The 55,222-nt window shown below is 72.0% G+C and carries 57 protein-coding genes and 2 pseudogenes (2 of these 59 running past the window's edge); 20 read left to right on the forward strand and 39 right to left on the reverse strand.

The features are described 5' to 3' along the window. A protein-coding gene (locus FHX53_RS07075; RefSeq protein WP_182490663.1) for a hypothetical protein crosses the window boundary here: on the forward strand, positions 1-155 show its final stretch. Its footprint begins 460 nt before the window's first position; 155 of the gene's 615 nt are visible here — the last part of the coding sequence; its start codon lies off the left edge, out of view; the stop codon is at positions 153-155. An 18-nt stretch (positions 156-173) separates the two neighbouring features. Here FHX53_RS07075 and FHX53_RS07080 read toward each other — a convergent pair whose 3' ends face one another. Together FHX53_RS07080 and FHX53_RS07085 are read right to left on the reverse strand one after the other, a co-directional pair. After that, complete coding sequence (locus FHX53_RS07080; RefSeq protein WP_182490664.1) at positions 174-326, reverse strand: hypothetical protein; 153 nt, start codon at positions 324-326, stop codon at positions 174-176. Beyond that, positions 323-982, reverse strand: a complete 660-nt coding sequence (locus tag FHX53_RS07085; RefSeq protein ID WP_246335558.1) for an LON peptidase substrate-binding domain-containing protein — start codon at positions 980-982, stop codon at positions 323-325. The genes FHX53_RS07080 and FHX53_RS07085 overlap by 4 nt, the downstream gene beginning before the upstream one ends. Positions 983-1,120: 138 nt before the next feature. Between FHX53_RS07085 and FHX53_RS07090 the strand changes: the two genes are divergently transcribed. Then, positions 1,121-1,942 carry an SDR family NAD(P)-dependent oxidoreductase gene (locus FHX53_RS07090; protein WP_182490665.1) on the forward strand — a complete coding sequence of 274 codons (822 nt, stop codon included), beginning with the start codon at positions 1,121-1,123 and terminating at the stop codon, positions 1,940-1,942. A gap of 210 nt (positions 1,943-2,152) precedes the next feature. Here the strand turns inward: FHX53_RS07090 and FHX53_RS07095 are convergent, their stop codons facing one another. The 6 genes and pseudogenes from FHX53_RS07095 to FHX53_RS07115 all read right to left on the reverse strand — a co-directional run bounded on the left by FHX53_RS07095 (position 2,153) and on the right by FHX53_RS07115 (position 4,766). Beyond that, complete coding sequence (locus FHX53_RS07095; RefSeq protein WP_182490666.1) at positions 2,153-2,296, reverse strand: GPGG-motif small membrane protein; 144 nt, start codon at positions 2,294-2,296, stop codon at positions 2,153-2,155. A gap of 159 nt (positions 2,297-2,455) precedes the next feature. Next, complete coding sequence (locus tag FHX53_RS07100; protein WP_182490667.1) at positions 2,456-3,049, reverse strand: GNAT family N-acetyltransferase; 594 nt, start codon at positions 3,047-3,049, stop codon at positions 2,456-2,458. Positions 3,050-3,253: 204 nt separating this feature from the next. Then, a pseudogene (locus FHX53_RS14160) lies at positions 3,254-3,310 on the reverse strand (hypothetical protein); the annotation flags it as partial. Positions 3,311-3,336: 26 nt separating this feature from the next. Beyond that, a pseudogene (locus FHX53_RS14030) lies at positions 3,337-3,639 on the reverse strand (DUF2461 family protein); the annotation flags it as partial. Continuing rightward, entirely contained in the window at positions 3,632-4,198 is a 567-nt protein-coding gene (locus FHX53_RS14035) for a hypothetical protein (protein ID WP_182490668.1), read from the reverse strand. The pseudogene FHX53_RS14030 and the gene FHX53_RS14035, both read right to left, overlap by 8 nt. Before the next feature lie 139 nt (positions 4,199-4,337). Further along, positions 4,338-4,766, reverse strand: coding sequence for a DUF1761 domain-containing protein (locus FHX53_RS07115; protein ID WP_182490669.1), 429 nt, complete (start codon positions 4,764-4,766; stop codon positions 4,338-4,340). 208 nt (positions 4,767-4,974) lie between these two features. Between FHX53_RS07115 and FHX53_RS07120 the strand changes: the two genes are divergently transcribed. Next, complete coding sequence (locus FHX53_RS07120) at positions 4,975-5,553, forward strand: 1-acyl-sn-glycerol-3-phosphate acyltransferase (protein ID WP_182490670.1); 579 nt, start codon at positions 4,975-4,977, stop codon at positions 5,551-5,553. Between the two features lie 82 nt (positions 5,554-5,635). On the opposite strand, the gene FHX53_RS07125 is transcribed toward FHX53_RS07120, so the two are convergent. Both FHX53_RS07125 and ychF read right to left on the reverse strand, forming a co-directional pair. Further along, the gene (locus FHX53_RS07125; RefSeq protein ID WP_182490671.1) at positions 5,636-5,929 is read right to left on the reverse strand and encodes a hypothetical protein; all 294 of its coding nucleotides are present in this window, start codon (positions 5,927-5,929) and stop codon (positions 5,636-5,638) included. Between the two features lie 6 nt (positions 5,930-5,935). Next, a complete protein-coding gene (gene ychF, locus FHX53_RS07130) occupies positions 5,936-7,009 on the reverse strand; it encodes a redox-regulated ATPase YchF (RefSeq protein WP_182490672.1) in 1,074 nt (357 codons plus the stop codon). Between the two features lie 80 nt (positions 7,010-7,089). On the opposite strand from ychF, the gene FHX53_RS07135 reads away from it, so the two are divergent. Beyond that, complete coding sequence (locus FHX53_RS07135; RefSeq protein ID WP_182490673.1) at positions 7,090-8,931, forward strand: gamma-glutamyltransferase family protein; 1,842 nt, start codon at positions 7,090-7,092, stop codon at positions 8,929-8,931. Positions 8,932-9,024: 93 nt separating this feature from the next. On the opposite strand, the gene FHX53_RS07140 is transcribed toward FHX53_RS07135, so the two are convergent. From FHX53_RS07140 to FHX53_RS07150, 3 genes are read right to left on the reverse strand one after another with little or no spacing between them, the layout of a single operon-like run. Continuing rightward, positions 9,025-9,537 carry a YfcE family phosphodiesterase gene (locus FHX53_RS07140; protein WP_182490674.1) on the reverse strand — a complete coding sequence of 171 codons (513 nt, stop codon included), beginning with the start codon at positions 9,535-9,537 and terminating at the stop codon, positions 9,025-9,027. Positions 9,538-9,565: 28 nt separating this feature from the next. Continuing rightward, a complete protein-coding gene (locus FHX53_RS07145) occupies positions 9,566-10,630 on the reverse strand; it encodes an LLM class flavin-dependent oxidoreductase (RefSeq protein ID WP_246335559.1) in 1,065 nt (354 codons plus the stop codon). Positions 10,631-10,652: 22 nt separating this feature from the next. Next, complete coding sequence (locus FHX53_RS07150; protein WP_182490675.1) at positions 10,653-11,672, reverse strand: EamA family transporter; 1,020 nt, start codon at positions 11,670-11,672, stop codon at positions 10,653-10,655. A 105-nt stretch (positions 11,673-11,777) separates the two neighbouring features. Between FHX53_RS07150 and FHX53_RS07155 the strand changes: the two genes are divergently transcribed. Then, complete coding sequence (locus tag FHX53_RS07155; protein WP_182490676.1) at positions 11,778-12,392, forward strand: exonuclease domain-containing protein; 615 nt, start codon at positions 11,778-11,780, stop codon at positions 12,390-12,392. Positions 12,393-12,412: 20 nt separating this feature from the next. On the opposite strand, the gene FHX53_RS07160 is transcribed toward FHX53_RS07155, so the two are convergent. From FHX53_RS07160 to FHX53_RS07175, 4 genes are all read right to left on the reverse strand, one after another. Beyond that, positions 12,413-12,868, reverse strand: coding sequence for a hypothetical protein (locus FHX53_RS07160; protein WP_182490677.1), 456 nt, complete (start codon positions 12,866-12,868; stop codon positions 12,413-12,415). 68 nt (positions 12,869-12,936) lie between these two features. Then, positions 12,937-13,488 (reverse strand): OsmC family protein, encoded by a 552-nt coding sequence (locus FHX53_RS07165; protein ID WP_182490678.1) that lies wholly within the window; start codon positions 13,486-13,488, stop codon positions 12,937-12,939. A gap of 192 nt (positions 13,489-13,680) precedes the next feature. Further along, on the reverse strand, positions 13,681-15,171 hold the full coding sequence (locus FHX53_RS07170) for a CoA-acylating methylmalonate-semialdehyde dehydrogenase (RefSeq protein WP_182490679.1): 1,491 nt from the start codon (positions 15,169-15,171) through the stop codon (positions 13,681-13,683). Positions 15,172-15,283: 112 nt separating this feature from the next. Beyond that, the gene (locus FHX53_RS07175) at positions 15,284-16,198 is read right to left on the reverse strand and encodes a LysR family transcriptional regulator (RefSeq protein ID WP_182490680.1); all 915 of its coding nucleotides are present in this window, start codon (positions 16,196-16,198) and stop codon (positions 15,284-15,286) included. A 75-nt stretch (positions 16,199-16,273) separates the two neighbouring features. Here FHX53_RS07175 and FHX53_RS07180 point away from each other — a divergent pair, with 75 nt between their 5' ends. The 4 genes from FHX53_RS07180 to FHX53_RS07195 all read left to right on the forward strand — a co-directional run bounded on the left by FHX53_RS07180 (position 16,274) and on the right by FHX53_RS07195 (position 20,868). Continuing rightward, positions 16,274-17,626: a DNA recombination protein RmuC gene (locus FHX53_RS07180; RefSeq protein WP_182490681.1), complete on the forward strand. Its 1,353-nt coding sequence runs from the start codon at positions 16,274-16,276 to the stop codon at positions 17,624-17,626. Positions 17,627-17,636: 10 nt separating this feature from the next. Beyond that, positions 17,637-18,047 (forward strand): VOC family protein, encoded by a 411-nt coding sequence (locus tag FHX53_RS07185; RefSeq protein ID WP_182490682.1) that lies wholly within the window; start codon positions 17,637-17,639, stop codon positions 18,045-18,047. A 122-nt stretch (positions 18,048-18,169) separates the two neighbouring features. Beyond that, positions 18,170-19,906, forward strand: coding sequence for an AMP-binding protein (locus FHX53_RS07190; protein ID WP_182490683.1), 1,737 nt, complete (start codon positions 18,170-18,172; stop codon positions 19,904-19,906). Beyond that, a complete protein-coding gene (locus FHX53_RS07195) occupies positions 19,903-20,868 on the forward strand; it encodes a bile acid:sodium symporter (RefSeq protein ID WP_220476286.1) in 966 nt (321 codons plus the stop codon). The genes FHX53_RS07190 and FHX53_RS07195 overlap by 4 nt, the downstream gene beginning before the upstream one ends. Before the next feature lie 102 nt (positions 20,869-20,970). Here the strand turns inward: FHX53_RS07195 and glpX are convergent, their stop codons facing one another. The 5 genes from glpX to FHX53_RS07220 form a co-directional block, all read right to left on the reverse strand. After that, positions 20,971-21,963 (reverse strand): class II fructose-bisphosphatase, encoded by a 993-nt coding sequence (glpX, locus tag FHX53_RS07200; protein WP_182490684.1) that lies wholly within the window; start codon positions 21,961-21,963, stop codon positions 20,971-20,973. A gap of 136 nt (positions 21,964-22,099) precedes the next feature. Next, positions 22,100-23,590, reverse strand: a complete 1,491-nt coding sequence (locus FHX53_RS07205) for a GntP family transporter (RefSeq protein WP_182490685.1) — start codon at positions 23,588-23,590, stop codon at positions 22,100-22,102. Positions 23,591-23,699: 109 nt separating this feature from the next. Further along, the gene (locus FHX53_RS07210) at positions 23,700-24,617 is read right to left on the reverse strand and encodes an NAD(P)-dependent oxidoreductase (protein ID WP_182490686.1); all 918 of its coding nucleotides are present in this window, start codon (positions 24,615-24,617) and stop codon (positions 23,700-23,702) included. Next, the gene (locus FHX53_RS07215; RefSeq protein WP_182490687.1) at positions 24,614-26,044 is read right to left on the reverse strand and encodes a four-carbon acid sugar kinase family protein; all 1,431 of its coding nucleotides are present in this window, start codon (positions 26,042-26,044) and stop codon (positions 24,614-24,616) included. The genes FHX53_RS07210 and FHX53_RS07215 overlap by 4 nt, the downstream gene beginning before the upstream one ends. 93 nt (positions 26,045-26,137) lie before the next feature. Further along, positions 26,138-26,848 carry a FadR/GntR family transcriptional regulator gene (locus FHX53_RS07220; protein WP_182490688.1) on the reverse strand — a complete coding sequence of 237 codons (711 nt, stop codon included), beginning with the start codon at positions 26,846-26,848 and terminating at the stop codon, positions 26,138-26,140. 134 nt (positions 26,849-26,982) lie between these two features. Between FHX53_RS07220 and fbaA the strand changes: the two genes are divergently transcribed. After that, the gene (gene fbaA / locus FHX53_RS07225) at positions 26,983-28,011 is read left to right on the forward strand and encodes a class II fructose-bisphosphate aldolase (RefSeq protein ID WP_182490689.1); all 1,029 of its coding nucleotides are present in this window, start codon (positions 26,983-26,985) and stop codon (positions 28,009-28,011) included. 4 nt (positions 28,012-28,015) lie between these two features. Here fbaA and FHX53_RS07230 read toward each other — a convergent pair whose 3' ends face one another. From FHX53_RS07230 to FHX53_RS07240, 3 genes are all read right to left on the reverse strand, one after another. Beyond that, a complete protein-coding gene (locus tag FHX53_RS07230; protein WP_182490690.1) occupies positions 28,016-29,263 on the reverse strand; it encodes a hypothetical protein in 1,248 nt (415 codons plus the stop codon). After that, the gene (locus FHX53_RS07235) at positions 29,260-30,477 is read right to left on the reverse strand and encodes a sensor histidine kinase (protein WP_182490691.1); all 1,218 of its coding nucleotides are present in this window, start codon (positions 30,475-30,477) and stop codon (positions 29,260-29,262) included. Before FHX53_RS07235 ends, FHX53_RS07230 begins: the two co-directional genes overlap by 4 nt. A 68-nt stretch (positions 30,478-30,545) precedes the next feature. After that, positions 30,546-31,622, reverse strand: a complete 1,077-nt coding sequence (locus tag FHX53_RS07240) for a 4-hydroxy-3-methylbut-2-enyl diphosphate reductase (protein ID WP_182490692.1) — start codon at positions 31,620-31,622, stop codon at positions 30,546-30,548. 178 nt (positions 31,623-31,800) lie between these two features. Here FHX53_RS07240 and xseA point away from each other — a divergent pair, with 178 nt between their 5' ends. From xseA to FHX53_RS07265, 5 genes are read left to right on the forward strand one after another with little or no spacing between them, the layout of a single operon-like run. Next, a complete protein-coding gene (xseA, locus tag FHX53_RS07245) occupies positions 31,801-33,045 on the forward strand; it encodes an exodeoxyribonuclease VII large subunit (RefSeq protein ID WP_182490693.1) in 1,245 nt (414 codons plus the stop codon). A 19-nt stretch (positions 33,046-33,064) separates the two neighbouring features. After that, positions 33,065-33,325: an exodeoxyribonuclease VII small subunit gene (locus tag FHX53_RS07250; RefSeq protein WP_182490694.1), complete on the forward strand. Its 261-nt coding sequence runs from the start codon at positions 33,065-33,067 to the stop codon at positions 33,323-33,325. Between the two features lie 10 nt (positions 33,326-33,335). Continuing rightward, on the forward strand, positions 33,336-33,977 hold the full coding sequence (locus FHX53_RS07255; RefSeq protein ID WP_182490695.1) for a DUF4245 domain-containing protein: 642 nt from the start codon (positions 33,336-33,338) through the stop codon (positions 33,975-33,977). Positions 33,978-34,025: 48 nt separating this feature from the next. Next, a complete protein-coding gene (locus FHX53_RS07260; protein WP_182490696.1) occupies positions 34,026-34,664 on the forward strand; it encodes a carbonic anhydrase in 639 nt (212 codons plus the stop codon). Positions 34,665-34,710: 46 nt separating this feature from the next. Continuing rightward, a complete protein-coding gene (locus tag FHX53_RS07265) occupies positions 34,711-36,114 on the forward strand; it encodes an aspartate ammonia-lyase (protein WP_182490697.1) in 1,404 nt (467 codons plus the stop codon). A gap of 88 nt (positions 36,115-36,202) precedes the next feature. On the opposite strand, the gene FHX53_RS07270 is transcribed toward FHX53_RS07265, so the two are convergent. Genes FHX53_RS07270 through FHX53_RS07280 form a run of 3 tightly spaced genes read right to left on the reverse strand, consistent with a single transcriptional unit; the run spans position 36,203 to position 40,301 of the window. Next, positions 36,203-36,526 carry a P-II family nitrogen regulator gene (locus tag FHX53_RS07270; protein WP_182490698.1) on the reverse strand — a complete coding sequence of 108 codons (324 nt, stop codon included), beginning with the start codon at positions 36,524-36,526 and terminating at the stop codon, positions 36,203-36,205. Continuing rightward, on the reverse strand, positions 36,523-38,979 hold the full coding sequence (locus FHX53_RS07275) for a putative inorganic carbon transporter subunit DabA (RefSeq protein ID WP_182490699.1): 2,457 nt from the start codon (positions 38,977-38,979) through the stop codon (positions 36,523-36,525). Before FHX53_RS07275 ends, FHX53_RS07270 begins: the two co-directional genes overlap by 4 nt. Then, positions 38,976-40,301 carry a proton-conducting transporter transmembrane domain-containing protein gene (locus FHX53_RS07280; protein WP_182490700.1) on the reverse strand — a complete coding sequence of 442 codons (1,326 nt, stop codon included), beginning with the start codon at positions 40,299-40,301 and terminating at the stop codon, positions 38,976-38,978. The genes FHX53_RS07275 and FHX53_RS07280 overlap by 4 nt, the downstream gene beginning before the upstream one ends. A 127-nt stretch (positions 40,302-40,428) precedes the next feature. On the opposite strand from FHX53_RS07280, the gene FHX53_RS07285 reads away from it, so the two are divergent. Continuing rightward, entirely contained in the window at positions 40,429-40,725 is a 297-nt protein-coding gene (locus tag FHX53_RS07285) for a helix-turn-helix transcriptional regulator (RefSeq protein ID WP_343050894.1), read from the forward strand. Positions 40,726-40,793: 68 nt separating this feature from the next. On the opposite strand, the gene phoH2 is transcribed toward FHX53_RS07285, so the two are convergent. The 3 genes from phoH2 to FHX53_RS07300 all read right to left on the reverse strand — a co-directional run bounded on the left by phoH2 (position 40,794) and on the right by FHX53_RS07300 (position 44,275). Then, complete coding sequence (gene phoH2 / locus FHX53_RS07290) at positions 40,794-42,143, reverse strand: RNA 5'-3' helicase PhoH2 (RefSeq protein WP_182490702.1); 1,350 nt, start codon at positions 42,141-42,143, stop codon at positions 40,794-40,796. 205 nt (positions 42,144-42,348) lie between these two features. Further along, entirely contained in the window at positions 42,349-43,479 is a 1,131-nt protein-coding gene (locus FHX53_RS07295) for an aminotransferase class V-fold PLP-dependent enzyme (protein WP_182490703.1), read from the reverse strand. A gap of 13 nt (positions 43,480-43,492) precedes the next feature. Next, the gene (locus FHX53_RS07300; RefSeq protein ID WP_182490704.1) at positions 43,493-44,275 is read right to left on the reverse strand and encodes an isoprenyl transferase; all 783 of its coding nucleotides are present in this window, start codon (positions 44,273-44,275) and stop codon (positions 43,493-43,495) included. Positions 44,276-44,361: 86 nt separating this feature from the next. Here FHX53_RS07300 and trhA point away from each other — a divergent pair, with 86 nt between their 5' ends. Further along, entirely contained in the window at positions 44,362-45,138 is a 777-nt protein-coding gene (gene trhA, locus FHX53_RS07305) for a PAQR family membrane homeostasis protein TrhA (protein ID WP_182490705.1), read from the forward strand. Here the strand turns inward: trhA and FHX53_RS07310 are convergent. Beyond that, a complete protein-coding gene (locus FHX53_RS07310) occupies positions 45,082-45,414 on the reverse strand; it encodes a hypothetical protein (RefSeq protein ID WP_182490706.1) in 333 nt (110 codons plus the stop codon). The genes trhA and FHX53_RS07310 overlap by 57 nt on opposite strands. A gap of 98 nt (positions 45,415-45,512) precedes the next feature. On the opposite strand from FHX53_RS07310, the gene FHX53_RS07315 reads away from it, so the two are divergent. Further along, positions 45,513-45,992 carry a DUF4307 domain-containing protein gene (locus tag FHX53_RS07315; protein ID WP_182490707.1) on the forward strand — a complete coding sequence of 160 codons (480 nt, stop codon included), beginning with the start codon at positions 45,513-45,515 and terminating at the stop codon, positions 45,990-45,992. A gap of 82 nt (positions 45,993-46,074) precedes the next feature. Continuing rightward, positions 46,075-46,569 carry a transcription elongation factor GreA gene (gene greA, locus FHX53_RS07320; RefSeq protein WP_182490708.1) on the forward strand — a complete coding sequence of 165 codons (495 nt, stop codon included), beginning with the start codon at positions 46,075-46,077 and terminating at the stop codon, positions 46,567-46,569. Between the two features lie 217 nt (positions 46,570-46,786). Here the strand turns inward: greA and ilvA are convergent, their stop codons facing one another. The 6 genes from ilvA to FHX53_RS07350 form a co-directional block, all read right to left on the reverse strand. After that, positions 46,787-48,058, reverse strand: coding sequence for a threonine ammonia-lyase (ilvA, locus tag FHX53_RS07325; RefSeq protein WP_182490709.1), 1,272 nt, complete (start codon positions 48,056-48,058; stop codon positions 46,787-46,789). Further along, positions 48,055-49,248: an AI-2E family transporter gene (locus FHX53_RS07330; protein ID WP_220476287.1), complete on the reverse strand. Its 1,194-nt coding sequence runs from the start codon at positions 49,246-49,248 to the stop codon at positions 48,055-48,057. The genes ilvA and FHX53_RS07330 overlap by 4 nt, the downstream gene beginning before the upstream one ends. Positions 49,249-49,274: 26 nt before the next feature. After that, positions 49,275-50,342, reverse strand: a complete 1,068-nt coding sequence (locus tag FHX53_RS07335) for an ABC transporter ATP-binding protein (protein WP_182490710.1) — start codon at positions 50,340-50,342, stop codon at positions 49,275-49,277. Beyond that, positions 50,339-51,154: an ABC transporter permease gene (locus FHX53_RS07340; RefSeq protein WP_246335560.1), complete on the reverse strand. Its 816-nt coding sequence runs from the start codon at positions 51,152-51,154 to the stop codon at positions 50,339-50,341. Before FHX53_RS07340 ends, FHX53_RS07335 begins: the two co-directional genes overlap by 4 nt. Further along, positions 51,151-51,993 carry an ABC transporter permease gene (locus FHX53_RS07345; protein WP_182490890.1) on the reverse strand — a complete coding sequence of 281 codons (843 nt, stop codon included), beginning with the start codon at positions 51,991-51,993 and terminating at the stop codon, positions 51,151-51,153. Before FHX53_RS07345 ends, FHX53_RS07340 begins: the two co-directional genes overlap by 4 nt. Before the next feature lie 103 nt (positions 51,994-52,096). Beyond that, positions 52,097-53,221 (reverse strand): extracellular solute-binding protein, encoded by a 1,125-nt coding sequence (locus FHX53_RS07350; protein ID WP_182490711.1) that lies wholly within the window; start codon positions 53,219-53,221, stop codon positions 52,097-52,099. A 158-nt stretch (positions 53,222-53,379) separates the two neighbouring features. Between FHX53_RS07350 and FHX53_RS07355 the strand changes: the two genes are divergently transcribed. Next, complete coding sequence (locus FHX53_RS07355) at positions 53,380-54,588, forward strand: DNA glycosylase AlkZ-like family protein (protein WP_182490712.1); 1,209 nt, start codon at positions 53,380-53,382, stop codon at positions 54,586-54,588. On the opposite strand, the gene FHX53_RS07360 is transcribed toward FHX53_RS07355, so the two are convergent. After that, positions 54,585-55,222 carry the 3' portion of a M48 family metalloprotease gene (locus FHX53_RS07360; protein ID WP_182490713.1) on the reverse strand. It continues 247 nt past the right edge of the window, so only the last 638 of its 885 coding nucleotides appear in the window; its start codon lies beyond the right edge, outside the window; its stop codon occupies positions 54,585-54,587. The two genes, FHX53_RS07355 and FHX53_RS07360, sit on opposite strands and share 4 nt — an antisense overlap.

The following is a 55,222-nucleotide window of genomic DNA, read 5'->3' on the forward strand; positions in this document are numbered from 1 at the left end:
TCGTCATCATGATCGTCCCGACGCCGCCGATCTCCGACTCGTTGCTGGCGAATCGGATCGTCTCCGGCGCGCTGATGACGGCGGCACTCATGACGGCCGCGATCGCGGTGCTCCTCGAGCGCGGGCGCCGCGCGTCCAGCACCGGTCTCGGCTGATGCCGCGGCGATCGCCGCTCAGTCGTCGTCGTCGCGTGAGTCTCGGAAGTACCGTACGGCCTGCCAGACCAGGACGGCAACGGTCGTGACGCCCATCGCGAGAAAGAGCGGACCGGCGGCCCCCGCCGTTCCCGGGTCGGTCGGGATGGGGAAGGCGAGCAGGCCCGTCACGCGCCACCGTCTCGGAAGTCGTCGGGAGTCGGGAAGTCATCGATGTCGTCCCACGTCACGGCGAGCACCTCCATCGCGTCGTTGGCGAGCTCGATGAGCTGGCGCAGGAGGGCCTCGGCGTCCCCCGCTCGCAGCAGTCGGACCTGATCGAGCGGTCCGAGCGGGGCGATCCCGGCCAGCTGCCACATGGCCTCGACGGGGTCGGCGCTCAGCTCGACGTCGGCGCCCCACTGCTGCTCGACGAACTCGCTCGCCTGCGCGAGCGCGCGGCGTACGGTCGACTCGGCCTCGTCGAAGAGGGGGCCGAGCGCATCGTGCCATTCCAGCTCCGGCAGCGTCGTGATGCGCGCACGCGGGTACGGGTCGTCCTCGAGCCACTCCTCGACCTGCACGCGCGCGGTGCCCTGCGCGACGAGACCGATGAAGCCCTCGCTCGCCTGCACCTGGGCGATCCGTGCGATCGTGCCGACGGGGAAGCGCTGCTCGCCACCCCCGACCTCCGAGCCGCGCTCGATGAGGACGATACCGAACTCCGCCGGCTCCTCCTGCAGCACGGTCGAGAGCATCACGATGTAGCGCTCCTCGAAGATGCGCAGCGCCGTCGGCATCGACGGGAAGAGCACCGAGCCGAGCGGGAACATCGGCATGACCGTCATGCCTCCACTGTGGCACCGCAACCTGGGTGCGTCGACCCCGTCGACGGGAACCACGGGTCGAACGGCCCTGACCAGCGGGCCATGAAGGCCCTAGCCTGAGGGCAGCGCGCGCCGCGCATCCCGCCCCGAAGGAGCAGCATGCAGATCACCGGCAGAGTCCTCGCCGTCACGGGAGCCGGCAACGGCATGGGCAGGGAGGTGACGCTCCAGCTCGTCGCGAAGGGCGCGCGCGTCGCCGCCATCGACATCAGCGAGGCGGGGCTGGCCGAGACGGTCGCTCTCGCGGGCGCGCACAGCCAGGCGATCTCGACGCACGTCGTCAACATCGCCGACCGCGCCGCGGTCGACGCGCTCCCCACGGCGATCATCGCCGCGCACGGCACGGTCGACGGCCTGCTCAACATCGCCGGGATCATCCAGAAGTTCGTGCCCGTCAACGACCTCGCCTTCGATCAGATCGAGCGCGTGATCGCCGTCAACCTCTACGGAACGATCAACACGATCAAGGCCTTCCTGCCCGAGCTGCTGAGCCGGCCGGAGGCGGCCATCCTCAACGTCTCGAGCATGGGCGCCTACGCCCCTGTGCCCGGCCAGTCGGTCTACGGAGCGACGAAGGCGGCCGTCGCGCAGCTCACGCGCGGACTGCACTCCGAACTCATGGCGACGAACGTGCAGGTCACGGTCGTGTTCCCCGGCGGGATCGGCACCAACATCGCCCTCAACTCAGGCATCGCGACCGAGGCGGAGATGGCGGCGATGGCCGCGAAGGCCGGCAAGGGCAAGCCGCGCACGACGACTCCGGCGCCCGAGGCGGCCCGCCAGATCATCGAGGCGCTCGAGAAGGGCAGCTACGAGATCTTCATCGGGCAGGATGCGCGCATCATGTCGCGCCTGAGCCGCCTGTCACCGAAGCGCGCGGCTGCCCTCATCCACTCGCAGATGAAGGACCTGCTGGGCTGAGCCGCCCGCGCCGGGCTGCCCCTGTCCCGGCGCTCGTGAGGGAACGGAGCCGGTCAGGGTCGGAAGTCCGCCAGCAGAGCGTCCGTCACGGCGATCGCGGGCCGGACATGCCGAGAGGCGGGCCGCTCGCGCGACGCCGCCTCCCGGGGTGCGGCGCCAAGGGCGCCGTGATCCATGTCGCATCGGGGGCTCAGGGCCTGCCAAGCCCGATCAAGTGAAGATGCTGACGCCACCGGGGCCGACGAGCAGACCGAGGACGATCAGCACGATGCCCCACAGCATCTGACCGCGGACGAGCGTGACGATTCCCGCAATGACGAGGATGGCCGCGATGATCCAGAGAAGTGTTCCCATGATGGTGCCTCCTTCCGGTCGCGGATCGCGCCCCGGCTCGTGCCGTGACCTCCGACGACCTGTCGGTATGGGCTGACGCTAACGGTCAGCGCGAAAGAGCGAGAAGGGGGTTGACGGGGTCACGATGTGCTGACATGCGTTCTCGCCGAGCCCCGGTCGTCAGGGGCGCTGCAGGCTCAGCCAGCGCTCGGTCACGCGGAACCCGACGGCTCGGATCATCGCCAGGCTGCGGGCGTTCTGCAGGGCGCCCCCGGCGGAGAAGCTGCGCTCGCCCGCCTCGATGGCACCGAGCATCCACGCCGCGACGACGGCCCCGCCGATGCCCCGCCCACGCTGATCGGGCGCGACGACGACGAAGTCGTTGTCGCCGGCCGCGCCCACGCACAGGCCGACGAGGCGGTCGCCGTCGAGGGCGCCGAACGCGCGGCGACCTCGGGTCGCCCAATCGCGCACATCGAGGGCGCTCACCGGCACATGGACGGTCGCGGGAGTGGTCGGCACGTCGACCCAGCTCTCGGCGTCGAGTGACTCGATCGCGGCGGCGTCGCGCGCGTCGAGCTCGCGGATCTCGAGCCCTGCGGCGCGCGCCGTCTCCACGAAGCCGCGCAGCCGCTCTAGGGAGGCAGTGGACTCTGCCCCGCCGTCGATCACGAACTCGGCGCCCCACGACTCGCCGACGACCTCGAAGCCGTCGGCGAGGAGCGCCGGGAGGTCGGGGTCGGTGTCCTGCAGCACATGGGTCTCGAGAAGCACGGAATCGAGACTACGTCGATGCTCCGACACTGCCCAGGGGCTTGCGCGTTTCGCGTCACACGCCGTCACGCCGGGTGCTCGCCGCTCGCCTCAGCGAGCGCCCTGGGCGGGCGCTGGCAGGTTCTCGGCGAGCCGCGCGTTCCCCTCGCGCACCACGCGCCAGCCGGCGCGCACGCGATCGACGAGCTCGGGGCCGGTCATCCCGTCGGCGGGTTCGTGGTCGGCGGCGATGGCCAGACGCTTGAGCCTGAGCAGGGCGATCTTCGGGTGGTCGGCTCGGAAGCCGCGCGGGGGGTGGCGAGGGCATCCGTCGTCATGATCGCGAAGCCGCGCTCGGCGGCCTCCTCGAGGGTGGCCTCGAGGTCGCCGACCAGGCGGTTGTCGTCGCAGATCTCGCGGAACCGCGCGAGCTGCTCGCGGCTCGGCTGGTACTGGCCACCGGCGAGCAGGAGGCCGTGCTGCGAGACCTGCAGGTAGTAGGTGCCGTCGGCGTGAACGGCGCTCACGAGCCCGAGGTGATCCTTGTCTAGGCGCTTGTCGGCGCTCGGGCGGCGTCGGCTGCCGCGCGGTGCATCGAATCGGTCACGGATGCTCGCTCTCGGCTCGGGCGGCGGCCAGGGCTCCGCGCGCGAGGTCGACGCGCTCGGCCAGGTACGCCGCGAGGGGGCGCAGCGCGCTGTCCGGAGCCGAGGGGACCCAGCGGACCAGGGCCTCGGCCCCGTCGGCGTCCGTCTCGCGCAGCACGAGCGGCCCGCGCTCGACGCGCATCGCCTCGACGTCGTCGAGCGGGATGGGCCGCGCCTCGAGCACGAGGGTCTCACCCTCGTCGAATCCGGAGTCGAGGGCCAGCTGGCGCAGGGCGCGGCGCTCCTGGGCGCTCGCCGACTGGTGGCCCGGCAGCACCTGCCGGCTCGCGCGCACGATGCGGCCCGGCTCGAACGCGTCTCCGGCGGGGGTGGCGAGGAGGGCGCCGAGGAGGAATCCCTCGCCGGTGCGCCGGAGCTTCTCGCGCACGGGGATGAACCCGAGAGCGCGGTGCGCGGCGACCGTGGTCGCGAGCTGCTCGGGGCGGGCGCCGGCGGCGGCGAGCTCGGCCGCGGCCTCGGCGAGCGCGGCTCGGGCGGCGGCGAGCGCGCGGGGAGCATCCACGCGATCATCGTGCCCGATGCGGCTGGGTGCCCACATCCCGAAGCGGCGCCATTCGATGGGCGCACCTCGTCCTGATCCGGGCACACCGTGCGCCCGGGGGCGGACGAGTCGCCCCGAACAGGCCGGAATGCGCGAGACGTCAGCCGATGAGGCCGACGACCAGGCCCGCGAGCGTCAGTCCGATGACGTCGCCGCCGACCTCGATCGCCCACACTCGGAATCCGTCGCCGCCGAAGAGACGGTGCGAGAGCGAGCTCGCGGCGACGAGACCGATGCCGAGGAGGAGGCCACCGAGCGCGCCGCCGAGCGGCCCGACCGGGTCGCCCGTCGCTCGCGCGACGAACCCGAGCACGATGGCGAGCGTGAGCACCTGCACGAGCGCGCCGAGCGCGGTCATGCCGAAGACGACCGCCATGCCGTGGGAGCCCTGCGGCTCGGCCGGGTCGAGGCCCTTCGCGCGCATCCACGCCGGGTAGAAGGTCTTGGGGCCGAACCAGATGGCGCCGGTGACGAAGTAGACGACTAAGCCGGCGAGGACGGCCAGCCAGTTGAGCTCGGGGAGGGTCATGGGTGAACGCTATCGGGGGCGCGCAAGCGCGGCATCGTAGGATCGCGAGTCGGCGCGAGAGTGCGCGAACCGATCAGCGCGTCAGGTACCGAGGACGCTGGCGGGTCGGCTGCGGAGTCGGCGAGGACTCGGTCATGCGGAGATCGTGTCAGCTTGTCGACGACCGCCCCGAGGCCATGGACGGAACGCGGCGACCTAGGCTGGAACCATGCTCCTGCGCCGCCTCGCCGCCCGCGCGTTCTGGACCGTCAGTCGGTGGCGCCTCGTGACCGAACCGGCACCCGGTCGTCCGACTCTCCTCATCGGCGCACCGCACACATCGAACTGGGACTTCATCTTCATGCTCGCGATCACGTGGAAACTCAACATCCACATCCGCTGGCTCGGCAAGAAGAGCCTCTTCACCAGCTGGCGAGGCCCGATCATGACGAGGCTCGGCGGCATCCCCGTCGACCGGGATGCGCCCGGCCGCGTGGTCGCCGAGGTCGTCGAGCGCATCCGGTCGGGCGAGGTCTTCAGCCTCGTCGTGACGCCCGACGGCACGCGCTCGGGGCACACGCACTGGAAGTCGGGCTTCTACCGGATCGCGCGCGAGACGGGGATGCCGGTGACCCTCGGGTACGTCGACCGGGCGACCATGACGACCGGTCTCGGGCCTACGTTCGAGCTCACGGGCGACGTGGCGGCCGACATGGATCGCATCCGGGCGTTCTACGCGGACAAGGCCGGGGTGCGGCCGGAGCACCGGGTGGAGCCGCGGCTGCGCGAGGAGCTCGCGGGCGGCTGAGGCCGTGCCTGCCGACCAGAGTCCCTCCCGCGCAATGTGCCTCCGGCGACACATGCCGTGAGAGGCACATTGCGAAAGACGACTAGGCAGCCTGGTGCCAGCGTGCGTGGACTCGCTCGATGAACAACAGTTCCTCCGCCGCGATCGCCTCATCCAGTCCGCAACGAGACCGAAGGGCCGATGCGAACACCTCGCTCAACTCCGCAGGCGACAGGCCGATACCCAGACCGTCGCGCAGGGTGCTGACGAGGTCGTCGTACTCATCGTCGTCGTCCGGGCGAATGTCTGGGTCGACGTAGACGCCGAGAAGGTCGTACCCGCGCAGCAGGTCGGCAAGCAGCATCGACCGGCTATCGAAGCGATCGCGCAGGCTCACGGCCGGCTACACATTGAAGCGGAACTCGACCACGTCGCCGTCCTGCATGACGTAGTCCTTGCCCTCGATGCGGGCCTTGCCCTTCGAGCGGGCCTCGGCGACCGAGCCGCACGCGACGAGGTCGTCGAACGAGATGACCTCCGCCTTGATGAAGCCCTTCTCGAAGTCGGTGTGGATCACGCCGGCGGCCTGCGGGGCCTTCCAGCCCTTGCCGATCGTCCAGGCGCGCGACTCCTTGGGGCCGGCGGTGAGGTACGTCTGCAGGCCGAGCGTGTCGAAGCCGATGCGGGCCAGCTGGTGCAGGCCGCTCTCGGTCTGGCCGGTCGACGCGAGTAGCTCGGCAGCGTCAGTGGCGTCGAGCCCGATGAGCTCGCTCTCGATCTTCGCGTCGAGGAAGACGGCCTTCGCGGGCGCGACGAGCGCCGCGAGCTCGTCCATGCGGTCAGCGTCGCCGAGCACGCCCTCGTCGACGTTGAACACGTAGATGAACGGCTTCGCACTGAGGAGGCCGAGCTCGCGGATCGGCGCGGCATCGAATCCCGCCGCCGAGAGGGTGGTGCCCGCGGAGAGCAGCGCGCGAGCATCCATCGCCGCCTGGAGCACTCCAGGGTCGAGCTTCTTGCCCTTCACCTCCTTCTCATACCGAACCAGCGCCTTCTCGAGCGTCTGGAGGTCGGCGAGCATGAGCTCGGTGTTGATGATCTCCATGTCGCCGGCGGGGTCGACCTTGCCGCCGACGTGCACGACGTCGTCGTCGGTGAAGGCGCGCACGACCTGCGCGATCGCATCCGACTCGCGGATGTTCGCGAGGAACTGGTTGCCGAGCCCCTCGCCCTCGCTCGCGCCCTTGACGATGCCGGCGATGTCGACGAACGACACGGTCGCCGGCAGGATGCGCTCGCTGCCGAAGATGCCCGCGAGCACCTGCAGGCGCTCATCGGGCAGCTCGACGATGCCGACGTTGGGCTCGATCGTCGCGAACGGGTAGTTCGCCGCGAGCACGTCGTTCTCGGTGAGCGCGTTGAACAGGGTGGACTTGCCGACGTTGGGCAGGCCGACGATGCCGATAGTGAGAGCCACGATCCACCAGCCTACCGGCGGGGCGCGCCGCGCCCGCCGTCGCCGCAGTCGATGAGGGATGCCCGGGCTAGCCTCGAAGGATGACCTCCGTCGACGCCGGCTCAGCCTTCACCCCCGCCCCGACCGATCGCACGCGCCCCGAGCTGCGCGGCACCTTCGGCATGGCCGCGAGCACGCACTGGCTCGCCACCGCCACCGCCCAGTCGGTGCTCGAGCGCGGCGGGACCGCGATCGACGCCGCCGTCGCGTGCGCGTTCGTGCTGCACGTCGTCGAGCCGCACCTCAACGGGCCGGGCGGCGACCTGACGGGGCTCGTCGCTCCGGTGGGCGAGGCGCCGATCGTGCTCGCGGGGCAGGGCGCGGCACCCGCGGCCGCGACGATCGAGCACTACCGCTCGCTCGGGCTCGACGAGGTGCCCGGCGCGGGCCCGCTCGCCGCCGCGACCCCCGGCTCGGTCGTCACGTGGCTGACGCTGCTCGCCGAACGCGGCACGTGGGAGCTGCGCGACGTGCTCTCCCCCGCCCTCCGCTACGCCGCCGAGGGCCACCCCGTGCATGAGAACGTCGTGCGCACGATCCGCGCGGTCGCGCCGCTGTTCGACGAGCACTGGCCGACCTCGAAGGCGCAGTGGATGCCCGGCGGCGAGGTGCCCGAGGCGGGCGACATGATCCGCAACGAGGCCTGGGCCGGGGTGCTGAGGCGACTCATCGCGGCCGGCGAGTCGACCGGCTCGCGCGAGGACCGCATCCATGCCGCCATCGGAATGTGGCGGCACGGCTTCGTCGCGGAGGCGATCGAGGAGTTCGTTCAGACCCCCGTGCGGCACTCGACGGGCGGCGATCACGCGGGCGTCATCACCGCGGCCGACGTCGCGGCGTTCGCGCCGGCGGAGGAGGAGCCACTCGTCACGACCTTCCGCGGGGTCGATGTCGTGAAGGCCGGGGCGTGGACGCAGGGGCCCGCCCTGCTCATGGCGCTGGGCATCCTCGAGGCGCGCGCCGCGACGCACGGAGACGGCGTGCTCGACCCCTCGACCGAGCTCGGCGTGCACACGATCGTCGAGGCGCTCAAGCTCGCGCTCGCCGACCGCGACGCGTGGTTCGCCGACCCCGCGGCGGTCGACGTGCCGCTCTCAGACCTGCTGTCGGAGCCGTACCCGGCGTCGCGGGCCGAGCTGATCACCGACGAGGCGTCGCGCGAGGTGCGACCCGGCAGCCCCGGCGGCCGATCGCCGTGGATGCCCCCGGTCGTCGACCACGCCGCCGCCGTCGTGGGCGGCGCGGCCTCGTCGGCGGGCGCGGGCGAGCCGACGATCGACCGCAGCGGCCGCTCCCGCGGCGACACGTGCCACCTCGACGTCGTCGACCAGTGGGGCACGCTCGTGTCGGTGACCCCCTCGGGCGGGTGGTTGCAGTCCTCCCCCACGATCCCCTCCCTCGGCTTCTGCCTCGGCACGCGCGCGCAGATGATGTGGCTCGACCCGAAGTCGCCGTCGCGACTCGAGCCGGGCATCCGCCCTCGATCGACGCTCTCGCCGACCATGCTCGCGGTCGCCGGTGAAGCGTTCGAGGCGCTCGGCACGCCCGGCGGCGACCAGCAGGATCAGTGGCAGCTGCTCTACCTGCTGCGCCGCATCGTCGGAGGGTACGAGCCGCAGCAGGCGATCGATGCGCCGATGTTCCACACCGACGCGATGGTCGCGTCGTTCCAGCCGCGCACGGTGCAGGTCGCGTCGCTCACGGTCGAGTCGCGGCTCGGCGACGACGTGATCGAGGGGCTGCGGGCGCGCGGTCACGCGGTGAGCGTCGTCGGGCCGTGGACTCTCGGGCGCATGAGCTGCGTCGGCATCGACCGCGCGCGCGGCTGGATGTACGCGGCGTCGAACTCGCGCGGAGCGCAGGGGTACGCGGCCGGCCGGTAGGGCGGCACTTTGGCGTCAGGGCTGCACATCGATGTGCCGCCTTCACACCGAAGTGGCGCCCCAGCCGTCACGTCAGCGGTGCGGGGCGGCGGGTCAGCGCGGTGTCGGCACGAGTTCGACGCTGCGCACGGCGCCGCCTGAGACCTCGAGGGTCATGACCGTGCCGACGGGCTGCCTCCGCCGGTCAGTCGGCGAGCCCGGGTTGAGCAGGCGCACGCCGCCGGGCGTCGTCGAATCCCACGGGATGTGCGAGTGCCCGAAGACGAGCACGTCGGCCGGAGCATCCGATGCCGGGCCGAACCGGGCGTCGCACCGCGCCTCGCGACCCGCCGCCGCTCCCGTCTCGTGGATGACCGCGATGCGCTCGCCCGCGACCTCGACGCGCGCGACCTCGCCGAGCCGCTGCCAGAGCTCGGGGCCGTCGTTGTTGCCCGCGACACCGACGAGGCGGGATGCGCGCGCCGACAGCGCGTCGTGGGTCGCGATATCCACCCAATCGCCCGCGTGGATGACGAGGTCGGCCTCGTCGACGAGTCGCCACACCTGATCCTGCAACGACCGAGCGCGCGCAGGCAGGTGCGTGTCGCTGAGCAGGAGGAGCCTCACGCGAGCACCCTAGGCGAGCATCCGCCCGCTACGCGAGCGACGGCACCGCCGCCCGCACCGCCGGCAGGACGTCGCGCGCGAGCGCCGCGAGGATGCGCGCGTTGAAGTCCACGCCGAGCTGGTTCGGCACCGTCACGAGCAGCGTGTCGGCCGCGAGCACCGCGGCATCGCGCGGGAGCTCCTCGGCGAGGCGGTCGGGCGTGCCGATGTACTGGCGCCCGAAGCGCGAGCGCGATCCGTCGAGGATGCCGACCTGATCGCGCTGCTCGGCCTGGGCGTGCAGCCCGAAGTAGTGCTCGGTCTCGTCATCGATGAGCGGGATGATGCTGCGGCTCACCGACACGCGCGGCTCGCGCTGCCAGCCTGCAGCGGCCCACGTCGAGCGGAACAGCGCGATCTGCTCGGCCTGCAGCTCGTCGAACGGCACGCCCGTGTCCTCCGTGAGCAGAGTCGAGCTCATGAGGTTCATGCCCTGCTCGGCGGCCCAGACGGCGGTCGCGCGCGTGCCGGCGCCCCACCAGATGCGGTCGGCGAGGCCCGGCGACTGCGGGGTCACGGGCAGGCGCCCGGACGTGCCGACCATCTGCGGGTTCGCGGGCGCCATGCCGGCGCCGGTGAGCGCCTCGCGGAAGACCGCCGTGTGCCGACGCGCCATGTCGGCGTCGATCTCGTCCGCGCGCACGTCGCCGACCGAGCCCTCGCCGGGGACGTGCCCGAAGCTCCGGTACCCGGCGATCGACGTCTCGGGCGACCCCCGGCTGATGCCGAGGTGCAGGCGCCCGCCGCTGATGAGGTCCGTCGCGGCGGCGTTCTCGGCCATCGCGAGCGGGTTCTCGTAGCGCATGTCGATGACGCCCGTGCCGAGCGCGATGCGCGACGTGCGCGCGGCCGCGGCCGCGAGCATCGGGTAGGGCGAGGAGTAGTTCTTCGCGAAGTGGTGCACGCGGTAGTAGGCGCCGTCGACGCCGGCCTCCTCGGCCGCGACCGCGAGCTCGATGCCCTGCAGGATCGCCTCGCCGCCGGTGCGCGTGAGCGAGCCGGGGACGTTGCTCCAGTTGCCGAACGAGAGGAAGCCGAGTCGCGTCATGCTCATGCGAACGCATGGAGCGCGGGCGCTATTCCGCGCGGTCCCGGCCCCGGGCATCCGCCGCGTCGGTCGCCGCGTCGGCATCGTGGGGCGACGGATGCCCGCGCCCGACGATCTCGATCGGCGCAGTGCGCGCGGCCCCGGGCTCGCCGGCGCCGTCGGCATACAGCGGAGGCTCGGCCGCCACGCGCGGTGGACGCGTCGCGAGGTAGACCCCGACGAGCACGATGACGCCACCCACGATCTGCCACACCGTCACGACGTCGCCGAGGGCGATCGCGATGATCGTCGTGAAGACGGGAAGCAGGTTCAGGAACACGCCCGTCCTCGCGGGGCCGAGCGTCGCGGCGGCGATGTTCCACAGCAGGTAGGCGAGCGCGCTCGGGAAGACGATGATCCAGGCGAGGCCGAACCACCCCTCGGCGGTCGGCTCGGCCGGCGCTCCGGTGATCGCGAGCAGGGGCAGCAGCACGACGACGCTCAGCGCGACCTGCACCGCCGTCGCGGCGATCGGCGGCGTGCGCAGGCGGCGCGACACGATCACGTACGCCGTCCACACCAGCACCGACCCGACGAGCAGGAGGTCGCCGATCGAGACCGCGAGGCCGGATGCTCCGCTCTGGCCGGCGAGGACGACGAGCAGCACGCCCACGATCGACAGCGCGATGCCCGCGACGCCGATGCGGCTGACGCGCTCTCCGAGCAGGATGACGGCCGCGATCGTGATCGTCGCGGGGCTCATGGCGCTGATGACGCCGGCGTTGACCGACGAGCTCGTCTCGAGTGCCGCGTAGAGGAAGAGCGTGTACCCGACCATGCCGAGCAGCGCCTGCAGCAGATGCCACCTCCACTCGCCCCACGCCGCGCGCCAGTCGGGCCGCTCGAGCCACCACGCGATGACGAGCAGGAGCGGCAGCGCGCCGACCCAGCGGTACGTCGTCAGCTCGACGGGGGTGAACTCGTCGATGAGGCGGGCGCCGAAGATGAAGTTCGTCGCCCAGAACAGCTGCGCGAGCACGGGAGGCGCGAACCGGCGGAGGGAGTGCACGACTCCAGGCTAGAACGATGCGGGGACGGCGGATGACGCGCGAGCGGGCGCATCCGTGCGGCGGTTCGGCACGGCGCCGTCGGAGGCCCGTGCGACCCTGGAGGGGTGCCGCTGAACTTCACCGCCATCGACTTCGAGACCGCCAACAACCACGCGGCCTCCGCGTGCTCGGTGGGGCTCGTGAAGGTCGTCGATGGCCGCGTCGTCGACAGGACGGGCTGGCTGATCCGCCCGCCGCTCGGCTTCGACCACATGATGGAGTGGAACACGCGCATCCACGGCATCACGGCCGCCGACATCGTCGACGCCGTTCTGTGGGCCAATCAGCTGGATGCCTTGCTCGAGTTCGTCGACGGCGACGCGCTCGTGGCCCACAACGCGGGGTTCGACATGGGGGTGCTGCGCGCCGCGACCGAGGCGAGCGGACTCGCGGTGCCGAGCCTGCGCTACGCCTGCAGTCTGCGGGTCGCCCGTCGCACCTACCACCTCGACTCGTACCGGCTCCCCGTCGCGGCGATGGCCGCGGGCTTCGAGGACTTCGCGCACCACGACGCGCTCGCCGACGCCGAGGCGTGCGCGGCGATCATGGTGCACGCGGCGAAGCGCCACGACGCCGCCGACCTGGACGAACTGGCCCGCATCACGGGCACGACGGTCGGCCTCATCGGCCCCGCTGCCGACGAGGTCGCGGCGGAGCACCGCCCCGCCGCGCTCGCCTAGAGCCCGCCGAGGGGCGGGCCTCAGCGGCGAGGCTCGTCGTCGAGTCGAATGCCCTCGTGGCGTGCATCGTCGTGACGTGCGTCGTCGTGACGCACATCGTCGTGACGAGCATCCGAACGCGCCCCGTCGACGTGCCCGTCGCTCCCGACGATCGTCGCCGCCTCGCGGCTGCGCTCGTCGGCCCGAGCCCGGACCTCCTGCGCCGAGCTCGCGTGCTGCTCCGCGGCCTGGCGCGCCTTGGCGGCGTCGGCCTCGGCGCGACGCGCCTCCGCCTCGGCCTCGGCCGCGCGCGCCTCCCGGTCGGCGGCCGTGACGCGGTCGCGCTCCGCCTGCGACTGGAGCTCCTGGGCGCGCGCGCGCTCCTTCTCCGCCTGCTGCTCCTTCCGCTTGCGCGAGACGACGACCGCGACGACGGCCGCGAGGGCGACGACGACGACGAGGACGATGACGAGGGTGATGATCTGTGACTGATCCATACGGCGAACGCTAGGCCGCGCATCCGCTCGCCGTGACCCCGTTGACAGACAGGGGTCGGGCCTGTGTGTCAGCCCTTCCGCACGACCGCGCTCACGGGCGTCGGGTTCGTGAACAGGTCGAGCACGGGGCAGTGCGCGTCGACCGCGGCGCGCAGCTCCTCGTACCGCTCGAGCGTCTCGGGCCCAGTGAGCGTGATCACGAGCCGGATGTCGCTGAAGCCGGCCCGCACGCTCTCGTCGATGCCGAACAGGCGGCGCGCATCCAGGTCGCCCTCGGCGGCGATGTCGATCCCGACGACGCGGATCCCGAGCGCCTGCGCGTAGAGCCGGTAGACGACGACCTGGCACGAGATGAGGGCTCCGAGCGCGTACTCGACGGGGCTCGCCGCGACGTCGTCGCCCGCGAGCGCGCCCGGCTCGTCGACGACGAACTCGTGCTTCCCGGCGCGGATGCGGGTCGCGACCGAGCCCTCGCCCTCGCCCGAGACGCGGTAGGTGAGCTGCGCGGAGGCGGGCGACGCCTCGATGCGGTCGGCCCACGTGGCGCCGGCGTCGATGAGGCGAGCGGCGCGGTCGTCGGCGGTCGAGAGGGGAACGGAGGGCGCGGCGAGATTCGTCATGCGGGCACGCTAGGCGGATGCCCGCCTCGCGTCACGCGGTCCCGTCACGCGGCGTCGCGCACGGTCACGAACCGCAACGCGACGTCATGGGAGGACACGAGAACGGGGCCCGCGCCGCAGCGCGAGCCCCGCATCCGCCCCGCCCACGCCCCTGCGCTCTCTAGGAAGCGGCGGGGGCGAAGACGGCGAGGGTCAGTGGTTCTGGGGGAAGCCCAGGTTGATGCCGCCGTGGCTCGGGTCGAGCCAGCGCGAGGTGATCGCCTTCTCGCGCGTGAAGAAGTGGATCGCCTGCGTGCCGTAGGCCTTGGTGTCGCCGAACAGCGAGTCCTTCCAGCCGCCGAACGAGAAGTAGCCGACCGGGACGGGGATGGGCACGTTGATGCCGATCATGCCGACCGTTACCTCGCTCTGGAAGCGGCGAGCGGCTCCGCCGTCGTTCGTGAAGATGGCCGTGCCGTTGCCGTACTGCGAGCCGTTGATGAGCGCGAGGCCCTCGTCGTAGCTCTGCACACGGACGATCGAGAGCACGGGGCCGAAGATCTCCTCGGTGTAGACGCGCGACGAGGTCGGCACCTTGTCGATGAGGGTCGGGCCGAGCCAGAACCCGTTGGCGTCGCCGTCGATGTCGATGCCGCGGCCGTCGACGACGATCTCGGCGCCGTCGGTCTCGGCCACGTCGAGGTAGCCGGCGACCTTGTCGCGGTGCTCCTTCGTGATGAGCGGACCCATGTCGCAGTTGCGCGTGCCGTCGCCGACCTTCAGCGTGCCGATGCGCTCGCTGATCTTGGCGATGAGCTCGTCGGCGACGGGCTCGACGGCGACGACGACCGAGATCGCCATGCAGCGCTCGCCCGCCGAGCCGAAGCCGGCGTTGACGGCCGAGTCGGCGACGAGGTCGAGGTCGGCGTCGGGCAGGACGAGCATGTGGTTCTTCGCCCCGCCGAGGGCCTGAACGCGCTTGCCGTTGGCGGTGCCGCGCTCGTAGATGTACTTCGCGATGGGCGTCGAGCCGACGAAGCTGATCGCGGCGACGTCGGGGTTGTCGAGGAGGGCGTCGACGCTCTCCTTGTCGCCGTTGACGACGTTGAGCACGCCGTTCGGCAGGCCGCACTCGGTCAGGAGCTCGGCGAGCCAGATCGAGGCGGACGGGTCCTTCTCGCTCGGCTTGAGGACGACGGTGTTGCCCGCCGCGATCGCGAGCGGGAAGAACCACAGCGGCACCATTGCGGGGAAGTTGAAGGGGCTGATGATGCCGACGACGCCGACGGGCTGCTTGATCGAGTAGACGTCGACGCCGGTCGAGACCTGCTCGGCGTACTCGCCCTTCATGAGCTGCGGGATCGAGCACGCGAGCTCGACGACCTCGAGGCCGCGGGCGATCTCGCCGAGCGCGTCGGAGGTGACCTTGCCGTGCTCGGCGGTGAGGATCGCCGCGAGCTCCTCCTTGCGGGCGTTGAGCCTCTCGCGGAAGGCGAACATGATCTGCTGCCGCTTGCCGACGGGCGTCGTCGACCAGGCGGGCAGGGCGGCCTTCGCCGAGGCGACCGCGGCATCGAGGTCGGCCTTCGTGGCGAGCGAGACCTCGCGGGCGACGCTGCCGAGGGCCGGGTTGTAGACGGGGGCGGTGCGAGTGGAGGAGCCCGCGAACGCGGCTCCGTCGACCCAGTGCTGAACGGTGGTCATGAGGATGCTCCTGACAGCGATGAGGGAGGGATTCGTGTTCAGTCTGCGCCCCCTTCCATCTGCACTCAAGCGGTGAAGGTGCACAGTCGATGTGCAGATCTGCAGATGAGCCTCAGCGGGGCGGGACAAGCTCGTCCCGGCGGCGCGCGACCTCGGCGTGCAGCGCCTCGCGCACGATCGCGACGGCGTCGACCGCCGGGCTCTCGGGCCGCGCCGAGAGAGTGAACTCGAGCCGGAAGTCGACGAGCTCGGGCAGCACGGGCACGAGCCGGGCATCCGCCTCGCACATGAACGCGTGGAGCAGGCCGATACCGGCCCCCGCGCGCGTGGCCTCCACCTGCGCGAACACGCTCGTCGAGCCGAAGCCGAGCCGCATGCCGCCGAGGACGGGCGCGAGGTCGAGCTCGCGCACGGTCAGCAGCGCGTCGACGTAGAAGACGAGATCGTGGCCCTCGAGGTCGGCGAGCGAGCGCACCGGCGGCCGGCCGTCCAGATAGTCGGGTGAGGCGTAGAGGCGCAACGCGTACTCGGCGAGCGGCTCCGACTGCACGCGGGCCGCGCGCGCGGCGCCGATGGTCACGGCGAGGTCGAAGCCCGACCCTCGCAGGCTCAGCGGCCGGGTGGACGTCACGAGCTCGAGCGCGATGCCGGGGTGCTCGGCGCGCACGGCGGCGAGCGCCGGGGCGACGAACATCGCGCCGAACCCGTCGGGCGCGGCGACGCGGACGGTGCCGCGCACGGCCCCGTCGCCCGAGGCGGCCGCGACGACCTGCTCGACGATGCCCTCGAGCGCGGATGCCCGATCCACGACCTCGCGCCCGATCGCGGTGAGCTCCCACCCGTCGGCGCCGCGATCGAGCAGCCGAGCGCCGAGCGCCGCCTCGAGCCGGTCGATGCGGCGGCGTACGGTCGTGTGATCGACGCCGAGGAGCGTCCCGGCCGAGGTCATGCGGCCGACCCGTGCGACGGCCACGAGATACCGCACGTCGTCGGTGCTGACGTCCTGCGGGCGCGGTGCGGGGGCCATGCGCTCACCCTACGGCCCTGCGCGCGGGCGGCTGCGCGGCCGGCGATGTCGGATGCCCCTGCCACACTCCTGGCCATGGACTTCCTGCTCCCTCTCCTCATCGGTGCGCTCCTCGGCGTCCTGCTCGGCATCGCGGTCGGGCTCCTCGTGGCGCGGCGCACGCGACCCGCGGCGGAGGATCCGGCGATCATCGAGGCTCGGCATCAGGCCCTCCTCGCCGAGGTGCGCGCGGAGGAGGCGTCGCACCGGGCGCAGCTCTCGAGCGAGCTCGCCGGCCTTCAGGCGACGGCGGCAGCGCTGCGCGAGCAGGTCGTGCACCAGCAGGAGCAGCACCGCGAGCTCGTCGAGCGACAGCGCGTCGAGCAGCAGGCCCAGACCGAGCGCGAGCGCGCCGAGAGCCGGGTGCTGCAGCAGCTCACCCCCGTGCAGGAGATGCTGCGCGCGATGCAGGCGAAGGTCACCGAGCTCGAGACGCAGCGCAGTCAGCAGCACGGCGAGCTCTCGCAGCAGCTGCGCCAGGCGACCGAGGCGGAGGAGCGCCTGCGGGCGACCGCCGAGTCGCTCGCGAGCGCCCTGCGCAACAACGCCACGCGCGGGGTCTGGGGCGAGACGCAGCTGCGCACGCTCGTGGAGTCGGCGGGGCTCCTCAATCGTGTCGACTTCTTCCTTCAGGAGTCGATCGAGGCCGACGGCGCCGCACGCCGACCCGACATGGTGCTGCGCCTGCCCGGCGGCAAGTCGATCGCGGTCGACGCGAAGGTGCCGTACAACAGCTACATCGAGGCCAGCGCGATCCCCGCGACCGCCACGGGCGAGGAGGAGGCCCGGCGCGCCTCGCTGCTCGCCGAGCACGCTAAGCGCATCAAGGCGCACGTGGACGCGCTCGCGGGCAAGCAGTACTTCACCGGTCTCGAGGCGAGCCCCGAGTTCACGATCGCCTTCATTCCGAACGAGCCGCTGCTCGCCGCCGCGCTCGAGAAGGACCCGACCCTGCTCGAGTACGCGTTCTCCAAGCGCATCGCGCTCGCGAGCCCCGTGAGCTTCTGGGCCGTTCTGAAGACCATCGCCTTCACCTGGCAGCAGGAGGTGCTCACCGACGAGGCGAAGCTGCTGTTCGACCTGTCGAAGGAGCTCTACTCGCGCATCGCGAAGCTCGCCGAGCACGCCGATGCCCTCGGCGGGGCGATCGAGCGCAGTGTCAAGGCCTACAACCAGTTCGCGAGCTCGCTCGAGAGCCGTGTGCTCGTCACGGCCCGCCGTCTCGACGGGCTCGACGAGAGCAAGGTCGTTCCCTCCCCGCGCACGATCGAGGAGCAGCCGAGGCAGCTCGCCGCCGCCGAGCTCGCCGATGAGCTCACCGGAACCGCCGACCCCGACGCCGCGAGCGCCGACGCACCACCCGTCGACGCCCCTTCCGCACGGGAGTAGCCTGCCGGGCATGATCGCGCACAACTTCGCTTTCGCCGGCTTCGCCGTCCCCGACATCGACGCGGCCCGCACGTTCTACGCGGACGTCCTCGGCCTCGAGGTCGCCGTCGAGTCCATGGGCCAGCTCTCGCTCGAGCTCCCGGGAGGCGGCTGGGTCCTCATCTACCCGAAGCCCGACCATGAGCCGGCGACCTACACCGTGCTCAACCTCGAGGTCGACGACATCGACACGGCCGTCGACGACCTCGCGTCCGCGGGCGTCGAGCTCCTCCGCTATGACGGGTTCGACCAGGATGCCCGGGGCATCGCCCGCGGGATCGCCGCCGGCCGCGGCCCCGACATCGCGTGGTTGACCGATCCAGCCGGCAACATCATCGCGGTGCTGCAGAACCCGCCGCGCGACGACGCCGCGCTGGTCTGACGAGCACGAGGTGGCACCCCGTCGCGCCGATCCTGTGCGCGCGCACACCCTGCCACTAGCATCGGGGCAGGCCCCCTCGTCACCGTCGACGAGGCGGCGACCCCTCCGGCGAAAGATCACTGATGACCCAACGCCCCTGGCTCGACCACTACCCGACCGATGTGCCGCACGAGCTCGTGCCCCCGCCGTTCGAGACCCTTCCGGGGCTCATCTCGACCGCGGTCGCCGAGTATGCAGACACGACCGCGTTCACCCAGTGCATGCCCAACGGCATGAACGGGTCGCTGACCTACCGGGAGGTCGACGAGCTCTCCGACGCCTTCGCCGCCTACCTGCGCGAGGAGGTCGGGCTGCGAGCCGGCGACCGCGTCGCGGTTCAGATGCCGAACTGCCTGAGCTACCCCGTCGTCGCCTTCGGCGTCCTGAAGGCCGGCTGCGTGCTCGTCAACACGAACCCGCTCTACACCCCGAGCGAGATGACGCACCAGTTCTCCGACTCGGGCGCCACGGTCCTCGTCATCATCGACATGTTCGCCGACCGCCTGCCCGAGGTGCTTCCTGCGACGAGCATCGAGACGGTCGTCACTGTGCGGATCACCGAGTTCTTCCCGCCCGTCGTCGCCGGCGTCATCCGCATGGTGCAGAAGGTGTGGAACCGGTCGTTGCCGACGATCACGGTGCCCCACACCGCGCTGCAGGCGGCCCTCGTGCGCGGGCGGCAGAGCCTCGGCAAGAGCGACTCGTACCTCGACGGGATCGGCGCCGACACGCTCGCCGCCCTCCAGTACACGGGCGGAACGACGGGCGTCGCCAAGGGCGCGATGCTCACGCACGGCAACCTCGTGTCGAACACGATGCAGATGATGCAGATGCTCGGCACGCACATCCGCCCGGGCAAGGAGGTCGTCCTGACCGCGCTGCCGGTCTACCACATCTTCGCCTTCACGGTGAATCTGGTCGGGTTCTTCCACAAGGGTGCGCGCAACATCCTCGTGCCCTCGCCCCGCCCGCCGAGCAATCTCAAGCGGGCCTTCGAGAACTACCAGATCACGTGGACGACGGGCGTCAACACCCTCTTCAACGCGCTGCTCAACGAGCGCTGGTTCGTCGAGAGCCCGCCCAAGCACCTCGTGGCCTCGGCGGCCGGCGGCATGGCCCTGCACGAATCGGTGGCGCAGGAGTGGCGACGCGTCACCGGCACGCCGATCGTCGAGGGCTACGGGCTCACCGAGACCGCCCCCTGCCTGACCTTCAACCCGCTCGGCGGCGCCGGGAAGGATGGCACCATCGGCATCCCCGTGCCCTCGACCGTCGTGCGGTGCATCGACGAGAACGGCGCCGACGTGCCCGCAGGCGAGCCGGGAGAGCTCGTCGCGAAGGGCCCCCAGATCACGCCCGGCTACTGGCAGCGCCCCGCCGACACCGAGGGCGCCATGATCGACGGCTGGTTCCGCACGGGCGACATCGCCCAGATGGATGCCGACGGCTACTTCACGATCGTCGACCGCAAGAAGGACATGATCATCGTGAGCGGCTTCAACGTCTACCCCAACGAGGTCGAGGAGCGCATCGCCTCGATGACCGGCGTGCTCGAGGTCGGCGTCATCGGCCTGCCCGACGCCAAGACGGGCGAGGCGGTGCGCGCGTACATCGTGCCCACCCAGAATCCGCCGACCGAGGAGCAGGTCATCGCGCACTGCCGTGAGACACTCGCCGCCTACAAGGTGCCGAAGTCTGTGCGATTCGTCGATGAGCTCCCGAAGAGCCCGATCGGCAAGATCCTCCGCCGCGAGCTACGCGCGATCGGTGTCACGTCGAGCACGGCCAGTATCGAGACCCAGGGAAGGGAGCTCTCGTGATCGCGCCGCTCTCCATCGCGACCCAGGCGGTCGTCAACGAGCAGGACGTCGTCACACCGTTCGAGCAGAACCTGCTCGTTGGCCTCGTCTTCGTCATCATGTTCGGCCTGGGCGCCGGTCTCACGCCGCGCGACTTCAAGCTCGCGCTCAAGCGACCATCCGGACTCATCATCGGTTTCCTCACGCAGTTCGGCATCATGCCGGTGCTCGCCTACGTGCTGTGCCTCGTGTTCCTCTTCCAGCTCGCCCCCGAGTACGCACTCCCGGTCGCCGTCGGCGCGCTGCTCATGGGTGCCGTACCCGCCGGCACGACGTCGAACATGTTCACGTACTTCTCCAAGGGAAATCTCGCGCTGAGCGTCATGATGACGACGAACTCGACGCTGTGGGCGATCCTCATGACGCCTCTCGCGCTCGCGATCTTCGGAAATTTGCTCTTCGCAGAGACCTCCGAGTTCCAGATCCCCCTCACGAACATCGTGGTGACCCTGGCCATCCTGCTGATCCCCGTCGTGCTCGGCATGCTGATCCGGCGCTACAGCGCGAACGTCGGGGCAGTCCTCGAGCTGCTCGGCGGCTTCTTCGGGCTCTTCTTCATCGTGTTCCTCGTGCTCACGTGGGTGCCTCGGAACTGGGCGCTGCTGACATCGACGCCGTGGCAGACCTATGTCGTGGCGATCGGGCTCGGACTGTTCGGCATCCTCATCGCCTACGGCATCTCCAAGGCCATCCGGCTGCACCCCGCGAACGCCCGCACGATCGCGCTCGAGACGGGCATCCAGAACGGTCCTCTCGCGATCGCGATCATCCTGCTGACCTTCCAGGGGAGCCCCGACATCGGGCTCATCCTGATCGTGCCGGCCCTCTACTCGCTGTTCATCGTGCTGATCTCGACCGTCGTGACGATCGTCTTCCGGCGCGCGAACACGGCGGCCGAGCAGAAGATCCCGAACCTGCTGTAGTAGCAGCGCGTTTCACACCGGAACGGACAAGCCACACGCCCGACGGCGCGTTACGTGTCCGTTTCCGTGGGGCGCGGCGGCGGATGCTCGGCGCGGGTCGAACTAGAAGTCGAGCCACTTCGAGGCGAGGTGGTCGGCGACGACGCGGCGGACGGTGCCCGAGCGCGAGCGCAGAACGATCGACTCGGTCGTGATGATGTCGCCCTGGCGGCGGACGCCCCGCACGAGCTCGCCGTCCGTCACGCCCGTCGCCACGAAGAAGGTGTTGTCGCTGCGGACGAGCTCGTTCGCCTCGTACACGTGGTCGAACTGTAGGCCGGCAACGAGACCCTTGTCGATCTCATCCTGCGAGCCCGGAGCCAGTCGGCCCTGGATGAAGCCGCCGAGCGCGCGGATTGCGCACGCCGTCGCCACGCCCTCCGGGCTGCCGCCCGTGCCGATCGCCATGTCGATGCGCGAGTCGTGGCGGGCGGCGTTGATGCCCGCGGCGACGTCGCCGTCGAGGATGATGCGCGTTCCGGCGCCGGCGCTGCGGATCTCCTCGATCAGCTGCTCGTGGCGCGGGCGGTCGAGCACGGCGATGCGCATCTCTTCCACGGGCTTGCCCTTCGCCTTGGCCAGAGCGCGGATGTTCTCGCCGACCGACTGGCGGATGTCGACGACCCCGATGCCCTCGTGGCCGGTCACGATCTTGTCCATGTAGAAAACGCTCGAGGCATCGAGCATCGAGCCGCGATCAGCGACCGCGAGCATCGAGATGGCATGCGAGCGACCCGCGGCCGTGAGCGAGGTTCCGTCGATCGGGTCGACGGCGATGTCGCACGCGGGCCCGTACCCGTTGCCGACCGCCTCGCCGTTGTAGAGCATCGGCGCCTTGTCCTTCTCGCCCTCTCCGATGACGACGACGCCGGCGAAGTTGACCGTCCCCAGGAACTTGCGCATCGCATCCACCGCCGCGCCGTCGGCCGCGTTCTTATCGCCCTTGCCGATGAAGGGAGTGGCGCGGATCGCCGCCGCCTCGGTGGAGCGCACGAGCTCCATGGCGAGGTTGCGGTCGGGCTGGAGGTAGAGGGATCCGGTCTGCGTGGTCACCATGAGTGGCGTCCTCTTTCCTGGTCGAGTGAGCGAGCGAAAGGACGCGCCGGGTGGTAGACGACGCGGCGCCAGCCTAGCGCGGCGGCCGCGCCCGCCGTCGGGACGGGGAGCGCGGCCGCCGGAGGGCGGGTCGGCGTCAGGCGCTGCCGACGAGCAGCCAGAGCAGCGAGACGAGCAGGAACCCGACCACGCCGAGGACGGTCGTCAGCACCGTCCACGTGCGCAGACCGTCGGAGACGCTGAGGCCGAGGTAGCGCGTCACGACCCAGAAGCCCGAGTCGTTGACGTGCGAGAGCCCGAGAGACCCGAAGGCGATCGCGAGCGCAATGAGCGCGACCTGGACGGTGCCGTAGTCGCCGTCGATGACTGTCGTCGCGAGCAGGCCCGAGGTGGTGAGGATGGCGACGGTCGCCGAGCCCTGCGAGGCGCGCAGCACGAGCGAGAGCACGAAGGCGAGCACGAGCACCGGCAGGCCGGTCGCGGCGAGCGTCTCGGCGAGCGCCGTGCCGACGCCGCTCTCAGTGAGTATGCGGGCGAACACGCCGCCGGCACCGGTGACGAGGATGACGATCGCGACGGGCGGCAGCGCCGCCTCCATGACCTCGCCCGTGTGGGCGAGCGACCAGCCGCGACGGATGGCGAGGAAATAGAAGGCGAGCGCGAGCGCCACGAGGAGGGCGAAGGCCGGGGCGCCGATGAAGGCGAAGAGGTCGCGCAGCGGGTCGCCCGCCGGCAGCACCGTCGCCGCGACCGTGCCCGACATGATGAGCAGAAGCGGGACGAGGATCAGGGTCAGCACCGTCCAGACGCTCGGCGGCGCCTCGCTGACCGTGCGGGTCGCCGTCCGGGTGCGGGATGCCCCCGATCCGTCGGTCGCGCCGGCACCGCCGGTCGCGCCGCCCGCCGCGCCGGCCTCGCCGTGCTCATTCGTCGAGCCGAAGGCGGCGAACTGCTCCGCCGTGGCCCGGATCATCGTGTAATCGCGCCGGTTCATCCACTTGGCGACGAAGTGGGCGAGCACGCCGAGCGGGATGCTCACGGCGAGCCCGATGATCGTGATCCAGCCGATGTCGGCGCCCACGAGAGCGGCGCCGCCGACGATTCCCGGGTGCGGCGGCACGGCCACGTGCACGGCGAGCATGATGCCCGCCATGGGCAGGCCGAACTTCACCGGCTCGACGCCGGCCGCCTTGGCGAAGCCGTAGATGATCGGCACGAGGATGATGAAGCCGACGTCGAAGAAGACGGGGATGGCGAGCACGAGGGCCGCACCCGTGAGTGCCGCGGAGACCCGCTTCGGGCCGAGCCAGCCGGTGAAGCGCCCGGCGAGGCTCGCGGCCCCGCCCGAGATCTCGATCATGCGGCCGAGCATCGCGCCGAGCGCGACGAGTATGGCGACGGAGCCGAGCGTGCCGCCCATGCCCGCGATCATCGCCGGAACGATGCCGAGCCGCTCCGGAGCGTCCTCCGTGGCGGGGATGGTGTTGAGCGGGATACCCGTCGCGAGCCCCACGACGATGCTCGTGACGAGCAGCGCCACGAAGGGCTGGATCTTGAACCGGATGATGAGCAGCAGCAGGAGGCCGATGCCTCCGGCGGCGATGGCGAGCAGGACAGGGGCATCCATCGGGGTGTCTCCTTTGACAGGGCGAGTGTGGCAGAACGAGTGGTGCGGGATACGGGATCGGAAGGGGCGGTGCGGGGGCGGTGGGGGGCGGTGGCCGCCTCCGCCGACGTCAGCCGGCGCGCTGCGGCGAGACGACGCGGATGACGGCGGAGTCGTCGGCGGCCGCGAGCCCGTGCGACTGCCCGAGCAGGTAGAGCTGCTCGGCCGCGGCCGCGACGGGGGTCGCCAGCGCGTTGGCCCGAGCCGCCGCGGTGACGATGCCCATGTCCTTGACGAAGATGTCGAGCCGGCTGAGCACCTCGGCGCCATCAACGTCGTAGGCCTCGAGCATGCGCGCGCCGCGGTTGCCGAGCATGAACGAGCCGGCAGCCCCCGCGGCGAGGGTCTCGAGGGTCGCCGCGCGGTCGAGCCCGAGGGCGTCGGCGAGGGCGAGCGCCTCGGCGGCGGCCGCGATATGCACGCCGCAGAGCAGCTGGTTGACGGTCTTGAACGCCTGACCGTCGCCGGGGCGATCGCCGATCACGCTGAGGGTCGAGGCGAGGCGCTCGAGCACGGGGGCTGCGACGAGGCGCGCCTCGGGGGATGCTCCGACGACGATGAGCAGGTCGCCCTCGCCCGCGCGCACCGGGCCGCCGCTGAGCGGGGCGTCGACGAGCGCGATGCCGTGCTGCTGCAGCCGCTCGGCCACCGCGACGACGTCGTCGACGCCGACGGTGCTCGTCATGATCACGACCGCGCCGGGGGCGAGCACCGCGGCGATGCCGTTCTCGCCGAAGAGCGCCTCGTGCAGCTGGGCGCCGTTGCGCACGGCGAGCAGCACGGCGTCGACGCCGGCCGCGGCCTCGCGGGCGGAGGCGAAGCCGACGACGCCCGACTCGGCGGCGAGCGCCACCCGGTCGGCGGCGATGTCGAAGCCGTGCGCGGTCATGGTGCCGGCGAGGCGGGTGGCCATGGGCAGCCCCATGGCGCCGAGCCCGATGACGGCGACGCTGGCCGCGGGGGCGAGGGTTGCGGTGGCGGTGGTCATGCGAGGGCTCCTTCGGTGACGGGTGAGAGGGTGCGCACGACGGCGGCGAGCGAGAGATCGTCGCCCACGTTGCCGGCGAAGACGATGTACGGGATGCCCTGCGCGGGCCCGTCGACGGGCTCCCACAGCGACACGATGCCGGGCAGCATGGGCCCGCGCACGATGGCGTGGCGGATCTCGAGGCCGTGCGCGGCGACGTCGCTGGAGGTGATGCCGCCCTTGGCGATCACGAAGCGCGGCGGAGCCGCGGCCAGCACGGCCCGCACGAGCTCGACCACCGCGCCGGAGACCGCGCGCGAGATGCGCAGGCTCTCGTCGGCGTCGTCGGTGCGGCGCAGCAGGCGGGTGGTGTGCACGATGACGCTGTCGTCGGCGAGGGCGGCGACGGCCGCCGCGGTGCGCTCGGCGACGTGCTCGGCACGGCGCGCCGGGTCGAGCACTGCGTCGACGTCCATCTCGACGACGGCGAGCTCCGGGCGGTCGCGCTGCAGCGCCTCGAGCTGCCGGGTGGTGAGCGAGACGTGCGAGCCGACGACGATGAGGCCCCCGCGGGTGCTGCCCTCGGCGTGCGGGATGCTGCCGGCGTCGAGCGGCGCGTGCGGCTCGAGCCCGATGCGCGCCCGCACGAAGGGCGGGCCGACCCGGTAGAGGAAGCGGCGGCCGCCCCTCTCCGACTCGATGAGGGCGAGTGCGAGGGCGCGCAGGTCCGACTCCTCGAGGCAGTCGACGACGATGGGCTGCGCGTCGCGGGCGGCGTCGAGCAGGGCGAGCACGGCATCCGCGTCGCCGCGCAGCGTCGCCAGATCGATGACGGCTACCGAGTCGCGCGGGATGCGCCCGCCCGACTTCTCCTCCACCCACTCGGGCAGCGCCGAGCTGCGGTAGCCGAAGGTCGCGTCGGCGGCGAACTCGGTGTCGGCGGCGGGCACGAGCTCGTCGCCCTTGCGCAGGTAGTGCACTCCCTGCAGGGTGACGCGGCCGGCGTCGGGGAAGGCGGGGACGATGACGACGCCGTCGATCGGCGGCTGCCCCTGCTCGCCGAGGGTGCGGGCGATCACGTCGGTCTCGAGCGGGTAGTGGCCGCGCAGGGTCGAGTCGCTGCGGCTGGCGAAGGCGAGCGGCCGGCCCTCGGCGGCGGCGAGCGCCGCGAGGACGACCTCGCGGTTGCGGGCGGCCGCCTCCTCGGGGTCGAGGCTGCGCGTGTTGGTGAGCACGTAGACGGCGGCGGCGCCCTGGTCGAGGGCCCAGCGCAGGTCGGCGACCTCCCACCGCGTGAGCACGGGCAGGTCGGAGACGGACTGGGTGCCGGTGGGGTCGTCATCGAGCACGATGACCGTGGCACCGGTGGCCGCGGCGGCCTGCACGGTGGCGGCGCTGAGCGGCAACGGGGCGGGCAGCGCTGCGACGAGCGCGGATGCTGAGACCACGGTTGATACTCCTTTGTAGTAAGACGTTAGTCATCATACTAATTCTTGCCGACGCGTCAAGAGCCGATTCTCGCGCGGCCCGAGGGGCCCGCTTCACTCCCCCGTGCGACCGAGCACGAAGTGCTCGAGATCCTGCGCGGTTTGCGTCATATGCGCGTCCATCGCGCGCCGGGCCGCGTCGGCATCGCCCGAGCGAAGGGCCGCGAGCACGAAGGCGTGCTGCTCGATCGCGTGCTCCTGGATGACCCGCACGGCCGAGGTCTGCTCCCGCTTCGCCCGCATCACCCGCGCGAGGGGCTCGAAGAGCACGGCGACGAAGACGTTGCCCGTCGCGCGAAGGACCACGTCGTGGAACCGGATGTCGTGCTCTACGAACATCGCGAGGTCGTCGGCGGCGTGGGCGGCGCGCATCCCCTCGACGCACTCCTCCAGCTGGACGAGCTCGTCGTCGCTGCGGCGCTCGGCGGCGAGGGCGGCCGCGCCGGTCTCGATCATGCGGCGCACCTCGATGAGCTGCAGTGACGCCCGGCCGTCGTCGGCGCCGAACGCCGTCGCCCGCAGCACCGCCTCGAGGCCCGTCCACGCCGAGTGCGGAAGCACGAAGGTGCCCCTCCCCCGCTGCACGTCGACGACGCGTTGCGCGGCGAGCGTCTTGATCGCCTCGCGCACGGTAACGCGGCTCACGCCGTGCTTCTCGCACAGCTCGGCCTCGGAGGGCAGCGCACCGCCGATGGGCAGCGCGCCGCTCACGATCTGCGACAGCAGGGCCTCGGAGATGTCGTCGACGAGCGAGCTCCGCGCCATCGCCGCCTCCTCGTCCTCGCGCTCCGCCGGCGCACCGCCGCGGCCGGCGCACGGCCGGTACCGGCACTCTATCCGGCGGCACCCGCTCGCTAGACTGACCACGAAATCCACCACCTCGCCGTCGAAGGAGCCCCATGCCGATCGCCACCCCCGAGCAGTACGCCGAGATGCTCGACAAGGCCAAGAAGGGCGGGTTCGCCTACCCCGCGATCAACGTGTCGTCGTCGCAGACGATCAACGCCGTGCTGCAGGGCCTCACCGAGGCGGGCTCCGACGGCATCCTCCAGGTCACGACGGGGGGCGCCGACTACTTCGCCGGGCAAAGCGTCAAGGCCCGCGCCTCGGGCGCTCTCGCCTTCGCGGCGTTCGCGACCGAGGTCGCCAAGAACTACCCCATCACGGTCGCGCTGCACACCGACCACTGCCCGAAGGACGCCCTCGACGGCTTCGTCATGCCCCTCATCGAGGCGAGCGAGGCCGAGGTCAAGGCGGGCCGCAACCCGATCTTCCAGTCGCACATGTGGGACGGCTCGGCCGTGCCGCTGCAGGAGAACATCGAGATCGCCCGCGAGCTGCTGCCGCGCATGAAGAACATCAACTCGATTCTCGAGGTCGAGATCGGCGTCGTCGGCGGCGAGGAGGACGGCGTGCAGCACGAGGGCTCGAACGAGGCCCTCTACACGACCCTCGGCGACGTGACGCAGGCCGTCGAGGCCCTCGGCCTCGGCGAGAACGGCCGGTACATGGCAGCGCTGACGTTCGGCAACGTGCACGGCGTGTACAAGCCGGGCAACGTCAAGCTCCGCCCCGAGCTGCTCGCCGAGATCCAGGCCGGCATCGCTGAGAAGTACGGCACGGATGCCCTGCCCCTCGACCTCGTCTTCCACGGCGGGTCGGGCTCGACCGACGAGGAGATCGCCGAGGCGGTGCGCAACGGCGTCATCAAGATGAACGTCGACACCGACACGCAGTACGCGTTCAGCCGCTCGATCGCCGACACGGTGCTCAAGAACTACGACGGCTTCCTCAAGGTCGACGGCGAGGTCGGCAACAAGAAGATCTACGACCCGCGCGCGTGGGGCAAGATCGCAGAGAAGGCGATGGCCGCGCGCGTCGTCGACGCCACGCGCCAGCTCGGCTCGGCCGGGCACTCCGGCTCGTAACGACTCACGTCGCCCGCGGGCGGTCGGGCGGCGGCGCGGGCGAGCGCTGCACGACCGCGCGCGGCGGCGCATCGGTCACCGGCACCTCGAAGTCGACCTCGAGCGTCGTCCCGTTCCGCCACCGGATGTCGTCGACGGCCGCCTGCAGCGTCACGTAGTACGGCGCGAGGAACGTGACGCGGCGGCCCTCGGGCAGCGTGCTGATGATGCGCAGGGCGACCGCGACCGTTCCACGGTCGGCCGCCTTCAGCTCGACGCGCCCCGCGACGAAGCCCGAGTCGGGCTGAGCGAGCAGGGCATCCAGCATGGCGCGGAGCGCCGTCCGCTGCGGCAGGCTCAGGCGCTCGGCGAGTCGACCGGGGTCGTCGACCTCGATCGGGCGGCCGCGGACGAGCCGGGCGAGCCAGGTGTCCTCTGCCTCGGCGATGAGCCCGGTCCGCAGCGCCGCGGCGAGCTCGCGGGCGCGGGCGCTGTCGCGCTCGGTCACCGCGCCGCGATCGAGCACGTCGTGCAGGAGCCTCATGGGCGCAGCCAGTCGCGCCGACATGTCGGCGTCGACGCGATCGACGAGGGCGGGGCCCGAGCCGGATGCCGCGAGCGCGCGCTCGCGGTGGTCCGCGTCGGGCGACTCGCCGTCGAGTCCCAGCGGCCGCTCGTTCCAGGTCTCGAAGAGCCGCGTTACGACGGAGACGAAGACGATGCATCCGACCGTGGCGAGAACGATCTGGAGGACCACGAGGAACACCGTCACCGGCACCGGCCAGCCGAGAGGCGCTCGATCGGCGAGAACGAGGGTCGCGAAGGCCGTGAAGGCGACGGAGACGGCTCCGTACCGAGCCAGCTGGAGGGTGGTCGAGAAGGGCGTGAGCGCGATGAGCAGGAGTGCGACGCTCGCGGGCGCGAACCAGAGCTCGATGCGGAACACGGCACCCGCGTACCCCGCCGCTGAGAGTGCCAGGCCGCCGAGCACGAGGGCGACGGCGAGCCACGCCACCGGCTCGCGCAACGGGCCCCGGTGCGGCCGGGTCGTGATATGGATGAGGAGGAAGGCGCCGACGGCGAGCCCCGCCGCCGCGGCCTGGACGAGCGGGCGCCCGCCTGCCTGGCCGAGGAGCAGGAGCATCACGAGAGATTCGACCCCGGCGTACACGGCGCAGGCGATGGGGAGCCAATCGGTCGCGAGCCAGCTCAGCGGGTCGGCGTTCCAGGGCGAGCGCGAGCGGGAGCGGGAGCGGCGAGCGGACTCCGTCACGTCCGCACCTCGTTCCCGCCCGCCGGCACCGAGAGCATGACGGTCGTGCCCTCGTCGCCCGACCAGACGCGCACCGAGCCGCCCACCTCGCGCACGCGGGCGTCGATCGACGACCGCACGCCGAGGCGGTCGGCGTCGACGCGCGTCGACGAGAAGCCCACGCCGTCGTCCACGATGAGGACCGAGAGGGTGCCGTCGCGCTCCCCCACCACGAGCTCGGCCCGGTCGGTCGCGGCGTGCCGGACGACGTTGTCGAGCGCAGCCCGCGTCGCACCGAGCACCGCGATGCGCACCTGCTCGTCGACCGCCACCACGAGGTCGTCGCAGCCGGAGACGTCGACCGTGACCCCGCTCCACTGGTACTCGTGGACGAGCTCGAGCAGATCGTCCGCGATGGGTGATCGGCGCGGTTCGGTCGGCGCGTCGAAGTCGCCGTCGACGTCGACGGCGACGGCGACCGTGCCTGCTACGGCGACCGCGAGGTCGCGCTCGAGCCGGGCACGGGCACCGGCGTCCAGGGGACCCGGTCGAGCGGCGATGATCGCGAGGTCGGCGAGCACGGTGTCGTGCGCGACCCTGGCCGCGCGACGCTCGAGCTCGCGCTCGCGGTCACCGATCTCGAGCTCGCGCTGAAGCCGATCCAGGTCGGGGACGCGGCGGCGGGCGCGAGCGCGGCTCACTCCGAGCGCGCCGTACGCGATGAGGACGACGACCGCCCCGAGCAGGGGCGTCACGCCGATCTCCGGGGCGCGTCCCGCGAGCGCGAACCCGAGGACGAGTGACAGCTCGGCGAGAAGGAAACCGGCGGAGGTCCAGAGAACGCCGCTCTGGGCACTGCCGCGCAGGGCTCCGACGAGGACGAGCGCGGTGGCCGCGCGGTTCACCAGGAAGGGTCCGGGCTCGTCGAGCCGGGCATCCGCCCCCAGGAGCGCCGTGGTGTAGACGACGGAGGCCGCCGTGCCGGCCGCTAGGAAGACGATCGCCCGAGCGGCGGTCGGGCGCAGCAGCAGTCGCAGCGCGACGACCGCGAGGGCGACGAGTGCCAGGATCGCGGCGAGGAAGGCGAGCGGGTCCCCCCCGCGAGACACCGCTGAGACCGTGACGGCGACGGCAGTGAGCACCGCGCCGACGACGACGATCGCGCGCTGCGCCGTCGCGAAGCCGCGCACGATGATGCCAGAGGCGACGTCGCGGGGCAGCGCGATGGATGCCATGGGCCCTCCCGGTGCGCACCGCGCGGCGCGCTGCTCGCAGACTACCCGGAGCGCGGGCGCGGATCGGGCTAGCTGCGGGTGCGCCCGCCGAGCGCGCGGGCGTCCTGGTTGCCGCTGCGGTCGGTGCGGAGCTCCTTCGGCAAGGAGAACAGGAGGTCCTCCTCGGCCGTCTTCACGACCTCCACGTCGGCGAACCCGGCATCGGCGAGGTCGGCGAGCACCTGCTCGACGAGCACCTCGGGAACGCTCGCTCCGCTCGTGACGCCGACCGTCGCGACGCCGTCGAGCCACTCCTGCTTGATCTCGCTCGCGTAGTCGACGCGGTACGCGGCCTTCGCGCCGTACTCGAGGGCGACCTCGACGAGGCGCACGCTGTTGGAGCTGTTGGCCGAGCCGACGACGATCACGAGGTCGGCATCCGGAGCCACCTTCTTGATCGCGACCTGGCGGTTCTGGGTCGCGTAGCAGATGTCGTCGCTCGGGGGATCCTGCAGGTGCGGGAAGCGGGATCGCAGGCGACGCACGGTCTCCATGGTCTCGTCGACGCTCAGCGTCGTCTGCGACAGCCAGATGAGCGAGTCCGCCTCGGGCACCTCGACGGTGTCGGCCTCTTCGGGGGTGCCGATGAGGATCGTGCGCTCGGGGGCGTGGCCCATCGTGCCCTCGACCTCCTCATGACCGGCGTGGCCGATGAGGAGGATGCGGTAGTCCTGCTTGGCGAAGCGCACGGCCTCGCGGTGCACCTTGGTCACGAGCGGGCACGTCGCGTCGATCGCGGCCAGCTCGCGGTCGGCCGCGCCCTGCACGACGGCGGGGCTCACCCCGTGGGCGGAGAAGACGATGTGCGACCCGCGCGGCACCTCGTCGACCTCGTCGACGAAGATCGCGCCCTGCTTCTCGAGCTCGCCGACGACGTGCACGTTGTGGACGATCTGCTTGCGCACGTAGACGGGCGCGCCGTACTGCTCGAGCGCCTTCTCGACGGCGATGACGGCGCGGTCGACGCCGGCGCAGTAGCCGCGCGGCGCGGCGAGCAGGATGCGGCGGGGCGCGGCGACATCGGTCGCGACGAGGCGCTCGCGCCGCTCGGGGACGACGGGCGTGGTCAGGGTGACGCCGAGGGCGCCGTTCGTGATCGTGCTCACGGTCGCCAGTCTACGAGGGCGCGAGTGGGCGCCCGCCGTGCGCGGGGCCGAGCGACCGCGCGAACGCGAGGGGGTGTGGGAAACGGCGTCGTCCCCTCGGGACGCCCCTCCGACCGCTTCCGGTGTCGGGGCGGTCCACTACCCTGGCGGAGGCCGCCGATCGAGGCAAGGGAGGGTCATGAGCGAGGCACCGTCCACCGCCGACGCGCCCTGGCCCGTGGGCGAGCTGTCGCAGAAGATCAAGGGCTACATCGACCGGCTCGGCAGCGTCTGGGTCGAGGGCGAGATCACTCAGTGGGGCGTCTCCGGCGGCAACGTTTACGGCAAGCTCAAAGACCTCGCGGTCGATGCGACCGTCCCGTTCACCGTCTGGTCGTCGGTCAAGGCGAAGCTGCCGCAGGGCCTCGGCCAGGGCGACCGGGTCGTCGCACTCGTCAAGGCCAACTGGTGGGTCAAGGGCGGCTCGCTGACGATGCAGGTCTTCGAGATGCGCCGCGTGGGCCTCGGCGACCTGCTCGAGCGGCTCGAGCGCCTCAAGCAGCAGCTGCGCGCCGAGGGCCTGTTCGACCCTGCGCGCAAGAGGCCGCTCCCCTTCCTGCCGCACTGCGTCGGCCTCGTGACGGGTGCCGACAGCGACGCCGAGAAGGATGTCCTCCGCAACGCCCAGCTGCGGTGGCCGTCCGTCCGCTTCCGCGTCCACCACTCCGCCGTCCAGGGCGAGCGCGCGGTGGGCGAGATCATCGCCGGCATCCGCGCCCTCGATGCCGACCCCGACGTCGACGTCATCATCGTCGCGCGGGGCGGAGGCGATTTCCAGAACCTCCTCCCCTTCAGCGACGAGGCCGTCGTGCGCGCGGCCGCCGCGTGCGGGACGCCGCTCGTGAGCGCGATCGGGCACGAGAACGACCGGCCGCTGCTCGACGAGGTCGCCGACCTTCGCGCGTCGACCCCCACCGACGCCGCCAAGCGCGTGGTGCCCGACGTGAGCGACGAGCTCGCGAAGGTGCAGCAGGTGCGCTCGCGCATGCTCACCCGGGTGACGGGGCTCATCGGCACCGAGGTCGACCGCCTCGCGCAGATCCGGTCGCGGCCGGCGCTCGCGACGGCGTCGTGGATCATCGACCAGCGCGCAGAGGAGCTCACGCGCTTCGTCGCGCGCGGCGTCGAGCTCACGACCCGCGGCCTCGAGCGCGCCCACCTCGACCTCACCGAGCGCCGCGGGCAGCTGCGCGCGCTCTCGCCCCAGCACACGCTCGACCGCGGGTACGCGATCGTGCAGACCGACTCGGGCGCGGTCGTCCGCGACGCGGCCGAGACCGCGGCCGGCGACGAACTCGTTCTGACCCTCGCGCGCGGCCGCATCGCGGCGAAGGCGGGAGCCCCTCTGCCGTCGGCGAGCTCGCACCCGACGCCCACTCCGTAGACAGAAAGACGCTCCTACCATGGCTGACGTGACCCCTCCCGCCGCTCCCGCCGTCTCCCCCGCCACAGCCGCGGCCAACGGCGTCGAGTCGCTGTCGTACGAGCAGGCGCGCGACGAGCTCGTGCGCGTCGTCACCGAGCTCGAGCAGGGCGGCGCCACGCTCGAGCAGTCGATCGCCCTGTGGGAGCGGGGCGAGGCGCTCGCCCGTCGCTGCGAGGAGTGGCTGATCGGCGCGAAGGAGCGCCTCGACGCCGCGCGGTCCGCGGCCGGCCAGAGCTGAGCATCCGCGCATGACCGACCCCGTCACCGGCCGCCCGATCGTGGCCGAGCTCGGCCGCCCCGAGACCGATGAGGAGCGTGCTGCACGCGTCGCCGAGAACCGCCGCAAGCGGCGCGCGAACCAGTCGTCGACGAACCTTCTGCTGTCGATCGGCGCATCGCTGCTCATCGTCCTCTTCCTCGTCGTCGTGACGGTGCGGGAGGACCCGACTCCCGAGAGCATCGACTACCGCGCGACGGCCGAGCAGGCCGAGGCCGGAGTGGGGATGCCCGTGGTCGCGCCCGACCTCCCGGAGGGCTGGTACGCCAACCGCGCGGATCTCGGCAGCCACGGCTCGGTCCAGGAGTGGTACGTCGGCCTGATCACGACCGACGACCGCTTCATCGGGGTGCTGCAGGGCTTCGATGCGAACCCGACGTGGCTCGACCAGGTGCTGCGCCAGCCGAGCAGCGAGGGTGAGAGCGTCGAGATCGGGGGCACCGCGTGGACGCTCTACGATCGACGGGAGGCGGAGGGTGTCGGCAACCGGGGCTACGCGCTCGTGACCGAGACGGCCGGCAGCACACTGGTGCTGTACGGCACGGCGTCGGAGTCCGAGTTCTCCCAGCTCGCCGCGGCGGTCGCGGCCGAGCTCGACGACGCTGACCGCTGACGGCCGGCCGCCGCCGCCCGAGCCGAACGACGCACGCGGAGGACGACCATGACTGCTGCCACCCGCACTCCGGCCGACGTCTGGCGCGAGATGGAGCGCGGCAACGCCCGCTTCGTCGCTGGTGAACCGGCCCACCCCCGGCAGGACGTCGACCGTCGCGCCGAGCTGGCGTCCTCGCAGGCTCCGCACGCCGCACTGTTCGGCTGCAGCGACTCCCGCCTCGCGGCCGAGATCATCTTCGACAAGGGCCTCGGCGATCTGTTCGTCGTGCGCAACGCGGGGCAGGTCATCTCGAGCTCGGTCGTCGGGTCGCTCGAGTACGCCGTCGGCGTGCTCGGAGTGCCGCTCATCCTCGTCCTCGGCCACGACGAGTGCGGGGCCGTGCGGGCCGCCATCGACTCGCGCGGGCCAGACGCGCCGCCGCTGCCTCCGCACATCCACGGCCTCGTCGAGCGCATCCAGCCCGCCGTCGACCGGTGCCTGCTCGCCGCCGGCACGACCGACATCCGCGAGCTCGACGCGCAGGTCGTCGGTCGCGAGCACCTGCGCGACACGGTCGGCGAGCTCCTCGCGGCCTCCGAGCTCATCAGCGACGCCGTGGCCGCCGGTACCCTGGCTATCGTCGGTGCCAACTACCGCCTGCTCGAGGGTCGAGCAGTGCCCGACATCGTCGTCGGCCAGATCTGACCGGCGCGCCGACCCCCGAACCCTCAACGAGAAGGACGAGATCGCCGTGAGCGAGACCACTGAGCCGGAGTACCGGATCGAGCACGACACGATGGGCGAGGTGCGCGTGCCGCGCAGCGCCCTGTACCGCGCGCAGACGCAGCGCGCCGTCGAGAACTTCCCCATCTCCGGCTCCGGGCTCGAGCCCGGCCAGATCGTCGCGCTCGCGCAGATCAAGCGCGCCGCCGCGATCGTGAACGCCGAGCTGGGCATCCTCGACGGCGACCGCTCGAGCGCGATCGTCGACGCAGCCGACCAGATCATCGCCGGCAGCCACCACGAGCACTTCCCGGTCGACACCTACCAGACGGGCTCGGGCACTAGCTCGAACATGAACATGAACGAGGTGCTCGCGACGCTCGCCTCGACCGAGGCGCTCGCCGTGCACCCCAACGACCACGTCAACGCCTCGCAGTCGTCGAACGACGTCTTCCCGACCTCGGTGCACCTCGCCGTCACGAGCGCGCTGCTCGCCGACCTCGTCCCCGCCCTCGAGCACCTCGCGAGCGCGCTGGAGGAGAAGGCCGAGCTCTGGACGACGGTCGTGAAGGCCGGCCGCACCCACCTCATGGACGCCACGCCCGTCACGCTCGGCCAGGAGTTCGCCGGCTACGCGCGCCAGATCCGCCTCGGCATCGCGCGCGTGCAGGCGACGATCGAGCGCGTTGCCGAGGTCCCGCTCGGCGGCACCGCGACCGGAACCGGCATCAACACCCCGCTCGGCTTCTCGCAGAAGGTCATCGCCGAGCTCGCCACGTCGACGGGCCTGCCCATCACCGAGGCGCTCGACCACTTCGAGGCGCAGGGCGCCCGCGACGGCCTCGTCGAGGCGAGCGGCGCGCTGCGCGTCATCGCGGTCTCGCTCACGAAGATCTGCAACGACATCCGCTGGATGGGCTCGGGCCCCAACACGGGCCTCGCCGAGCTGAGCATTCCAGACCTGCAGCCCGGCTCGTCGATCATGCCGGGCAAGGTGAACCCCGTCGTGCCGGAGGCCGTGCTCATGGTGTGCGCGCGCGTCATCGGCAACGACGCGACTGTCGCCTGGGCCGGCGCGTCGGGCTCGTTCGAGCTCAACGTCGCCATCCCCGTCATGGGGACGTCCCTGCTCGAGTCGATCCGTCTGCTCGCGAACTCGACGCGCGTGCTCGCCGACAAGACCGTCGTCGGCCTTGAAGCGAACGTCGAGCGCGCTCGCGCCCTCGCCGAGTCCTCCCCCTCGATCGTCACGCCGCTCAACCGCGTCATCGGATACGAGGCCGCCGCGAAGGTCGCCAAGCACTCGGTCGCGAAGGGCCTGACCGTGCGCGAGGCCGTCGTCGACCTCGGCTTCGTGGAGCGTGGCGAGGTCACCGAGCAGCAGCTCGATGAGCTGCTCGACGTGCTCTCGATGACCAGCCCCGGCCTCTAGGCACTCGCCGCCGGCGTCGCGAACGGCGCCCGCTCCGTCTCGGGGCGGGCGCCGTCCTCGTGCGCGGATGCTCGGCTCGAGCCGACCGTCAGCTGAAGTAGTGCGGCCGGCTGACGTAGGTGTCGCTCACGAACATGACTCCGGTCGAGCGCTCGAGCAGCGAGCGCAGACCCTCGATCAGGTCGTCGGCGCGGTCATCGGGCACGACCGTGATGGTCAGAGTGAGCGCGTCACGGTCGTTGAAGAGGGCCCGACCCTCGTGGGCGCCGTGGTGGCCGAGGCCGGTCACCGCGGGCAGGCTCGTGTAGCCGCTCGCGCCCGAGGCGACGATCTGCCGGCGCACCGCGTCGGAGTCGGCGGTGCGGGCGACGACCTCGATCTTGGTCATGCGGGTGAGTGCTTCGCGGCTCATGCCGCCTCCTTCTGGTCGGGGGTCGCGGCGGTGACCGCCTTGGCCGCGGAGGTGCTGGTGGTCAGCGGATACGGCGCCCAGCCCTCGCGCATGCGGCGCACCCAGGTGCCGGGCTCGGCGCCCGGAGCGACGAGCACGACCCAGTCTCCGTGCACGAGGTCGGCGACGATGTCGGCGCGCCGGATGATGTCGTCGATTCGCTCGAGCGGGGCGTCGACGACGGCGAGCAGACGCACGGGCTCGTGATGGAGCCCCGCCCGCGTGCCGATCGACTGCCAGGGCAGGCCGATGCGCAGGTCGCCGTCCGGGCCCGTGAGCACGCCGGCGCCGCCGACGAGGTTGTGCACGGTCTTCGAGCCCGCGCCGAAGACCTCGGGATCGACGGCCGAGAAGTAGTACTGAGCGTTGATCCAGTGCGCGACGACGAGCGGCGCGGTCAGGATCGTCTCGAGAGCCTGCCCGTCGACATCCGCCTCGGGGTCGTACGAGTGCAGGAAGGCCCGGCGCTCGAGGTCGACTCCGGCGGTGCGCGACCGCGGCCCGATGATGATCGCGGCGTTCCGCGCGAGGCCCCACTCGGGGTAGACCTGCGCCCAGTCGCGGCCGCGCCGCTCGAGCCGCGAGCGCCCCGCGGCCGCTCGGGCGCCCGGCAGCTCGGCGGCGCGCTCGGCCTGCAGACCGTCAGCGGCCCGCGCGGCGTCGGCGAGCAGCGCGTCGAGCTCGCCGCGCCGCTCGGCCGGCAGCGATGACGAGTCGACGATCGTGATCGCGTCGCTCACCGTGTCGTGCTCGGCGGCGAGGAACACCGTCTCGGCGGGGATGTCGATGCCGCGCGTGGCGAGCCCTGCCCGCACCGATGCGCTGTTGAGGATCGCGGCGGCGATGCGAGCGTTCGGCGCTCCGCGGTGACCGCCGCAGGCTCCGCAGTCGAGAGCGGTGCGGTAGGCGTTGTTGGTGGTCGTCGAGCCGTGACCGACGAGAACGATGAGCGGCGCATCCGGCTCCGTCATGCCCATCGTGCGCAGGATCACCTCGGCGGTCGCGAGCTGGTCGTCGACCGAGAGCGCCGAGTCGACGTCGAAGAGCGTGGCGGGCGCGCCCGCGGGGTCGTCGGCGCGACGGCCGCGCGTCGCGGCACCGGCGAGGATGCTGCGGCCGGCCGCGACGGGACCCCACAGCCAGCCGGTCACCTCGGCCCAGCCGAGCGGCGCACCCGCGACGGAGTCCGGCGCCTTGAGCGCCGAGCGCCAGGCGCGGCCTCCGGCGAGGCGGTCGACGAGCGACTTCGCGCCGCGCCAGGCGCCAGGGACTGGGCGCTCGCTCACGCGGTAGCGCGGGGTGAGCAGCACCGGGCATGCGGCCGAGGCGGCCGAAGCGGCGAGCGGCTCGACCTCGGCGGCGATGCCGAAGAATCCGGCGAAGCCGGAGGTCGCGTAGTCGCCCTGCGCTTCAAGGTGGCGGCGGATGCCCTCGCTGCGCACGTCGATGCAGAAGACGAGGTGAGCACCCGGCGCCGGGTCGGCCGGCGTGGCCGGCGCCGCTCGCACGCGCGACAGCAGCCGCTCGTGCACGCGCGCCTCGAAGGCCGCCTGCCAGACGAACGCGCGCTCGACCGGGTCGAGGCCGAGTGCGTCGCGCTCGACGCGCGCCTCCGCAGGCGCCTCCGGAATGGGCGCGCCGAGCGCATCACGCAGCGTGAGCCGCACCGCGAGCAGGTCGACGACCTCGACGTCACCACTGGTCTCCGCACGCCAGCGCACGTAGGCCGTCCAGCCGGGCGTGCGGGCGAGCTCGCGACGCAGGGCCGCGGCGCGCTCGTCGGCGGGCAGGCCGGTCGCCTCGAGCGCCGCCGCGAGGGCTGCGCCGGCCGCGGTGGGCGCATCCTCGATGCGGCGCCGGCCGCTGCGGGGGATGCTCGCATCGACGCTCGCGACGGCGCGCCACGCCCCGTAGAACCCGAGCTCCGCGACCGGCACGGGCCAGGCGGCGGCCTCGGGGGCGAGGGCCGCACGGCACCAGCGGGTGAGTCGCTCGTCGATCTCGTCGGGCGCCGCAGCCCGGTGCGGCGCGGCAGTCGCGGCCGCGTCGCCCGGTGCGCCGGCGAGGAAGCCGTCGACGAGGGCGCCGTCGCTCTCGTCGGCGAGTGCGAGCGGGGCACCGGCCCCGGACGGCGAGGGGAGCGCGGCGCGGATGGCGGCCGCGAGCTCGGCGGTCGAGATGCGCCCGCGCTCGAGCTGCGCGCGGAACCAGCGCTCGTCGGCGGAGCCGCGCGCCCCGAGGGCCGGGGCGGCGCTGCGCAGCGCGGCGGGCATCCCCGCACGAAGCGATGGCAGCACGGGGTTGACGGCGATCGCGGCGTCGAGACCGTAGTACGGCGCGATGACGTTCGCGGCGATCTCGGCGTCGGCGCGTGCGCGGAGGATGCGCGCGGTCGTCGGGAGGAGAGTCGTCATGCGGAGGATCCGATCGGGTCGAGCGAGCGGGCGGTGCGCGCGGGGCGAGCGGCGCTCGGGCGGGGCGCGCGACCAGCGCCCGGGCCGCCGAGGCGGTGCCCGAGCGCGAGGAGGCGCAGCGCGAGCCGCCCCGTGGGCGCTACGCCGCGCAGCGCGGCGATCGCCGCGAGGGCCGACAGCGCGAGCACGGCGAGCACGAGCGGCACGACGCCCCCGCCGGTCGCGATGACGGCGGACGGCAGCGCGAGCAGCCCGGTGAGCGCCGAGGTGACCGTGGCGAACGCGGTCGCGGCGGCGGCGGCGATGGCTCCGACGATGAGCGCGTGCGGGAGGGTGCGCGCAGCGAGGGCGGCGCGGTATCCGGCGGTCGCGATCGCGGCGGCCATGACGATCAGCAGGAGGGCCTCGGGTAGCCCGCGACCGCCCGGGTAGAGGGCGAGGGCGGTGACGACGAGGGCGAGCACGGCGGGCAGGGCGCCCACGAGCATCCGCCCGCGCCGTCCCTCCGGCGACAGTCGCAGAATGGCCGGAGCGCGACGGTCGGCAGCGCGGCGGTCGATGCCGTCGCTCGAGCCGAGGAAGAGCGTGCTCTTGTATAGGCCGTGCGCGACGAGGTGCAGCGCGGCGGCGGCGGTCAGGCCGAGGGCGATGCAGAGCAGCATGAAGCCCATCTGCGCGACCGTCGAGAGCACGAGGCGCCCCTTGACGTCGGTGCGCACGAGCGCGCCGATCGTGCCGGCGACGACCGCGACGGCGGCGAGGAGGGCGAGCAGTCCGAGAGCGAGCGGACTCTGCTGCAGCGCCGGCAGCTGGCTGAGCAGCAGGATGCCGCCGCCGTTGACGATGCCGCCGTGCAACGCCGCGCTCACGGGTGTGGGGGCGTGCAGCGAGTCGACGAGCCAGCCGTGCGCGGGCGGTGCGGCGCTGCGGATGCCCGCCGCGACGACGAGCAGAACGGCCGCCAGATCCGCGCGGCCTCCCGCGGCGATCGCGGCGAGGGCCCCCCACAGCGCGAGGTCGCCGCTGACGAGCCAGGGGGCGGCGCGGCGAACCGCGGCCGCTCCCCCGCCCAGGCGCAGCGCGGTGAGCGTGGCGGCGGTCGCGGCGCTCCAGGCGAGGCCGACGAGCCAGGGCTGAGCCGCGATCGCGAGAAGCGCGGTCGCGGCGAGCATGCCGCCGATCGCGGCGGTGACACCGACGCCGTGGCGGTCGCCGCGGAGCGAGCGGTGGGCGTACGGCAGAACGGCGAGCGCGATCCCGGCGATGAGCACGAGCAGCAGGACGGAGAGGGGGTCGAGACTGAGGAGCGGTGCGGTCGGCATGGACGAACCTCCTTACGCGTCACACAATACACGTAATTCAGTTCGTGTCTTTGGATTCGTAAATTCCGGTGAGCATCGCCGTTCGCGCTTCCCGGCGCTCCCGGGGTTCTCGGCCTACAGTGGGCACGTGGCCGAGTGGACGTTCCTGACCAATCACTCGCACGTGCTCGTGTGCCTCGCCGCCGACCCCGAGCTCCGGATGCGCGAGATCGCCGAGCGCGTCGGGATCACCGAGCGCGCGACGCAGCGCATCATCGCCGAGCTCGTCGAGGGCGGCTACCTGCTCAAGGAGCGCGACGGACGCCGGAACCGCTACTCGGTCGTCGGCTCCGCCCCGCTGCGGCACCCGGTCGAGGTCGAGCACACGCTGGGCGAGCTGCTCGCCGCGGTCGCCCAGTCGCGCCGCTCCGCGTCGAGCGCCTAGCGCGCTCCGCAGACGCGGAACGGCGCCCGCCCCCGCGGGCGAGCGCCGTTCGTGAGCAGATGCCCGCCTCAGGCGAGCTCGTTGCCCTCGAGCAGATCGGTCACGAGTGCGGCGATCGCGCTGCGCTCGCTGCGCGTGAGCGTGATGTGCCCGAACAGGCTGTGGCCCTTGAGGGTCTCGATGACGCTCGCGACCCCGTCGTGCCGGCCGACCCGGAGGTTGTCCCGCTGGGCGACGTCGTGCGTGAGCACTACCTTCGAGTTCTGACCGATGCGCGAGAGCACCGTGAGCAGCACGTTCCGCTCGAGCGACTGCGCCTCGTCGACGATGACGAAGGCGTCGTGCAGCGACCGGCCGCGGATGTGCGTCAGCGGAAGCACCTCGAGAAGGCCGCGGTCGATGACCTCGTCGAGCACGTTCTGCGACACGACCGAGCTGAGAGTGTCGAACGTCGCCTGCGCCCAGGGGTTCATCTTCTCGCTCGCGTCGCCCGGCAGGTAGCCGAGCTCCTGCCCGCCGACGGCGTACAGCGGCCGGAAGACCATGATCTTGCGCTGCTGCTGCCGCTCGAGCACCGCCTCGAGCCCCGCGCACAGCGCGAGCGCCGACTTGCCGGTGCCCGCGCGGCCGCCGAGCGAGACGATGCCGATCTGCGGGTCCATGAGCAGGTCGATCGCGAGTCGCTGCTCGGCCGAGCGCCCGTGCAGGCCGAACACGTCGCGATCGCCGCGCACGAGCCCGATGCGGCCCTTCTCGATGACCCGCCCGAGAGCCGACCCCCGGTCGGAGTGGATCACGAGCCCGGTGTTGATCGGCACGTCGGCGACGACGGACGACTCGATGGTCTCGCGGTCGTACAGCTTCGCCATCTCGTCGCTCGAGAGCGTCACATCGGCCTGCCCTGTCCACCCCGAGTCGACGGCGAGCTCGGCGCGGTACTCCTGCGCGGCGAGACCGATCGATGAGGCCTTGACGCGCATCGGCAGGTCCTTCGACACCACGACGACGTCGAGGCCCTCGCTCGCGAGGTTCATGGCGACGGCGAGGATGCGCGAGTCGTTGTCGCCGAGCTGCAGCCCCGAGGGCAGCACCGACTGGTTCGAGTGGTTGAGCTCGACGCGCAGCGACCCGCCTTCGCCGACGGCGATGGGGAAGTCGAGGCGTTCGTGCTGCACGCGCAGGTCATCCAGATTGCGTAGCGCCTGCCGCGCGAAGTAGCCGATCTCCGGGTCGTTCCTCTTGGCCTCGAGCTCGCCGATGACGACGACGGGGATGACGACGGCGTGCTCCTTGAAGCGGAACAGCGCCTTGGGATCGCTCAGCAGCACCGACGTGTCGAGAACATAGGTGAGCTGGTCCACCTCCCCCGACGTCGCGTTGCCGTTTGCTGCCTGGCGAGTAGTGCGGGAAGAGGCCACCGGTGCTCCATCCCCGGGGAGCGCGGGCGTCCCCGGACCTGTGTCACGACGAGACGGCCAGGGGCTCGCGAGACGATTCGAGGCCGTCCCGACCGGGCGCGGTGCCCGATGCGGCTGACGCTAGACCCGCTCGCGCGAACCCGAGGGAACGACACGCGAGCGACACGCGATGGTCATCCGTGCCGATCGTTCCGGCCGCGTCGAGTCAGACGCGCGTGCCGGCCCGGTACTCGACGAGCGCGGCGCGCAGCTGGTCGATGGTCTCGTCGCTCGTCGACGCGTGCGGGCCCAGGCGCACCCTGCCGCCGCGCACGGTGGTGCTGACCCCGTGATTGTGCAGTGCCGCGGTGAGGATGCTCAGCTCGTCCGCCGGCGGATCGATCACGACGATCCCCGCCCGCTCGGCGTCGTCCCGCGGTGAGCCGACCGGCAGCCCCACCTCGTCCGCCGCGGCGATGATCGCTGAGGCGCGCTCGAGCACGCGCTCGCGGATGACCCCCACTCCGACGGCGACGACCTCCTCGACGGCACCGGCCAGCCGCGCCTGCGCGACCGGATCGGCGTAGCCGACGCGGAACGCGCGCGCCGAGGGGTGCGGCGCGACGATCTCGTGGACGGGGCCGTCGGCGAGCGGGTCGTCGATCGCGTTCCAGCCCGACCAGACGGGCGTGAGCTGCTCGCGCGCACGGTCGCTGAGTGCGAGGAAGCCCGTGCCGTACCCCGCGCGCAACCACTTCTGACCGCCCGCGACGATGACGTCGCAGACCGCCCACGGGGCGTCGACGACCCCGAGGCCCTGGATGGCGTCGACGATGAGGAGGCGGTCGCCGATGACCTGGCGGATTCCCTCCAGATCGATGAGGTGCCCCGTGCGGTAGTCGACGAGGCTCACCGCGACCGCGACGACCGAGCTCGCCATCTGATCGCGCACGACCGCGGGGGTCACGCGCTCGTGGTCGGGCGTGATCGTGTGCGGCACGAGGACGCCGAGCGCCTCGGCGGCGCGCGCCATGCCGTACCCGATCGAGGGGAACTCGCCCGGGCTCGCCGCGACGCCGCCCGTCACGCCGAACATCGCGTGCATGAGCGCCTGGCTCGTGGAGGGCTGGAAGGCCACCTGGTCAGGTCGGAAGCCGATCAGGGAGGCGACCGCGGCATCCACGCGCTCCTCCTCGCCCTCCATCGACGGGATCGAGCCGAACCGGGCGCGCGTCATGAGCTCGGCCTGCGCGCGCTGCTCCTCGAGGGCCGCGTCGCCGAGCGGGCCGAAGGAGGGGAAGTTCAGGTAGCCCGGCTCCTCGGAGAAGCGGGCGGCGTAGTCGTCGATGGCGGGCATCCGTCTGCTCCTCTCAGGCGCCGAAGCGGCGCTGACGGCGGGCGAAGTCGCGCAGAGCGCGCAGGAAGTCGACCTCGCGCAGGTCGGGGCCGAGCGCCTCGACGAAGTAGAACTCGCTGTGGGCGCTCTGCCACAGCATGAAGTCGCTCAGCCGCTGCTCGCCCGAGGTGCGGATCACGAGGTCGGGGTCGGGCTGACCTCCCGTGTACAGGTGCTCGGCGATCTTCTCGGGCGTGACCTCCTCGGCGAGCTCGTCGAGGGTTCCGCCGCGCTCGGCGTGGTGATGCACGATCGAGCGGACGGCGTCGGCGATCTCTCGCCGACCGCCGTAGCCCACCGCGAGGTTGATATGGAGACCGCGGTCGTCCGCGGTGCGGGCCTCGGCGGCGTCGAGAGCGGCGAGGAGCTCGTCGGGCAGGCCGTCCCGGCTGCCGACGTGCTGCACGCGCCACTGCGGCACGCGCGAGAGCTCGTCGGCGAGCTCGGCGATGATGCGCGTGAGCGCGGTGAGCTCGGCCTCGTCGCGGCCGGTGAGGTTGTCGGTCGAGAGCAGGTAGAGCGTCACGACGCCGATGCCCGCCTCGTCGCACCAGGTCAGGAACTCGCGCATCTTGTCGGCGCCCGCGCGATGGCCGTGCTCGGTCGTGCCGCCGAACTGGCGCGCCCAGCGCCGATTGCCGTCGATGATCATGGCGACGTGCCGCGGGTGCACGGTCTCGGCGAGCTGCTGGCGCAGCCGACGCATGTAGAGCTCGTAGAGCAGCCCGCTCCCGCCGGGGATTCTCCTCGAACGCACAGGCTTACGGTAGTCCACCGCCGGGGGCTTGTCCCCGACCGCTAAGGGATTCTGCAGTGCTCGCCCCAGCCGCGTAGCGTGATGGCATGACCTCGTCCTCCCCCACCGGTTCGCCCCGATCGCACGACGAGTCGGCGCACGAGGCGGCCGTCGACCACGAGCCCGGCGCGGACATCCCGAACATCCCCCTGCTGGAGGACGAGCTCGAGCACCCGCCGGTCGAGGGCAAGCCCGTGTGGCGCGGCTGGATCCACGCCGGCACCTTCCCGCTCGCGATCGTGCTCGGCGTCGTGCTCCTCGTGCTCGCCGACGGCGTGGATGCGACGTGGTCGAGCGCCGTGTTCATGACGACGTCGCTGCTGCTCTTCGGCATCTCGGCGACCTACCACCGCTTCACGTGGAGCGAGCGGACGCGCATCCTGCTCAAGCGGCTCGACCACGCGAACATCTTCCTGCTCATCGCGGGCACGTACACGCCGCTCGCCGTGCTCGCGCTGCCGCCCGAGAAGGGCTACCTGCTGCTCGCCCTCGTCTGGGCGGGCGCCGCGGTGGGCATCGGGTTCCGGGTGTTCTGGATCCACGCGCCGCGCTGGGCCTACGTGCCGCTCTACGTGCTGCTCGGCTGGGCGGCCGTGCTGTACATGGCCGACCTCTATGCGGCGAACCCGGCGATGATGGTGCTCGTGATCGCGGGAGGCCTGGCGTACACCGCGGGCGCGGTGATCTACGGGATGAAGCGGCCCAACCCGGTGCCCGGCGTCTTCGGCTTCCACGAGATCTTCCACACGCTCACGGTCGTGGCGTTCCTATGCCACTGGGCGGGGATCCTGCTCGTCGCCGTCGACCCGCCGTTCGGCGGCTGACGCCGCGCCGTCCGGCGCGCTCAGCCCGGCCTCCGCGCGCTCGGCCTCGAGCTGCTCGCGGACCTCGCCGCGGTAGCGCACGCGGCGCACGCGGCGCGACATGTCGATGACGAGCAGGATGGCGGCGATCGTCACGAGGGCGATGGCGATGAAGCCCGCGATGCCGGGCGTGACCAGGTTCGGATCGACCTCGATCGGCGGGATCAGCGGATCGCCCGGGTCGTCGACGGGCCCGGGGCCCACGGTGAGGGGGGCGAGAGACGACAGCCAGATCACGACGAGCTCCTCGAGAAGGGGGGTCGGGCGGCGAGACCCGGTGCGGTCGGCGCCCAGCGCCGCGCAGTAGCGTTGCTCCAGACTATCCGTCCAACTCCGTGAGCAGACAGGATGCCCTCCGCGCGATGCCCGACGACGCGACGCCCGACCCCGCCGTGATGGAGCCCGCCCGGCCGATGACCGCGCAGGCGCGGCTCGATGCGCGCTATGGCCGGACGCCCGGCGAGCGCCGCCGGACGCGCACCGTCGTCATCGCGGCCGCCATCGCCTTCGTCGTCGTCTTTGCCGCGTGGGTCGTCTGGGGCGGGCTGTCGGGCACGAACGCGACGCTCGAAGTGCGAGAGCTCGGCTACCGCGATGCGACTGAGACGTCGATCTCGGTGCGCTGGGAGGTCACGACCGAGCCCGGCACGGAGGTGTCGTGCGCCATCCAGGCGCTCAACGGCAGCTTCGGCATCGTAGGCTGGCGGATCATCGAGCTCGGGACGTCGGAGCGGCGCACGCGCGTCTTCGAGGAGTCGCTGCGCACCGCCGAACCGGCGGTGACGGGTTTGCCGTATCGCTGCTGGCTTCCGTAGAATCCACGGAATCGATCCGCGGAACCGGCCCATGAGGCCGGTTCTCGTGCGTTGACACGACCGACCGACGGAAGGGCACCCCATGAGCGACACCGGCAGCTCCACGAAGTGGCTCACGCAGGAGGCGCACGACCGCCTGAGCTCCGAGCTCGAGTACCTGTCGACGACGGGGCGCTCCGACATCGCCAAGCGCATCGAGGCCGCGCGCGACGAGGGCGACTTGAAGGAGAACGGCGGCTACCACGCGGCGAAGGACGAGCAGGGCAAGATCGAGGCCCGCATCCGCCAGCTCACCGAGCTCCTGCGCACCGCGACGGTCGGCGAGGTGCCCGAGGCGACCGACGTCGTCGAGCCCGGCACGGTCGTCACGGCGAAGGTCATGGGCGACGAGGAGAAGTTCCTCCTCGGCAGCCGCGAGATCCTCGCCGACGGCAGCGATCTCGACGTCTACAGCGAGCAGAGCCCGCTCGGGGCAGCGATCCTCGGCCTCACGATCGGCGAGTTCACGACCTACACGGCGCCGAGCGGCAAGGAGATCGACGTCGAGATCATCGATGTGCAGACCTACCGCCCGTAGCTCACCCCCGGTTCGCGGGTGTTCGCGCGGGTTCGCGCGGGTTCTCGCGGTCACGCCGGATCCACGCGGATCCACGCGGATCCGCGCGCGACAGGGCGGCTCAGGGCGTGCGGTTCGGCGCGACACGTGCGTTCAGCCGCCCGTCCTCCGCCGAAGCGCACGGCGTTGAGCGATCGGCGGCGGATGCGCGCGGCAGCGATGCCCTATCGCCAGCGGGTCAGAGCGTGCGACGCGGGTCGTACCCCGCCTCGCGCAGCGCTGTGAGCACCTGCTCGGCGTGCTCCGGCCCGCGCGTCTCGATGTGCAGCTCGAGCTCGACCTGGCTGATCTGCAGGCCCGAGCCGTGCCGCGTGTGCAGCACCTCGACGACGTTCGCGTTCTGCGAGGCGACGATCTCGCTCGTGCGCGCGAGCTGGCCGGGCCGATCGGGGAGCGGGATGCGCAGCTTGAGGTAGCGCTCGCTCGCCGCGAGCCCGTGGCTGATGACGCGCTCCATGATGAGCGGGTCGATGTTGCCGCCGGAGAGCACGATGACGGTCTTCCCGCTCTCATGGATGCGCCCCGTCAGCACGGCGGCCACGCCGACCGCGCCGGCCGGCTCGACGACGAGCTTGGCGCGCTCGAGCAGCACGAGCATCGCACGGGCGATGTCGTCGTCGTCGACCGTTACGACCTCGTCGACGGTCTCGCGGATGATCGCGAAGTTCAGCTTCCCGGGCTTGGCGACCGCGATGCCGTCGGCGATCGTGGGCGACATCGCGATCGCCGTCGGCTCACCGGCCGCGAGGCTCACCGGGTAGGCGGCGGCGTTGGCCGCCTGGACGCCGATGACGCGGATGCTGCGCCCCTCGGCCGCCGCGCGCTGCTTGAGCACGGTCGCGACGCCCGAGATGAGCCCGCCGCCGCCGATCGGGACGACGATCGTCTCGAGGTCGGGCACCTGGTCGAGGATGTCGAGCGCGAGCGCGCCCTGGCCCGCGATGATGTCGGGGTGGTCGAAGGGAGGGATGAAGACCGCGCCGGTGGAGGCCGCATGCTCCTGCGCCGCCCGGCGCGATTCGTCGAAGGTGTGCCCGCGCAGCACGACGTCGGCCCCGTAGTGCCTGGTCGCCTGCAGCTTGGGCAGGGCGACGCCGACCGGCATGAAGATCGTGGCGCGGATGCCGAGCTCGCGGGCGGCGAACGCGACGCCCTGGGCGTGGTTGCCTGCGCTCGCCGCGACGACGCCGTGCGCCTTCTCATCCGCGGTCAGCCGCGTCATCCGGTAGTACGCTCCGCGGATCTTGTACGACCCGGTGCGCTGCAGGTTCTCGGCCTTGAGCAGCACGGGCGCACCGAGGATCTCGCTGAGGTACCGCGAGGTCTCCATGGGTGTGACCTCGGCGACGGCGCTGACGACGCGACGGGCCTCCTCGACCTCCTGGAGCGACGGCCCCGGATACCGCGGCAACGCGCCGGCGGTCGGAGCCGGGGCTGCCGTGTCGGTCATCGGGGTCTCTTGTCTGCAGGGGGTGGCGGCGAGGCTCTCGGGGTGAGCGGGCCGGAGCTGAGCGGGCCGGAGCCGGGCGGGCCGGCTGCGAGCGCGGCAGGATCGGTGCGCCACGTACCCATCGCAATGTACCGGACGAAGACGTTGAAGAACGCCACGATCGGCACCGCGAAGAGGGTGCCGGGGATGCCCGCGAGGAAGCCGCCCGCGGCCACGGCGAGCACGACGGCGAGCGGGTGGACTTTGATCGCACTGCCCATGACGAGCGGCTGGAGCACGTTGCCCTCGATCTGCTGCACGACGAGCACGCCGACGAGCATGAGCAGGGCCGGCAGCGGGCCGGCGTAGATGAGCGCGATGATGACCGCGAGACTTCCGGTGACCACGGCGCCGACGATCGGCACGAAGCTGCCCAGGAACACCGCGACGGCGATGGGGAGCACGAGCGGGAGCTGCAGAGCCAGCGCCCACAGGCCGATGCCGACGGCGTCGACGAAGGCGACGAAGATCTGCACCTTCGCGAACTCGGTGACCGTGCGCCAGCCGGCGCTCGCGGCCCCGTCGACCGCCTCGCGCGCGGTGCGCGGGAAGAGGCCGACCACGAACAGCCAGATGCGACGGCCGTCGAGGAGGAAGAACAGGAGCGCGAAGAGCGCGAGCACCGCGCCGGTGAGGATCTCGGTGGCGGTCGATCCGAGCGACAGCGCACCGTTGACGAACCAGTCGTCGGTCAGGTCGAACTGCCCGAAGAACTCGTCGATCGAGGACTGGATCTCGGTCTGGGACAGCCCGAAGGTCGTCGCCGCCCATGACAGCAGCTCGTCGAACCGCTCGGCCGAGCGCTCCTGAAGGTCGTCGAGCCCGGAGCGCACCTCGCTCACTACGAGCCACACGAGCGCGGTGACGGCCCCGATCAGGGTCAGCATGCCGATCGCCGCCGCGAGCCCATTGGGCACCCGCCGCCGGCGCATCCAGCTCACGAACGGCCCGAGGAGCGCCGCGAGCAGCACGCCCACGAAGACGGGGATGACGAGCAGGCTCAGCTGCATGACGAGGAAGATGACGACCGCGACGACGCCCGCGATCGCGAGCAGACGCCACGCGTAGGCTCCGGCGATGCGCATGCCGGGGGGCACGTCGTCCGGGCGGAGGGTCGTGGGCTCTCCGGGCGTGCGCAGGCGACGGAACATCGCCCCAGTCTACGAGCGGCGCATTCTCAGCGTGGCGCGACCGCGACGGGTCGCCCCGTGAGTCGAACGTGGACGCGATCCCCGGGATGGCAGGCGGCTCCTGCGGCGTGCTGGACGATGATCTCCGCGCCGCCGTCGAGCAGGATGCGCGTGCGGCGGAAGGCTCCCAGGAACGACGTCGTCAGCACCCGACCGGCATGAGCGCCTGCCTCGTGGGCGTCGACGAGCTCGACGTCCTCAGGGCGGACGAGCGCGTGCACGTCGCCGCTCGCCGAGTCGGGGTCGAGGAGCGGCAGCGGCTGCCCCGCGATGAGGACGACGTCGTCGACGACGCAGCCGGGCATCCGATTCGACAGGCCGACGAAGTCGGCGACGAAGGCGCTCGCTGGGCGGGCGTAGAGCTCCTCCGGGCTGCCGATCTGCTCGATGCGGCCATCGCGCATGACGGCGACGCGGTCGGCGACTGCGAGGGCCTCCTCCTGGTCGTGGGTGACGAACAGCGTCGTGATGCCGAGTTCGGTCTGGATTCGGCGGATCTCGTCGCGCAGCTGCACGCGCACCTTCGCGTCGAGCGCGCTGAGCGGCTCGTCCAGGAGGAGGACGCGCGGCCGAGTGACGAGCGCGCGCGCGAGCGCGACCCGCTGCTGCTGGCCTCCGGAGAGCTGGTGAGCGTACCTGCCCGCGTGATGGTCGAGCCCGACGAGCTCGAGGGCCTCCGCGGCTCGCGAGCGTCGATCTGCGGCGGGAACCCTGCGCATCCGCAGCCCGAATTCGACGTTCTCGATCGTGGTGAGATGCGGGAAGAGCGAGTACGACTGGAATACCATGCCGATGTCGCGCTTGTTCGTCGGGGTGCCGATCACGTCGTCGCCGTCGATCAGGATGCTGCCCTCGTCGGCCGCCTCGAGCCCGGCCAGGACGCGCAGCGCGGTCGTCTTGCCGCAGCCGGAGGGCCCCAGCAGGGCGACGAACTCGCCGGGCGCGAGATCGAGGGAGACCCCGTCGAGGGCGGTGAGCCCGGGGAAGCGCTTGACGACGCCCCGGAGCGAGACGGTGGCGGAGATGCGCGCGGGCGCGGCGGGTGTGGCGGTCATGAGGTCCTTCCGGGGCGGATGCGCCCCAGCCGCCCGATCACGAGCAGGAGGGCGAGGGCGAGGAGGAGGGCGAGAAGCGCGACGATGACGGCGATGAACGGGTCGTCCTTCTGCACGATGACGAGAGCCGTCTGCAGGTTCTGCCGGTTGAGGAGCGAGGCGATCGTGAATTCACCCAGCACGACCGCGACCGAGATGAACGCGCCGGCGAGCAGGCCCGGGCGGAGGTTCGGGAGCAGCACGCGCCCGATGACGACGGGCCAGCTCGCGCCGAGCGAGCGGGCGGCCTCGGTGAGTGTGGCGACGTCGATCGCATCGAGATTCGACTGCACCGCGCGGTACGCGAACGGGAGGACGAGGATGCCGTAGGCGAAGGCGAGGCTCCAGACGCCGCTGCCCGCCGCGCGGGCGATGACCCCGTAGACGGGCGCGAGGCCGACGACGAGCACGATCGCGGGGATGCTGATCGGCAGCAGGCACACGAACTCGAGCACGCGACGCAAGCGGGGCAGTCGCAGGTGCACGACGATCATCGTGGGTACGAGCAGCACGAGCACGATCACGATCGTGGCCGCGGCGAGGACGAGGGAGTTGCCGATCGCGGTGCCGAGCACGCGGTACTCGGGCCCGAGGCTCCCCGTGAGCACGGCGACCCAGCGGGAGACGTCGTAGCCGCCCTCGAGCCCGCGCCGGAGAGTGAACTCGAGCATCGCGACGAGCGGGACCGCGAACGCCCCGCCGACGACTCCCAGGATCGCCCAGCGGGCGCCCCGGGAGGGGACGGGGACGCCCGCGCCGGGCATCCCGGTCATCGCTGCCACCGGGACGCGCGGCGCTGCAGCAGCCCGTACAGCATCATGACGATCGCCATGACGAGGATCATCGCGAGAGCCAGGGCCCCCGCGAGGTTCTCGCGGCCGAGGAGCGTCTCGCTCGTGAGAGCCGCCCGGATCTGCAGAGGCAGGATCGCCTGCCCCTGGCTCGTGAGGGCAGCCGCCGTCGCATACGACGAGAAGGCGTTCGCGAACAGCAGCAGGAGGGATCCGAGGAAGGACGGAGCGAGGACGGGGACGCCGATGCGCCACCAGAACGTCGCCGTCGTCCCGCCCAGCGTCGCGCAGGCCTCGGCCCACTGCGGCTTGAGCGCCTCGAGCGCCGGCATGAAGATGATCACCATGAGGGGCACCTGGAAGTAGATGTAGGGCAGCACGAGCCCCGGAGCCTCGTAGAGCCAGACGCCGTCGGCGAAGATGTCGACGCCGAGACGCTCGCGCAGTAGCACCGTGATGAACCCCTGGATGCCGATGGTGGCCACGAAGGCGAAGGCGAGCATGACGCCGCCGAACTGCGCGAGCACGCCGCTTGCCGCATCGATGACCGAGCGTAGCGGCCCCTCCGGCCGGGCGCCGAGCAGCGCGTAGCAGACGAGCGCGCCGAGGACCGCCCCGACGACGGCGGTCAGCGCGGAGAGCTGCACCGAGGCCAGGAGGCCGCTCACGACGAAGGGATCACCGAGCGCAGCGAGGTTGTCGAGCGTCGGCGCCCCGTCGCCGTCGACGAAGCCGGTTCCGAGAGCGATGCCGGTCGGGAGGGCGAGGAAGAGGAGCACGTAGAGCGCGAACGGCGCGACGCCCCACAGCGGCGATGCGATCGGGCGGCTGCGAGACGGTCGCCCCGCGGGTTGGGGGCCGGTCGCGCGGGCCGACTCCCGGGGCTCGTCGCCCCGGGAGTCGGCCGTGATCGCGACGGGCGCGCTACTGGACAGCCGTCGCCCACTTCTCGCCGAGGAGCGCGGCGGCGGCCTCGCTCTGCTCGGCCGTCGGGACGACGGTCTCGGCAGGAGCCTCCGGGAGCGCGGCGTAAAGCGCCTCGTCGATCTCGCCCGCCTCGACCATCGCGGCCTCGAGCACCGGGCGGGCGCCGCCCTTCAGCCAGAGGTTCTGCACCTCGGGCGAGTACAGGAACTCCATCCAGAGCCGCGCCGCAGCAGGGTTGGGGGCGTCGACGTTGACGGCCTGGTTGTAGTAGCCGGCGTAGCCGACCCCGTCGAGAACCACGACCTCCCAGTTGCGCTGGCCCTCGAGGTCTGCGGCGTAACCGCTGTTGAGGTAGTCCCAGTCGACGACGACAGGCGTCTCGCCCGACGCGACCGTCGCAGGCGTCGGGTCGATCTTCACGAAGTTGCCGACCTCGTTGAGCTCGGCGAAGAAATCGATGCCGGCCTGGAAGTCGTCAAGGTCGCCACCGCTCTGGACGGTCGTCATCCCGACGGCGGCGAAGGCCGCCCCCGCCTGCGTCGGGTCGCCGTTGATGGCGACCTTGCCGCGGAACTCCTCGCCGAGGAGATCATCGAGCGATTCGGGCGCCGGGACGGCGTCGGGGTCGTAGCCGATCGCCATGTACCCGCCGTAGTCACCCCAGAACAGGCCGTCCGGGTGCTTCAGCTCGGCGGGGATATCATCCCATCGCTCGACGAAGTACGGGGCGAAGTAGTCGGTGCTGCTGAGGGCGACGGAGAGGCCGAGGTCGAAGACGTCGGGCGCGGTGTCCTGCCCCTTGAGGTTCTCGGCCGCCTGGATCTCCTCGGCGCTCGAGGCGTCGGGCGAGGCCTCGTTGATCGTGATCTCGGGGTAGCGCTCGGCGAACAGGTCGATGATCTCGCCGTAGTTGGCCCAGTCGCGAGGCAGGGCGATGACGTTGAGCTGCCCCTCGGCCTTCGCGGCGGCTTCGAGCTCCTCGAAGGAGCCGAAGTCGGCGAGGCTCGTCGCGGTGGCTGCGTCGATGTCGGGGTTGGGCTCGGCGTCGACGGCGCACGCCGACAGGCTGATCGCGGTCGCGGCGAGCAGGGCGGCGCCGGCGAGAGTGCGAGGACGGATCACTGTGTTTCCTCCGGGGGTGCGTCGCGGCGGCTCGAGGGCTGACGAGCGCGGGAAACCGCAACGCGTTGAACCATACGAAGCCGCCGTGACCGGCGGGCCACCCCCGTGTGAACGGCAGGCCAACCGTCGGTGTCGGAGCGAGCCGCTAGCGTGGCGGCGTGGACCGCCTCTCCGCCGCTGCCGCGCGTCGCCTCGGGCTCGCCGCGCAGGGATTCGGCCGCGCGCATCCCCCCGCTGTCGGGTCGCGGCAGCTTGCCGCGACCGTCGACCGCCTCCAGGTGCTGCAGCTCGACTCGGTCTCGGTGTTCGCGCGCTCGCACTACCTCCCGCTCTTCGCGCGCCTCGGCACCTACGACCCCGCCGCTCTCGACCGAGTGATCTTCGCTCGCGGGGGCCGCTACACCGAGTACTGGGCGCACGAAGCGGCGATCATCCGCCGGGAGGACTGGCCGCTGTGGCACTGGAAGCGCGAGGCCCTGCGCGAGCGCTTCACGCGCGCCAAGCCGTGGGTGCAGCGCAACGCCGCGCTCATGGAGTGGCTGCTCGCCGAGCTCGGCGAGAAGGGTCCGCTCACGGTCGGCGAGGTCGAGCACGACGCGACGGCGCGACGTGGTCCGTGGTGGGGCTGGTCGGACGTCAAGGAGGGGCTCGAGTACCTCTTCGCCTTCGGTGACATCGTGAGCGGCGGGCGGCGCGGCTTCTCGCGCGTCTACGCCCTGCCCGAGCATGTGGGGCTGGCCGACCTGCACCATGTCGCCGTGCCGCGCGAGGAGGCGGAGCGCGAGCTCGTGCTGCGGAGCGTGCGCGCCCTCGGCGTCGGCACCGTCGGCGACATCGCCGACTACCACCGTCTGAGGATCGCGCCGACCCAGGCGGCGCTCCGCGTGCTCGTGGAGGCCGGCGCAGTCGAGCAGGTCGTGGTCGAGGGGTGGGAGCGGGGCGGTCGCCCGCTGCCGGCGTTCCGCGTGCCGGGGGCGCGCATCCCGCGCCGTATCGAGACGGCGGCGCTGCTGTCGCCTTTCGATCCGGTCGTCTGGAACCGCGATCGCGCCCTGCGGATGTTCGGCTTCCACTACCGGATCGAGATCTACACGCCGGCGGCGAAGCGGCTCTACGGCTACTACTCGCTGCCCGTGCTCGTCGACGACGCGCTTCCGGGGCGCATCGACCTCAAGAGCGATCGCGCGGCGGGAGCCCTGCGCGTGCAGTCGGCGTGGGTCGAAGAGGGCGCCGACGCCGGGGCTATGGCCGAGCGCGTCGCGCCGGCCCTGCGGGCCGCCGCCGCGTGGCAGAGGCTGGGGGATGTCGTGGTCGCCGACCGCGGCGACGCGGCGGCCGCCGTGCGCTCGGCCCTCGCGCGCGGCTAGAAGCGCGTCGAGTTCTCGAGCAGGCGCTTCACCCGCTCGGGGATCGGCGGGTGGGTCTGGAACATGCGGTCCATGACGCCGGGCTTCATGGGGTCGTTCATCCAGAGGTGCGCCATCGTCGAGTTCTGCCGGCGCATCGGGCGGGCGTAGTCGCCGAGCTTCTGCAGGGCGCTCGCGAGCCCCTCCGGGTCGCGCGTCGTGAGGGCGCCGGTCGCGTCAGCGAGGTACTCGCGCTGACGGGAGACCGCCGCCTGGATCATCGCCGCGACGAGCGGGGCGACGAGCATCGCGACGAGCCCGAAGACGAGCACGAGCGGGTTGCCGCCGCCGTTGTTGTTGCGCCCGCCGCCGAAGAACGCCATGCGGGCGAGGATGTCGGCGATGAGGCCGACCGCGACGGTCAGGCCGAACACGATCGTCGAGACGCGGATGTCGTAGTTCTTCACGTGACCGAGCTCGTGGGCCATGACGCCGGTGAGCTCGCGGTCGTTCATGATCTCGAGCAGGCCCGTCGTCGCCGCGACGCTCGCGTGCTCGGGGTCGCGCCCCGTCGCGAAGGCGTTCGGCGCGGGATCCTCCACGAGGTAGACCTTCGGCATGGGGAGCCCCTCGGTGATGGCGAGGTTCTCGACGA

The organism is Microcella alkalica (genome assembly GCF_014137945.1).
GTDB lineage: Bacteria > Actinomycetota > Actinomycetes > Actinomycetales > Microbacteriaceae > Microcella > Microcella alkalica.

Coding starts and splice junctions, on each gene's coding strand:
- FHX53_RS07160 (WP_182490677.1), bottom strand. CDS start 12,868: ATGGATCAGTCACAGATCATCACCCTCGTCATCGTCCTCGTCGTCGTC.
- greA (WP_182490708.1), top strand. CDS start 46,075: ATGAGCGACACCGGCAGCTCCACGAAGTGGCTCACGCAGGAGGCGCAC.
- FHX53_RS07175 (WP_182490680.1), bottom strand. CDS start 16,198: ATGGCCCCCGCACCGCGCCCGCAGGACGTCAGCACCGACGACGTGCGG.
- FHX53_RS07340 (WP_246335560.1), bottom strand. CDS start 51,154: ATGACCGGGATGCCCGGCGCGGGCGTCCCCGTCCCCTCCCGGGGCGCC.
- FHX53_RS07185 (WP_182490682.1), top strand. CDS start 17,637: ATGATCGCGCACAACTTCGCTTTCGCCGGCTTCGCCGTCCCCGACATC.
- trhA (WP_182490705.1), top strand. CDS start 44,362: ATGACCTCGTCCTCCCCCACCGGTTCGCCCCGATCGCACGACGAGTCG.
- FHX53_RS07120 (WP_182490670.1), top strand. CDS start 4,975: ATGCTCCTGCGCCGCCTCGCCGCCCGCGCGTTCTGGACCGTCAGTCGG.
- FHX53_RS07115 (WP_182490669.1), bottom strand. CDS start 4,766: ATGACCCTCCCCGAGCTCAACTGGCTGGCCGTCCTCGCCGGCTTAGTC.
- FHX53_RS07330 (WP_220476287.1), bottom strand. CDS start 49,248: ATGTTCCGTCGCCTGCGCACGCCCGGAGAGCCCACGACCCTCCGCCCG.
- FHX53_RS07095 (WP_182490666.1), bottom strand. CDS start 2,296: ATGGGAACACTTCTCTGGATCATCGCGGCCATCCTCGTCATTGCGGGA.
- FHX53_RS07190 (WP_182490683.1), top strand. CDS start 18,170: ATGACCCAACGCCCCTGGCTCGACCACTACCCGACCGATGTGCCGCAC.
- FHX53_RS07295 (WP_182490703.1), bottom strand. CDS start 43,479: ATGCCCGCCATCGACGACTACGCCGCCCGCTTCTCCGAGGAGCCGGGC.
- FHX53_RS07145 (WP_246335559.1), bottom strand. CDS start 10,630: ATGAGCATGACGCGACTCGGCTTCCTCTCGTTCGGCAACTGGAGCAAC.
- FHX53_RS07260 (WP_182490696.1), top strand. CDS start 34,026: ATGACTGCTGCCACCCGCACTCCGGCCGACGTCTGGCGCGAGATGGAG.
- FHX53_RS07275 (WP_182490699.1), bottom strand. CDS start 38,979: ATGACGACTCTCCTCCCGACGACCGCGCGCATCCTCCGCGCACGCGCC.
- fbaA (WP_182490689.1), top strand. CDS start 26,983: ATGCCGATCGCCACCCCCGAGCAGTACGCCGAGATGCTCGACAAGGCC.
- FHX53_RS07165 (WP_182490678.1), bottom strand. CDS start 13,488: ATGACGAATCTCGCCGCGCCCTCCGTTCCCCTCTCGACCGCCGACGAC.
- FHX53_RS07205 (WP_182490685.1), bottom strand. CDS start 23,590: ATGGATGCCCCTGTCCTGCTCGCCATCGCCGCCGGAGGCATCGGCCTC.
- FHX53_RS07235 (WP_182490691.1), bottom strand. CDS start 30,477: ATGGCATCCATCGCGCTGCCCCGCGACGTCGCCTCTGGCATCATCGTG.
- FHX53_RS07335 (WP_182490710.1), bottom strand. CDS start 50,342: ATGACCGCCACACCCGCCGCGCCCGCGCGCATCTCCGCCACCGTCTCG.
- FHX53_RS07135 (WP_182490673.1), top strand. CDS start 7,090: ATGACCTCCGTCGACGCCGGCTCAGCCTTCACCCCCGCCCCGACCGAT.
- FHX53_RS07270 (WP_182490698.1), bottom strand. CDS start 36,526: ATGAGCCGCGAAGCACTCACCCGCATGACCAAGATCGAGGTCGTCGCC.
- xseA (WP_182490693.1), top strand. CDS start 31,801: ATGAGCGAGGCACCGTCCACCGCCGACGCGCCCTGGCCCGTGGGCGAG.
- FHX53_RS07085 (WP_246335558.1), bottom strand. CDS start 982: ATGACGGTCATGCCGATGTTCCCGCTCGGCTCGGTGCTCTTCCCGTCG.
- FHX53_RS07280 (WP_182490700.1), bottom strand. CDS start 40,301: ATGCCGACCGCACCGCTCCTCAGTCTCGACCCCCTCTCCGTCCTGCTG.
- FHX53_RS07210 (WP_182490686.1), bottom strand. CDS start 24,617: ATGACCACCGCCACCGCAACCCTCGCCCCCGCGGCCAGCGTCGCCGTC.
- ilvA (WP_182490709.1), bottom strand. CDS start 48,058: ATGACCGACACGGCAGCCCCGGCTCCGACCGCCGGCGCGTTGCCGCGG.
- glpX (WP_182490684.1), bottom strand. CDS start 21,963: ATGGTGACCACGCAGACCGGATCCCTCTACCTCCAGCCCGACCGCAAC.
- FHX53_RS07255 (WP_182490695.1), top strand. CDS start 33,336: ATGACCGACCCCGTCACCGGCCGCCCGATCGTGGCCGAGCTCGGCCGC.
- FHX53_RS07170 (WP_182490679.1), bottom strand. CDS start 15,171: ATGACCACCGTTCAGCACTGGGTCGACGGAGCCGCGTTCGCGGGCTCC.
- FHX53_RS07180 (WP_182490681.1), top strand. CDS start 16,274: ATGGACTTCCTGCTCCCTCTCCTCATCGGTGCGCTCCTCGGCGTCCTG.
- FHX53_RS07250 (WP_182490694.1), top strand. CDS start 33,065: ATGGCTGACGTGACCCCTCCCGCCGCTCCCGCCGTCTCCCCCGCCACA.
- FHX53_RS07090 (WP_182490665.1), top strand. CDS start 1,121: ATGCAGATCACCGGCAGAGTCCTCGCCGTCACGGGAGCCGGCAACGGC.
- FHX53_RS07220 (WP_182490688.1), bottom strand. CDS start 26,848: ATGGCGCGGAGCTCGCTCGTCGACGACATCTCCGAGGCCCTGCTGTCG.